The organism is Streptomyces sp. NPDC030143 (assembly GCF_055573695.1).
Genome location: NZ_JBVIAY010000021.1, coordinates 111,648 through 152,583, shown reverse-complemented (window position 1 = coordinate 152,583; position 40,936 = coordinate 111,648). Strand labels below are relative to the sequence as shown.

Below are 40,936 nucleotides of genomic sequence, written 5' to 3'. Positions count from 1 at the left end.
ACACCCGGATGGCCGAGCAGCTCGACACGGCCATCGAGCAGCACGGCAAGGGCGACCTGGCCGCACTGCTCGCCGGCACCGACACCTGGACCGTCGTCGGCTGAGGTCGCAAGCGTCGGCCGGAAGGTCGGACGCGTCGGTTACGAGGCCCGGGACCGGATCGCCCGGGCCTCGTCGTATGCCCGGCGGGCCTCCTCGACGTCCGCCATGCGGTCGGCCGTCCAGCTCGTCAGCGCCCTCACCTGCTCGGCTGCCTCACGGCCGAGGTCGGTGAGGGAGTAGTCGACGCGGGGCGGGATGACCGGCTTTGCGTCGCGGTGGACGATGCCGTCGCGCTCGAGGGTCTGGAGGGTCTGGGTGAGCATCTTCTCGCTGACGGTCCTGCCGTACCGGCCGATGGTGCGGCGCAGCTCGCTGAAGCGGTAGGGGCGCTCCAGCAGCTCCGTCAGGACGAGGACGCCCCAGCGGCTGGTGACGTGTTCCAGGACGAGTCGGTGGGGGCACATGGCCTCGCCGGCCGACTCCATGTCACTTACTGCCATGCCAGTACCTTACTTCAAAGTGGGTACTTTCGTTCAGTTAGCGCCTCCCTTAGGGTTAGTGCCATCGCACCCCACAAGGAGTTTTCCACCATGAGCATCGTCGTCACCGGAGCCACCGGACACCTCGGCCGCCACGTCGTCGCACAGCTGCTGGAGAAGGTCCCCGCCGAGCAGATCACCGCCGTCGTGCGCGACGAGGCGAAGGCCGCCGACCTCGCGGAGCGCGGGGTCGGGCTCGCGGTCGCCGACTACAACGCCCCGGAGACCTTCGACGGCCTGTTCGCCGCCGGCGACAGGGTGCTGCTGATCTCGGGCAACGAGTTCGACAAGGGCCGCCCGCAGCAGCACCGGGTCGTCATCGACGCCGCCAAGGCGGCCGGTGTCGCCCTGCTCGCCTACACCAGCGCCCCGGGCCCCCTGTCGGCCGCGCTCGCCGACGACCACCGCGCCACCGAGGAGATCCTGCTCGGCTCCGGTGTGCCGTACGTGCTGCTGCGCAACGGCTGGTACCACGAGAACTACACCGAGAACCTGGCTCCGGTGCTGGAGCACGACGCCGTCGTGGCCGCCGCCGGCCAGGGCCGGGTCTCCTCCGCCTCCCGCGCCGACTACGCGGCCGCCGCGGTGGCGGTGCTGACCGGCGAGGGTCACGAGAACCAGACGTACGAGCTGGGCGGCGACGAGGCGTGGAGCTTCGCCGAGTACGCGGCCGAGCTGAGCCGGCAGACCGGCCGGGAGATCGTCTACAACGCCGTGTCCCCCGAGGTCCTCACCGGCATCCTGACCGGCGCCGGGCTGCCCGAGCCGCTCGCCGCGACCCTGGCCGGCGTGGACGTCTCCATCGAGAAGGGCGAGCTGGTCGTCACCTCCGGCGACCTCGCGCGGCTGACCGGCCGCCCGGCCTCGCCGATCTCCGAGGCGATCGCCGCCGCACTCAAGGGCTGACACTCCCGCCGGGCCGACACCCCCGCCCGGACCCTCTCCCGGCCGACACCCCCCGCATGTCATGACCGTATGGCGATACGGGCATGACATGCGGGGGTGTTCGGCGTTACCTTCGTGCACGCGTGCCCGCGAGCACGCGGGTCGATCGGCGAGAAGGAGGTGCCCGTGGCCGGGACGTCGAAGGGCGAGAGCCGGATAGGCCTGGTGAACGGCTTCGCGGCGTACGGGATGTGGGGCCTGGTCCCGCTCTTCTGGCCGCTGCTGCAACCCGCCGGGGCACTGGAGATCCTCGGCCACCGCATGGTGTGGTCCCTCGGCTTCGTCGCCGCCGCGCTGGTCGTCGTACGGCGCTGGGCGTGGGCCGGTGAGCTGCTGCGCCAGCCCCGCCGGCTCGGTCTCGTCGCGATCGCCGCGACCGTCATCACCGTCAACTGGGGCCTGTACATCTGGGCGGTGAACAGCGGACACGTCGTGGAGGCCTCGCTCGGGTACTTCATCAACCCGCTGGTCACCATCGCGATGGGCGTGCTGATCCTGAAGGAGCGGCTGCGGCCCGTGCAGTGGGCGGCGGTCGGTGTCGCCTGCGCCGCCGTGCTGGTCCTCACCGTCGCCTACGGCCGTCCGCCGTGGATCTCGCTGATCCTCGCGTTCTCCTTCGCCACCTATGGACTGGTGAAGAAGAAGGTCAACCTCGGCGGCGTCGAGTCGATGACCGCCGAGACCGCCATCCAGTTCCTGCCCGCCCTCGGCTACCTGCTGTGGCTGTCCGCGCACGGCGGCTCCACCCTCACCACGGAGGGCGCGGGCCACGCCGCCCTCCTCGCCTCCACCGGCATCGTCACCGCCCTCCCCCTCGTCTGCTTCGGCGCGGCGGCGATCCGGGTGCCGCTGTCCACGCTGGGGCTGCTCCAGTACCTGGCGCCGGTCTTCCAGTTCCTGCTGGGCGTCCTCTACTTCCACGAGGCCATGCCGCCCGAGCGCTGGGCCGGGTTCGCGCTGGTCTGGGTGGCGCTGGTCCTGCTCACCGGTGACGCGCTGCGCACCGCGCGCCGGGCGGCCCGCACGCTCGCCGCCGACACGAGCGTGCCCAGCACCGCCATGACGACGGGCACCGCCGGCGCCGTGCGGAAGGCGTCGAAGGTGGCCTGCGGGTCCGAGGCCCCCGAGGTGCCGGAGCCCTCACCGCTCGCCAGGCCGTAGACGGCGGTCACGGCGGAGATCCCGATCGCCGAACCGAACGGGGTCGAGGTGTGCAGCAGGCCGCCCGCGAGCCCCTGCTCCCCCTCGGCCACGCCGTCGGTCGCCGCGATCGTCAGCGGCCCGTAGGCCGGCGCGAACGCGGTCCCGGCCACGAACAGTGCCGGCAGCATCGCCGCGTACGGCCATTCCATCCCCACCGGCAGGAACTGGCGTACGCCACGACCGCGAGCAGGAAACCGCCGACGATGACGCGGGCGTTGCCGTAGCGGGCGACGAGCCTCGGGGTGAGGGCGAACTCACCCCCCTGGGCGGCACCTTGCACGCCACGATCCAGTCCCTGGTGACCTGGACGCATCAGCACCAGGGCGAGGTCGCGGCGGCCCGGGCGGTGTGCGACGCGCGGGAGACGGAACGTGAGGTCCCTCAGACCTGACGACCTATAACTGGTCGCATGACGCAGACCCCCGCCACTCCGGTGCACTTCAAGCTCGTCGTCGACGCCTCCCACCCGCACGCGCAGGCCGACTTCTGGGCGGCCGCGCTGCACTACGAGGTCGAGGACAACAGCGCGCTGGTCGAGCGCCTGCTCGGGCTCGGCGCGCTGCCGGGCGAGGCGACCGTGGAGCACCACGGCCGGCCGGCCTTCCGGGACCTGATCGCCGTCCGGCATCCGGAGGACCCCTTCGACGCCGACTCCGGCACCGGGCTGGGCCGGCGGCTGCTGTTCCAGCGGGTGCCGGAGGCGAAGACCGTGAAGAACCGGATCCACCTGGACCTGCATCCGGGTCAGGGCCGGCGGGCCGCGGAGGTGGAGCGGCTGACAGCGCTCGGGGCGCGGGTGCTGCGGGAGGTGGAGGAGCCCTCCGGGGCGTGGGTGGTGATGGCGGACCCGGAGGGGAACGAGTTCTGCGTGCAGTAGCCGGGTGAGGGCTCCGGAATGTGAACTCGCTGTCCGAATGGCGCTCTTGACGGTGCGTTGGCCACGGCTTCACCATCCAGACACCCCATTCACTGTGGACCTCCCGTGGGCCACCCCGCCCGCGGACGTCCCGCTGGAATTCGGAGCCCCCCACCATGAAGCTCTCCGTCTCCGGGCGGGCGGCGGCATCCGTCGCCGTCGCCACCGTCACCCTGCTGGCCACCGGATCCATAGCCGGCGCGGCGCCCGCCCCCGAGCGCGCGGCGGTCGTGGCCGCGCCCGACCTGCCCGTCGCCAACGTCAAGGCGCACCTGGCGCAGTTGCAGTCCATCGCCACGGCCAACGGCGGCAACAGAGCCCACGGCCGCCCCGGTTACACCGCCTCGCTGAACTACGTGAAGGGCAAGCTCGACGCCGTGGGCTTCACGACCACCGTGCAGTCCTTCACCTCCGGGGGCCGCACCGGCTACAACCTGATCGCCGACTGGCCGGGCGGCGACCCCAACCAGGTGATCATGGCCGGGTCGCACCTCGACAGCGTCACCTCGGGCGCCGGCATCAACGACAACGGGTCCGGCTCGTCGGCCGTCCTGGAAGCGGCCCTCACGGTCGCGCGGACCGGCTACCAGCCCACCAAGCACCTGCGGTTCGCCTGGTGGGGCGCGGAGGAGCTGGGTCTGGTCGGCTCCCGGTACTACGTCAACAACCTGTCGTCGGCGAACCGCGCCCGCATCAGCGGCTACCTCAACTTCGACATGATCGGCTCGCCGAACCCCGGCTACTTCGTGTACGACGACAACCCGGCGATCGAGAAGACCTTCAAGGACTACTTCGCGGGCATCGGCGTCCCCACCGAGATCGAGACCGAGGGCGACGGCCGCTCCGACCACGCGCCGTTCAAGAGCGCGGGCGTCCCGGTCGGCGGTCTCTTCACCGGCGCGAGCCGGGTCAAGACGGCGGCCCAGGTCGCCAAGTGGGGCGGTACGGCCACGTCCTTCGACCGCTGCTACCACTCCTCGTGCGACACGACGGCCAACATCAACGACACGGCCCTGGACCGCAACGGGGACGCGCTGGCCTACGCGGTGTGGACGCTGTCGTCCTGACGGCCGGTCAGCCGGACCGAGCGGGCGGCCGAGCGGTCGCCCGGCTGGACGACCGTCGGCCCGGGCGGGCGGCCGAAGGGGCGACTGAGCGGGTGGCTGTGCGGTCAGCCCGGACGGACGGGGGGCGGCCCGGGCGGCCCGCCGGTCAGCCCGGCTGGGCGCCCGCCTTGCGGGCCCGCTCGGCCAGCCGGGTCATCCGGGCGCGCGCCGACTCCAGCTGCTCGAGGTCGTCGGCGGCCGGCCCCTCCTCGGTGGTCAGCTCGGTCCACAGTCCGAGCAGTTCGGTCCCGAGGTTCAGCCCCTGGAGCGGGTCGCGTACGGCACGCCAGGCCGCCGCGGCACTCTGGACGTTGCCGTACGCGGCCTCCGCGTCGCGGGTACGGCGGCGGATGCGGGCGAGGTCGAGGGAAAGGTGGAAGGAGCGCAGCGGGTCGCCCGCCAGGTAGGCGATGTAGGCGGTGAGTTCGCGCAGGCGCAGCACCTCGGGGTGCTCCGGACCCAGCGTGCCCGACGTCTCCATCACGGTCCGCTCGGCGAGGGCCGCCGCTCGGTCTATGCGGCCGGCCCGCACCGCTTCGTTGATCTGGGCCATCGGTTCGCCGAGGAGGGCGGGCGCGCCGTCCTCACCCCTCAGCTCCCGCGGGTCCTCCCCGAGCACCGCCTCGGCGACGGCGTCGAAGCCGCGGGCGGGGGTGGGCTTGGGGTCGGGGTCGGTGTAGAAGGCCGCGTCGGGGACGGGATCGGAGTCGGGGTGAGGGGCGGAGCCCAGGTGCCTCGGCTCCGTGGGGCGGGTCGGCTCCAGAGGGGTCGGCTCCTGCTGCCCGGCCGGTTCCGGATGCTTCGGCTCCGCGTCCCGGGGCTCCGCGTGCCGGGGCTCCGCGTCCCGGGGCTCCGCGTGCCGCGACTCCGTGGGGCTCGCCGCATTCAGACGGCTGACCGGCTCCGGGTGGCCTGCCGATCCCCGGTATCCCGCCGTATCCCGGTGGTTCACCCGCTCCTGGTCGTCGACCGGATCCCGGTGGTTCACCCGCTCCTGGTCGTCGACCGGCTCGTGCCGGTCCGCCGGATCGCGGTGGCTCGGCGGCTCCGGGTCCGGTTGGTCGTCCATGGTGGGCGGCGGGCCGAAGACGCCCGTCGGGGCGGTGACCGTACCGGGGGACGGGGTGTCGTCCCGGGGTTCGGGGACCGCACGGAACGCGGCCGTCGGCACGGGGTCGTCGTCCGGCTCCCAGGCGGCCACCGGCGTGGAGTCCGTCCCGGGCGCCGGCTCGGGGCCCGGCTCCGGCACCGCGCGCAGCGGGAACGTGGGCGCCGTCTCCTTCACCGGTTCCGGTACCCGCCGCAGGAAGTGCGTGGCCTTGTCGCGGCGCGGCTGGGCGGCGGGCTCCTCGTTCGAGGGCGTGGGCGCGGCGGGAGGGGTCGTGGGTGCCGGAGGGGTAGGGGGTGCGGGCGGGGCCTGACGGGCCGCCGGGACCGCCGCGGCCGTCTGCGCGGGCCGGGGTGCCGGCTCCCGCGGCGGAGCCACCCGCAGCGGCTCCCCCGCGAAATGGCTGGAACCGTCCGGTTCGACGCGGAGCGGGACGACGTAGCCGATGCGCTCGTCGCGGACCGTGGCGGCGACCGGACGGCCGGTGGCGAGGGCGATGAGGTGGAGGTGCCGGAGGACGGCGTGCTGCATCTCCTGGCCCTGCGCCGCCACGACGGGGACGCCGCCGATGGTCGCCGGCCCGCCCCCGGGGACGTGCACGTCGAGCGGCGCCACCGCGGTGGCCGCCTCTCCGGCGCGCTTCTGTTCCCGCTTCTTCTCGCGGCTGAGTCGAGACATCGGTTCCCTCACTCGGACACGTCTCCCGTGCACGTACGTCGTGCTCATGACCCGTGCACCCACGCGTACACGTACTGTTGAGTCTCTCCGCTCGCTCCCGGTGCTCGCGTCACCACGACGTCACAGCCTCGTTCCAAGACCCTGGGGCCGCTTCGGGAACGTCCCGGCGCCGCCGGGACCGGGGGCAGCCGGCGGCAGCGGTGGCGACGAGGAGGGTCGACGGGGCATGCGGACGACGGACGGACAGCGGGACGTACCGGGGACGCGCGGACCGGAGATCTGGATCCGCGGGCCCGTGGCCGCGCCCGAGCCGACGCCGGGCCCGTACGCACCCCCGGGCGCCGCCACCCTACGCCGTTTCTCCTGGCTCGCCACGCACGGCGGGGCCGGCGCCTCCACCCTCGCCGCCGTCTACGGCGGACACGACAGCGGGCGGGACTGGCCCGGGCCGGGCGACCCGGCGTCCGTGCTGCTCGTCGCCCGGACGCATGCGAGCGGCCTGGAGTCGGTGCGGCGCACCCTGGAGACCTTCCGGCGCGGGGAGGCGCCGTCCGGGCTGGACCTGGACGCGGTCGTGCTGGTGGCGGACGCGCCGGGGCGGCTGCCGCGCCCGCTCGCGCAGCGCGTCCGGCTGATCGAGTCGGTCATCGACGTGTACCGGGTGCCGTGGGTGCAGGACTGGCGCCTGGGCGACCTGGGCGGGGATCCGCCGCGCGAGACGGACGCGCTGGCCCGGCTGACGGGCGCGGCCACCCGGCGGACGCGCTGAACGCGCCGGGCGGGCGGAAGTTCCTTCCGTCCTCCGCCGTGGGGATCGCCGCCGCCGTACGGGAGGGGCGGCTGCGGGCCGTCGACGTGGTCGCCGACGCGCTGGACCGCATCCGGTGGGCCGACGGGACGCTGTGCGCGTTCGCCGAGGTGTGGGAGACGGAGGCGGCGGCGTGGGCGGCCGAGGTCGACGCGCGGGTCGCGGCGGGCGAACGGCCGCCGCTGGCCGGGGTGCCGATCGGGGTGAAGGGCCGGTACGGACTGCGCACGGCGGGCCCGTTGATCGCCGCCGGATGCGTGCCGGTGGGCGCGACGGCCGTGCCCGGGCCCGGAACCGCCTGGCAGACCTGGGGGCTCGGCGCCCACGGACGCACGGTGAACCCCTGGCGCGCCGACCGCACCCCGGGCGGCTCCTCGGCCGGTTCGGCGGCGGCGGTGGCGGCCGGCCTGGTCCCGATGGCGACCGGCAGCGACGGGGCCGGCTCGGTGCGCATCCCGGCGGCCTGGTGCGGAGTCGTCGGCCTGAAGTCCACGAACGGCCGCCTGCCCGCCCGCGACCGCACGGGCCTGGCGGCACCGGGAGTCCTCGCACGCCATCCCGCGGACGCGCGGGCGTGGTGGCGGGTGATGTCGGGGGCGGTGGGGGCCGTCGAGGTGGCAGAGAGCGGCGAGACGCGGGAGGTCGCGTGGACCGCGCAGGAGGTCGCCGGGGCGGCGTGGGAGATCGCGGGGGCGGTGAAGGAGGTCGCGGGGGCGGCGGCACCGGACGGCAGAGCGCAAGGAGCCACGGGGGCGGCGGTACAGGACGGCAGGGCACGAGGGGTCGCCGGGGCTGCGCGGGAGGACACGGCGGCGGGGCTCGCTCCGTCGGACCCGTCCGTTCCACCGGGGCCGCTCACGGTCGTCTTCTCGCCCGACCTCGGCTTCGCCGACACCGACCCCGAGCCGTCGGCCCTCGCCCGGGACGCCGTCGCGCGTCTCGTGGACGAGGGGGTCGTCCGGCTGCTGCGGCCCGGGGCGCCCGTCGTGCTGGAGGACCCGGCGCCCGCCTGGCTCGCGCTGCGCACGCCGGGCGCCGATCCCGGGCCGGTCCGGCGGGTGCGGGAGGTCAACGAGCGGCGGCTGGCCGAGGTCTTCGCGCGGGCCGATCTGCTGCTGACGCCGACGACCCCGAACGCCCCGCACGGTCACGACGGGCCGGGCGACCGCTACTCGACGGCTCTGACCTGGGCGTTCAACCTGAGCGGGCATCCGGCGGCGAGCATCCCGGCGGGGATCGGCGGCGACGGCTGCCCGGTCGGCCTCCAGGCGGTGGCGGCGCACGGCCGGGAGGAACTGCTGCTCACGTGGGCGGAGCGGGCCGTGCGGCGGGAGGGTGGCACAATTAGTTGCATGTACATATGATGCACAGGCGCGTTATTGTCGTACGCCGACCATCTGGGGGAACCATGAGCACCCGCCGTTTCCTGTTCGTGCTGGGCAGCGCCCGCGACGAGGGCAACACCGAGCTGCTGGCCCGCAGGGCCGCCGAACAGCTGCCGTCCGACGTCGAGCAGGAGTGGATCAGCCTGACCGAGCACCCGCTGCCCGACTTCGAGGACCTGCGCCACGACAGCGACCACGTCCGCCCCACCGAGGGCAATGTCGCGCTGCTGCTCGACGCCACCCTCGCGGCCACGGACATCGTGATCGCCTCGCCGCTGTACTGGTACACGCTCTCCGCGCAGTCCAAGCGCTATCTCGACCACTGGTCGGGCTGGCTGCGCACGCCCGGTCTCGACTTCAAGGCGACGCTCGCCGGACGCACCCTGTGGGGGGTGGCCGCGCTCGCCCACGAGGAGGACGTCGTGGCCGACCCGCTGGCCGGTGCGCTGAACAACTCGGCCGCGTACATGGGGATGCGGTTCGGCGGGGTGCTGCTCGGCAACGGCAGCAAGCCCGGGGACGTCCTGAAGGACACAGCGGCGCTGACCCGCGCGAAGACCTTCTTCGCACAGCAGGCACCGCTCGCGCGCTTCCCGTACGAGACCGAGTGACGGCCGCGCCTACGCGGTGATGTCCTTCGCCGTGAACCGCGCCCACGCCGCCGAGCCGAAGACGGCCACGTACAGCGCCTGGAGGCCTAGGTTGCGGCGCAGCTCCTCCCAGTAGACGGGGTCGCGCATCAGGTCGGCGAAGGACAGCCAGTAGTGGGAGAACAGGTAGGGCTGGATCGCGTGCAGCTGCGGGATCTGGTCGAGGATCTGCACGGTGGTCAGCAGCCCCACGGTCGTCGCCATCGCCGCGATCCCGCTGTTGGTGAGCGTGGAGACGAACAGTCCGAGCGCGGCCACGCCGAGCAGCGACGCGGCGACGACCAGGGCGATCAGCAGGGCTCTGAGGAGGCCGTCGGCGAAGCCGATGCGGGTGCCGGAGATGGTCGTGAGGTCGCCGAGCGGGAACAGCAGCGCGCCGACCGCGAGCGCCGACGCGGCGACGACCAGGGTGGCGAGCAGACAGAAGGCGGCCGTGGTGGCGTACTTGGCGAGCAGGAGGCGGGTGCGGCCGGCGGGGGCGACCAGGAGGTAGCGCAGGGTGCCCGCGTTCGCCTCGCCGGCGACCGCGTCACCCGCGACGACGCCGACGGCCATCGGCAGGAAGAACGGCAGTGTCGCCGCCAGCGCGGTGAACACCAGGAACAGGCCGTTGTTGGTGATCTGCGCCATGAAAGCGGGTCCGGCACCGCCGCCGCGTTGTCCGCCCGTCGTCCCGTCACCGGTCTCGATCCTGACGGCGATACCGATGAGCACCGGGACGGCGGCCAGCACGCCGAGCAGCGCGAGGGTGCGCCAGCGGCGGAGCGTGGTGACGAACTCGCTGCGGAAGAGACCGAGCGTCCACAGGGCGCCGGGCCGGCCGACGGCTTCGGCATGCGCCGGTGTGCCCGCGCCGGACCCGCCCCCGACGGCGGCCGTGCCCGACCCCTCCCCCGGGTGCGTCGTCCGGGCCCCGTCCCCGACGCCTGTCGTCCGGGCCCCGTCCCCGACGCCTGTCGTGCGGGCCCCGTCCCCGACGGCGGCCGTGCCGGACTCGTTCCCGGCGTCGGCCGGTGTGCCGGACCCGGTACGGCGCTCAGCCCGCGACATCGAAGCCCTCCCCCGTGAGTGCCACGAACGCGTCCTCCAGGGAGGCCCGCTGCACGCCGAAGCCGCGCACCCGGACGCCTTCCGTCACCAACGCGGCGTTGAGGTCCGCGAGTTCCAGGTCCGCGGGCTCGCCCGTGACCCGGTCCTCGGAGACGACGACGTCGCCGACCCCCCGTTCCTTCAGCACCCTGGCCGCGTCGGCCGGGTCCGGGGTCGTCACGACGAGCCGGCCGCGTGCCAGGGCCGCCAGGTCGGCCACCGCGCCCTGGGTGAGGAGGCGGCCCCGGGCCATCACCGCCGCGTGGGTGCAGACCTGCTCGATCTCGTCGAGGAGGTGGGAGGAGAGGAAGACGGTGGTGCCGTCCGCCGCGAGCTCCCGCACCAGGACGCGGATCTCCCGCATGCCCTGCGGGTCGAGGCCGTTGGTGGGCTCGTCGAGGACGAGCAGCCGGCGGGGCTGGAGGAGGGCGGCGGCGAGTCCCAGCCGCTGCTTCATGCCGAGCGAGTACGCCCTGGCCTTCTTGCCGGCCGCGGCCGTCAGGCCCACCCGCTCCAGCGCTGCCGCGACCCGGGTGCGCCGGGTGCGTGGATCGGCGGTCGGGTCGGCGGCGTCGTAGCGCAGGAGGTTGTCGCGGCCGGAGAGGTGGCCGTACAGGGCGGGGCCCTCGATCAGGGCGCCGACGTGCGGCAGGACGGCGCGGGCGGCGTGCGGCATGGGCCGTCCGAGGACCCGCGCCGTGCCGGAGGTGGGCTCGATGAGCCCCATCAGCATGCGGATGGTGGTGGTCTTGCCGGAGCCGTTGGGACCGAGGAACCCGAAGACGCTGCCCGCCGGGACGGCCAGGTCGAGGCCGTCCACGGCGAGCTGCCCGCCGCGGTAGCGCTTGGTGAGGGCACGGGTGTGGATGACGCTGTCCAAGGGCTCCCCCGATCGTCGCACCCGCCGGACTCCCGGCAGGGTACTCAGGGCTCCGAACGAAAGGGGAGGCTGATCGGCCTCCCCTTTCGTGTGGAGCTCTTACCGCCCCGCGTCCGCCGCCTTCACCAGGGCGTCCTTGGTGACGGCGCCGACGTAGACCTTGCCGTCGTCGGTGATCAGGGCGTTGACCAGACGGGTGGAGAAGACGGTGCCGGAGCCGAACTTGCCGGTGACCTTGTCGCCCAGGGAGTCGAGGAAGCCGCCGAAGGCACCCGCGTCGGGGGCGCTCTCGGAGCCGGGCGCCCCGCCCCGGTCGCCGCTGTCGAAGGTGGCGATGGAGGTCCAGCCCTCGCCGAGGACGTTCAGCCCGTTCAGGTCCTCGGCCAGGTCCTCCTGGGAGGGGGCGCCGGAGTGCTCGGGCAGCTCCTCGGCGGCGCCGCGGTCGGCCTCCGTCACCTTCGCACCCTTGGGCGGGGTGAAGTCGAAGGTGGAGGCGGCCGGCCTGGCGAAGCTGACCTGGGTGAAACCGGCGTCCACGACGGCGGCGCCGCCGCTCGCCGGGGTCAGCGTGAACTTCAGCGGCAGGCCGGTCTCCGCGTCGACGGCGACACTGATCGCGCCGACGGTGGAGCCGGACTGCTTGGGCTTCACCACCAGCCGGTAGGCGTCGCGGCCGGCGACGTGCACGGTGCCGTCGACGGTCACCGAGGTCGTGCCGTCCACGGCCTTGAGGGCTTCCTCGGTGAGTTCCCTGGGCGTGGCGGGGACGGGTCCGTGGGCCTTGTCCTTCCCCTCCTCGACGGTGGAGTGGTGGACCTCGTTGGAGGCGCTGTCGTACCCCCACACGTCCTTGCCGTTGTGTATGACGCTGTACTCGGCGGCGTTCTCCAGCAGCGACAGCTTCTGCCTGTCGGGGCCGTCGGCGGCGACGCGCAGGGTGTGCGTGCCGGAGGCGAGTTCGGTGAGCTTGGCGGACGGGTCGGCGGAGGACCCCTCGCCCTCACCGGCGGCCCCGGAGAGCAGTGAGCTCTCCAGTCCGCCCAGGTCGGGCAGGCCCAGATCGGTGCTGATCTTCACCGTGCCGGACAGCTGCTGCACGTCCGAGGCGGCGATCTTCTCGATGAGCTGCTGTGCGGTGATCTTCGGCAGGTCGGGGTCGCCCGAGTCGGCGAGCGCCGGGACCAGCCCGATCGTCGCCGCCGCGACACCCGCCACGGTGACCGGGACGACGTACCGGGCGGCCCTGCGCCGCCCGACGCGCGGGTCGTCGGCCTCCCCGGCGTGCGTGCTGTCGTCGGTTGCGTTCGGTGCCATGTGTGCCTTACCTCCGTCGTCGGCGGCGGCTGATCCCCTCACGGGTGAACGTCGTGAACGTCCCCACCCCGAGCCGCCATTCTCACCCGAATCGGTGAGGAGTGGTGATTTCCCTGGTCTCCATCTGACCAAATCGGCCACCGCACTTCGTCAACCCAAGGGCTCAACTCGGCGTACGCCTGCGGTATGACACGGAGTGGGGGTAGGGCGGGAAGACCCGTAGGGGAGAGGCGACCGGGTCAGCCCGCCCGGTGGACCACCGCGTCGCAGAGTTCCAGCAGCGCCAGCTTCGCGTCGCACTCGCGCAGCGGCGCCAGCGCGGCCCGCGCCTCCTTGGCGTAGCGGATCGTGTCCGCGCGGGCCTGCTCCAGGGCCGGGTGGGCGCGGAGGGCGGCGAGGGCCTGCGCGTGCCGGGTGTCGTCGGTGAGGTCGGAGTCGAGCAGCTCGCACAGGGCGAGGTCCTCGGGCAGCGACAGCCGTGCCGCCCGCTCCCGCAGCCGGAGCACCGGCAGGGTGGGGATGCCCTCGCGCAGGTCCGTGCCGGGCGTCTTGCCCGACTCGTGGGAGTCGGAGGCGATGTCCAGGACGTCGTCGGCGAGCTGGAAGGCGACGCCGAGCCGCTCGCCGTACTGGGTGAGGACGTCCACGACGGTCTCGTCGGCGCCCGACATCATCGCGCCGAAGCGGCAGGACACCGCCACCAGCGATCCGGTCTTCCCCCCGAGCACGTCCAGGTAGTGGTCGACCGGGTCCCGACCGTCCTGCGGTCCGGCCGTCTCCAGGATCTGCCCGGTGACCAGCCGCTCGAACGCCCCCGCCTGGACGCGGACCGCCTCGGGCCCGAGGTCGGCGAGGATGTGGGAGGCGCGCGCGAAGAGGAAGTCGCCGGTCAGCACGGCCACCGAGTTGCCCCAGCGGATGTTCGCGCTGGGCACGCCGCGCCGTACGGTCGCCTCGTCCATCACGTCGTCGTGGTACAGCGTCGCGAGGTGGGTCAGCTCCACCACCACCGCCGACGGCACCACGCCGGGCGCGTACGGGTCCCCGAACTGCGCCGCGAGCATCACGAGCAGCGGCCGGAAACGCTTCCCGCCCGCCCGCACCAGGTGCTGGGCGGCTTCCGTGATGAACGGAACCTCACTCTTGGTGGCCTCGAGCAAGCCTTCCTCGACAGCCGCCAATCCGGCCTGGACATCGGCTTCCAGAGCCTGGTCCCGCACGCTCAGCCCGAACGGCCCGACGACGGTCACGAGGGGTCTCCTGTCTGCTGGTGTCTACTGGCGACTACACGGTTTGTCGATAGGTCGCTGCCATCACTCGAGTCAGCGTATCCGGTCACGTTTCGATCACCGATAAGCCCCCACGTCCCCCGGGCCCGACTTCCCTCGACCGCGAGGAGCCGCGATCAGCCCGGGCGGTATCACATCACGACCGTTATGTTTCTGATCACCCGATACGAACGGATGCTTGTCGACCGACCGGACGGCATGCCGCATGTCCCGCACCGAGGCCGAGGCCGCCTCCGCGGGGAGGACCCCCCGCCCGGAGGTTTCCCACCCCCGGCGCGCGAGCCGCTCCCCACCCGACACCTGCCCGCGCGGCAGCGCGCCATGTCACCCGCCCGGAGCACACCACCCCACGACACCGTCCGGGACACCGACACCCCACGACACCGTCCGGGAAAACCGGCACGCCGCGCCCTGTCCGCACGCCGGTGCTCCGCCCCCCTCCCCGCCGGCGGCCATACCGACGCTCCGTGCCCTTCGGGACGCCGGCACCCGTGCCCTTCGGGACGCCGGCACACCCCTGCCCCCGCGGACGCCGACGCTCGTGACACTCGCCCGCAGCGCAGCGCGCCGCCTCCCCGCCCGAGACGCTCGGCCCCCTCCACCCGGGGACAGACGCTCGGCCCCCTCCGCCCGGACGCCCACGCGCGGCGCCGCCCCGCCCGGACTCCGGCATCAGGCGCCCCCGCGTCCGGCGCCGGCACCCGAGCCCCCCATCGCCCGCAGACCGGCATTCCGCAACCCCGCCACGCGCGCCCCCGCCGCCCGGGGCGCCGCACACCGCACCGCATGCCCGGCCGACGCCCTGCGGCGGGTCCGCCTTCCCTCCTCCAGCTACCGCCATCAAAAAGGGACTTGAGGCTAATGCCCGATTCACCCCTCTTGTGGACGTGGGTGAGTTGGCTCACTTCACCACCGCCCGGCGCGTCGCACCGGAAGTCGTAATTCCACTTTCACTGCAAGCCAGTTGCTTGTTGCCTGACGCAAAGGATCAAGCACCCCATAGGCCTCAGACCAAGGTCAAAAGGGGTTTTCTATGAATCCGGTACTTGTTCCGGACATGTGCTCTCGCATACGTTCCCGGCCTGTCGGGCGGACGCCGAATCCTGCCGCCGCCCTTCCTCACCTTCGACGAACACTCGCGCACGGCAGGAGCGGGGGACCCAGGCAGGACGCCGGACCGTACGTCACGCACGCACCGGACCGGCTCGGGGTGAAGTCGCGTCGCCGTACCCCACGGCGACCGACCGGGCACCTCCCGCCCGAACCCGACAGCTCACCTCGCAGGCGCCGGAGAGGAACCTCGTCATGCCCGCTGCCGCTCAACCCCGCCGCCCCCGCCTCACCCGTGCCGTCGCCGTCGTCTGTGCCGGCGCCGCCGTGCTCGCCCTGCCGCTCGTCGGCGCGACCAGCGCCTCCGCCGCCACGACGTCGTCCACCACGATCGCCGGGTACCCCAACAACCTCGACGGCTGGATCCGCGAGTCGCTCGCGATCATGGCCGAGCGGGGCATTCCGGGCAGCTACGACGGCATCTACCGCAACATCATGCGCGAGTCGTCCGGCAACCCGAACGCCATCAACCTCTGGGACTCCAACGCGGCCGCCGGCACCCCCTCCAAGGGGCTGCTCCAGGTCATCGACCCGACCTTCGCCGCGTACCACGTGCCCGGCACCCTGTACGACCCGTACGACCCGGTCGCCAACATCACCGCGGCCTGCAACTACGCGGCGGACCGGTACGGCTCGATCGACAACGTGTTCGGGGCGTACTGACCGGGCCCCCGGCTCCCCCCGACCCCCTCCCGGCTCCCCTCAGGACCGCCCCCGGCCCCTAGGGGAAGAGGCGCTCGAGGACGACGGCCACGCCGTCGTCCTCGTTCGACGCCGTCACCTCGTCGGCCACCGACTTGAGTTCGGGGTGGGCGTTGTCCATCGCCACGCCGCGTGCCGCCCAGTCGAACATCGGGATGTCGTTGGGCATGTCCCCGAAGGCGATCGTGTCCTCGGGCCTCAGCCCCAGGTGGTCGGCGGCCAGCGCCAGGCCCGTCGCCTTGGTGACGCCGCACGGCTGGAGCTCCACCGTGCCCGGCCCCGACATGGTGACGGTCGCGAGCGAGCCGACCACCGAGCGGGCCGTCGCCGCCAACTCGTCGTCCGACAGGGTCGGATGGCGCAGCAGCACCTTGCTGATCGGCGCGCACCACAGGTCGTCGCGGGAGGCGACGCGCAGCGCCGGCAGCGTCGGGTGCGGCATCCGGTAGCCCGGCTCGATGAGGGTCAGCCCGTCGACGCCGTCCTGGTCGACGGCCGCGTACACCTGGCCGACCTCCGCCTCGATCTTGCCGAGGGCCGTCCACGCCAGCTCCCGGTCCAGGGTGACCGACCACAGCAGGCGGTCCCGGCCGGCGTCGTACAGCTGCGCTCCCTGGCCGCACACCGCGAGTCCCCTGCTGTGCAGGGCGTCCAGAAGCGGCCGTACCCGGGGGGCCGGGCGGCCCGTCACCACCAGATGACGTGCGCCGGCGGCCGTCACCCGCGCGAGCGCGGCGAGCGACCGGTCGGAGAAGGTGTCGTCGCCGCGGAGCAGCGTTCCGTCCAGGTCGGTGGCGATGAGGGAGTACGCGGAGCGCGCGGCGTGTGCGAGGGGTGCGGCCATGATCAGAGAATACGGATCCCGGACCCCATCAACTCACCGGTGAATTCGGCGCGGAGAGAAACGGCTTTCTGGCACAACGTCGGGTACCGACCGGTTAAAGGCCTCTGCACCGGTTGGCAACAAGATGCTCCGCTACCTACCGCCCGACCTGCCCGGGCGGTACCGTCCAAGAGTCCAGGGGGGACTTGATCGGGGGGTCAGGTTGAGCAGTGGACGTATTCGTGTGCTGAGGCCCGAGGAACTCGGCGAGGGGGAGAGGGAGCGGTGGCGGGCGCTGCGTGCCGCGTCGGCCGTCGCGCGCAACCCGTTCATGGAACCGGAGTTCACCGCCGCCGTGGGTCGCGTCCGGTCGCGCGCGCGGGTGGCGGTGGTGTACGAGGGGCGCGAGCCGGCCGGCTTCCTGCCCCATGAGCGCGGACCGCTCGGCGGGGGCCAGGCCCTCGCGTACGGAGTCTCCGACGCGCAGGGTGCCGTCCTGAGTCCGGGGCTCGGGCTGAACGCGGACGAACTGATGCGCGCGTGCTCCCTGTCGAGCTTCGCCTTCGACACCATGCGGGCCGACCAAGGACTGTTCACCGCGCACGCGGCGGCGGAGTACGCCTCCTATGTCATCGACGTGGAGAAGGGCTACGAGACGTACGAGTCGGTGCTGCGGGCGCAGTCGCCGAAGTTCCTGAAGACGACGCTCGCCAAGGAGCGCCGGCTCGGCCGTCAGGTGGGGCCGACGCGGTTCGTGTTCGACGAGCGCGACCCGGCCGCGCTGCGCACGCTCAGGACGTGGAAGTCCGCCCAGTACCGCAGGACCGGCCGCCGGGACCGGTTCGCGCAGGAGTGGATCTCCCGGCTCGTGGACGTGCTCGCCGCGACGCGCGCCCCGGAGTGCTCCGGCACGCTGTCCGTCCTCTACGCCGGTGAGCAGCCGATCGCCGCGCACTTCGGGCTGCGCTCGTCGACCGTCCTGGCCTGCTGGTTCCCGGCCTACGACCCGGAGTTCGCGAAGTACTCGCCCGGCCTGGTGCTGCACCTGCGGATGGCCGAGGCGGCCGCCGGCGCGGGCGTCGGGCTGCTCGACCTGGGGCGCGGCGCGGCCGAGTACAAGGACTCGCTGAAGACGGGTGAGGTGCCCGTCTACGAGGGGGCGTGGACGCGCCCGGGGGCGGGCGCCGCGCTCTCCTGGCTCAGCCGTGAGCCGTCCCGCCGCGCACACCACTTCGTGCGCGGCCGGCCGAGGCTCGCGGCGGCGGCCGCACGGATTCTGCGGAGCGCGGGCCGGCTGCGCCGGTCATGAGGCTCGCGTCGGTCATGACGGCATGTCACGAGGGGGGTTCATGACGGGGTTCATGACGGGGTTCACGGCGAGGTTCACGCCGCGCGTGCCGCGGGTGCGGCGGGAGATCGAGGAGTTCCTGGCGATCGAACCGGTCCAGGTCGCCGAACTGGATCTGACGCCGCACGGGGACGGCGGTGTGCTGCGGCCCGGTCCCGGCAGCCCGCCCGTCACGCACGGCCCGGTGTTCTTGCTGGTCAGAAGGGCCGGACGGCCCGTGGGCACGCTGCTCGGACGGGTGCCGGAGGGCGCGGACCCGAGGACGGTCCTCACCGCACTGGCCGAGCGGCGCCATCCCCCCGGGGAGCGGACGCCGGGTCCGGCGGGGGCCTCCGTGCCGTCGGCCACCGTCGTCGTCGCCACCCGTGAGCGCGCCGACCGGCTCGCCCACGCGCTCGACTCGCTCCTCGCCCAGGACCACACGGACTTCGAGATCGTCGTCGTCGACAACGCGCCGCTGACGAACGCGACCCGGGAGCTGGTCGAGCACAAGTACGGCGAGCGCGTGCGGTACGTGACGGAGCCAGTCCCCGGGCTCGCCGTCGCGCACAACAGGGGTGTCGGGGCCGCGCACGGCGAGGTGGTCGCCTTCACCGACGACGACGTGGTCGCCGACCCCCGCTGGCTCACCGAACTCACCGCGCCCTTCGCCGCCGACCCCGGCCTCGGCTGCGCCACCGGCCTGATCCTTCCCGCCCGGCTGCGTACACCCGCCCAGGTGCTGCTGGAGAGCCATGGCGGCTTCGCGAAGGGCTTCACGGCCCGGACGTACGACCCGCGGCACCCGCCCGCCGACGAGCCGCTGTTCCCGTTCACGGCGGGCCGGTTCGGCTCCGGGGCCAACATGGCGTTCCGCGCCGATGTCCTGCGCGCGGTCGGCGGTTTCGACCCGGCGACGGGCGCGGGGACACCCGCCCGCGGCGGGGACGACCTGTACGGCTTCGTCCGCGTCCTCGTGGAGGGCCACCGCCTGCACTACACCCCGCAGGCCCTGGTCTGGCACCACCACCGGGAGACCTGGCGGGACCTGGAGACCCAGGCCCACGGGTACGGCGCCGGCCTCACCGCCTACCTCACGGCGATCCTCGTCGACCGGCCCGCGCTGCTGCCGGCGTTCCTGGCCCGTCTGCCGCGCGGCCTCGCGCACGCCCGCGCCCTGACGGCGACCCGGGAGGCGCGGGAGGCGGACACGCGGGCGGCGGGCGTGGACGGCGGGAGCGCGCCGGGCGGGCACGACGAGCGCGGCCACCCCTGGCCACGGCGGCTGGCGCGTTTGCAGCGCCGGGGAATGCTGTACGGGCCCGTGGGCCATCTGCGGGCCCGACGGGCGCTGCGGGCGGCCGTCGCGGGCGGCGCGGACGGGCACCTGCCGCCGAGGGGGACCGGATGAGAGACACGGGCGGGCACCCGACGCCGAGCGGGGACCGGATGAGAGGCACGGACGGGCACCCGACGCCGAGCGGGGACCGGATGAGAGGCACGGACGGCGGCACGCGGCGGGGCGGGATTCCGGTCTTCCTCTATCACGCCGTGATGGAGGACCCGCCCGACTGGATCGCGGAGTTCACCGTCACCCCGAAGGAGTTCGCCGCGCACCTCGACGCCGTCGTCGACAGCGGCCGTACGCCCGTCACGGTGGGCGCGCTCGCCGACCATCTCGCCGGGCGGGCGCCGCTGCCCGCCCGGCCGGTGCTGCTGACCTTCGACGACGGTTTCGCCGACCTGCCGGGACCGACCGCCGAGGCGCTGGCGCAGCGCGGACTGGTCGCCACCGCCTACCTCACCACCGGGGCCATCGCCCCGGGCGGCCGCAGCCTGCTGCCCCCCGCCCCGATGATGACCCTGGCGCAGGCGCCGGGGCTGGAGCAGTACGGCATGGAGGTCGGCAGCCACACCGTCACGCACGCCCAGCTCGACACGCTGCCGCGGCGCGATCTCGCGCACGAACTGCGTCGGTCGCGGGCGGTGCTGGAGGACACCCTCGGTCACGGCGTGCGACACCTCGCCTACCCGCACGGCTACAACAGCGGCCGGGTGCGCCGGATGGCCGCCGCCGCCGGCTACGAGACGGCGACCGCCGTGCGGCACGCGCTCAGTTCGGACCGGGACGAGCGCTACCGCATCGCCCGGCTCATCGTGCGGCGCGGCCACACCGTGGCCGACGTCGAGGGCTGGCTGGCGGGGGGCGGCGCGCGGATCGCGCCGTACCGGGACGGGCCGAAGACGGTCGGATGGCGGTGGTACCGCAGGGCCCGCGCCGTGGTGCGCGGGCCGGTGTTCGCGGGCTGAGGGGTCCTTGCACCAGGAGCGCCTGATCAGGCCGCGTCGTCCGGTGCCGTGCATCGCACGGCACCGGCAAGCCCTTGTAGTGGAGTCACCAGGGCTTTCCGGCAACGCGGCGAGGTGCGGTACCGGGCCGCGCGGCCCGGGCGGGCACAGTGCAAGGAGCCCTGAGCCCTCGGGCGGAGCCTCGTGCTGCGCCTTCCCGGCCCTTTGTCGCCCCTTCTCTTCGGAGTGCTTGGAGCTCCGAACTCCAAGCACTCCCGAGCTCTCAGCCCAGGGGCTGGTTGAGGTACGGGTCGGAGACCGCCTTGCGCAGGGCGGCCCAGGCGCGGTCGCCCGCCACCGCGAGATCACAGTGCGGCCCCGGGTCCCGGTGGTTCCACTGGAGTGCGGCCCTGACGCCGGTCAGGTCCTTCAGGACCGCCGGGATCTGCGTGTACCACTCGGCCTGGCGGGCCGGCCGCGTCGGGTCGTCCGCGGTGCCGAACTCGGAGAGCATCAGCGGTTTGTCGTCGGAGATGTTCTCGCGGATCCAACGGTGGGTGGCCCGCTGGGTCTGCGCGAACGACTGCCACCCCGCCCGGTGGCACCGGTAGTAGTTGTACTGGTTGTAGGCGACCCAGTCGACGTAGTCGTCGCCGGGGTACATCCGCTGCATCAGGCCGGCGTGCTCCAGGTAGCCCGTGGTGATCCAGGTCCACACCACGTTGGTGACGCCCAGCCGGCGGAACCGGTCGTGGAGGTGCCGGTACGCCCGGACGTACTCCTCCGGGGTGCCGTTGGCCGGCGTGCGGGTGTCCATCTCCAGGTCGAAGGAGAGGAAGACCTTCTTCCCGTACCGCTTGACGCGCTCCGCCTGGACGTCGACGACGGACGCGTCCAGTTCGCCTGCGGCGATCTGCCTCCAGGTGGGCTGCTGCGCCGTCGTACCGCCCCACCACTTGCTCTCCCAGGACAGCAGCAGCAACCGGTCGTCGTCGGCGACGCGGCGCTCCTGCTCGGTGAGCAACTGCCCTTCCAGGCGCTCCCCCTCGACGAGGGACATGTCGTGGTACGTGTAGACGATGTCGAGCTTGCGGCCGATCCGCTTCTCGTAGGCGCGGACCTTCTCCTCCAGGTTGTCCTTGGTGTGCGGCACGAAGGCGCCGAACCAGGCCCCGCAGGGCGGCTCGAGCAGCGGTGTCGGGGCGCACTTCCCGCCCCGGGCGGAGGGGCGGGAGCCGGTGACGTGCCCGTCGTCCGGGCCGTGGGTGACGTCCCGCAGGAGACAGGCGGCGGTCAGGACGCCGCACAGGACGGTGACGAGGAGTAGGGGAGGGACGAAACGGGGGCGGCGGGGACGCCGGTGCCGGTGCGCCCGGCGGGTGTCGAAGAGGTGCGACCTCACGAAGCAGTACCCTTCCCGGTCCTCGGTGGGGAGGCGCGCAGCCGCGGGCAGCACGCGGCGACCGTGGTCAGCAGCGTGAGCGTGAGCAGGACGCGCTGCGCGCTGAAGGCGTGCGTGGCGATGAACACCGTCGCGGCGAGCAGCACGACGGCCATGCTCACCAGGACGATCAGCATCAGCCGTTCCAGCAGGTCGGAGTGGCGTTCGAAGGACACGTCCCGGCCTTCGACGGGTCCGGCGGCCGGGCCCGCGGCCAGCGCGGGCGCGCAGATTCTGAGCAGGGCGGCGCCCGGCCCGGTCACCAGGAAGGCGGCCGTCGCCGCGCCGCGCAGCGCGGAGCCGTCCGGCAGCGCGAGGGCGGACAGGGCGAGCCAGCCGCCGAACGGGGGCAGCATCCGCACCACGAGTTCCTGCGGGGTCACCGGGTCGCCTCCTTCAGCACGTACGCCGACCCGGCGCCGTTCCCCGCCACCCGCTGGAACAGCGGTGACGCGGCGACGGATCTCTCGATCCGGGCCAACTGGCCCTTCCTCAGCAGCCCGTTCATCTCCGAGTTCGCGAACTGGCCGCGGGTGAACAGCAGATAGGCCCGGCCCGGCGGCTCCACGGCGGACATGTCCCGGGCGAGGGTGGCCGCCGGGTCGCGCACGATCAGGTCGACGTGGTCGCGGGCGTCGTCGAGGAACCAGTAGTGGTCCACCCTCCAGTACTCGTCGAACGCGAGGGGGTAGTTGCGGTCGGCCGCCACGACGAGGGAACCGTCGGGCGCCTGCTCGATCACCTGCCGGACGAGGTCCACCTCGGCCTGCGGGAAGTAGCTGATGCGGTCCTTGCCGGAGTAGCTGGGCACGAACGCGAGGGTGAGGGCGAGCAGGGCGAACGGCGGCAGCCAGAGGTGGCGGCGGCGTTCGGCCCCGGGGCCCGTGCCCGTCCGGCCCGCCTTCTCCAGCGCGGTCAGTGTGCGCACCTGGGGCCGCAGGGCCGCCGCGGCGAAAAAGGCGGCGCCGGGCAGCGTGAACATCAGCACCCGGAAGATCATCTCGCTGCCGTAGCTGCTCGCCGCGAGCATCGGCAGCGGGGCGGCGGCGAGCAGCAGCAGCGGCATCGCGCGGTGGCGCAGCACCGGTTGACGCAGTACGCCCACGACCGCGAGCAGCAGCACCGACGCCGACAGCAGCCGTGCCACCCAGGACGTGGCCACCGCGCCCGTGCCGGTGGGGGTGGCGCCGTAGCCGGTGGAGACGTTGCCGCCGATGTCGCCGATCGAGCGGACCATCTCCGGCATGGCCGCCGACAGGAACGGCAGCGCGGCCGTCAGACACCAGGCCAGGAAGATCACTGCGGTGGTGATCAGCGGCACCGTGTCGCGGTGGCTGCGGGTGAGGAGCAGGGCGGCGAGCGAGACGACCAGCATGCCCGGGGTGAGCTGGTGCGAGATGACGACGGCCATGACCAGCAGGACCAGCACGACCGTCCACACGGCCCGGCGCCGCGGTTCGCCGCCGCCCGGGGAGCGGGCGTAGCGGCGCAGCACGACGGCCAGCACACCGAGGTGCAGGACGAAGGCGACGGACTGCGGCGAGAAGTAGTCCTGGCCCACCCAGTCGGCGACGCAGAAGAGCCACACCCCGGTCCAGATCAGCCGCCGGTCCTCGGTGAACGTGCGGTAGATCAGCAGCAGCGGGAGCAGCAGCAGCAGGCTGGAGACCAGCGGCCACCAGGCCATGTACTGCGCGGCGGAGTCCACGCCGAACAGCCGCACCAGCACCGCCTGCGCGGCGAAGAAGCCCGGCCACTGGTCGTAGACCGCCAGGTCGCCGAGCACGTCCTCGCCCTGGAGCCGGCCCGCGGTCAGCAGGTGGTCGACGACCGCGTCGTGCTTCCACGCCCACGCGTACAGGGGCGTCGGGTACAGCACCGCCGGTGTGGCGCGCTCCATCACCAGCAGGGCCACGACGTACGCCGGCGCCCAGACGGGATGGCGGCGCGGGCCGCGCAGCGCGGCCCAGAAACCGGCGGTGAGCAGCGCGAGGCCGGCCCAGAACGTGGGGTGCAGCGCGGTGACCAGGCCGAAGTCACCGAGGTCGGAGACGTCGGTGTGCGTCACCGCCCAGCCCCACAGGGCGAGCGCGACGAGCAGCGCGGGGGCCGGGTGCACGGCGGCGTACCACCAGGGCCGCCCGGGCGGCAGGTCGGAGAGATCGCTCACGGGCTCCCCACCTGCCGGGGCGGGCGCCTCCGGGACGGTCGTGACGGCGGGAGCGGGTTCCGGGCCCGGCACGGGCTCCGGTTGCGGTCTCTCCCGCGGACTGGTTGGCGGACGCACGACGGTTCCCCCCTGGCGTTCGGCTCTGAGCCTGAATCGTTCGTCAGTCGTCGGACGGGTCTGGGTTTCGTGCGCCGGACACGGGGTTCGGCGACGGGTGCGGCACCGGCGGGCGGTCCGCGGGATCCTCGGGCGGCTCGGCGCGGTGGACCGACAGGAGCAGGAGCAGCAGGGACAGCACGGCGAGCGACGGCAGCGCGACCGGCGCGAGCGCCTCCCTCCCCGCCCAGCCCCCGACGGCGACGAGATAGACGACCCCCCAACGGGCCGCCCAGGGCAGGCGGGGGGCACGGGGGCGGTCGTCGGAACGGCGGTCGTCGGAACGGCGGTGGTCGCGGGGGCCCTCGCCGCGCTCGCCGAAGCGGTCGCCGTGGCCGTCCTCGTCGCGGTCGCCGAAGCGGTCGCCGTGGCCGTCCTCGTCGCGGTCGCCGACGTGGGTCAGCAGCAGCCACAGGGGGACGAGGCACAGCAGCAGGCAGACCGGCGGCGCCCAGCGCAGCAGCGGCTCGGGCCCGGGCAGGCCGAGGGTCTGCGCGAAGAAGTCGGCCGTCCGGGTGTGGAACGTCCCGCCCAGCGCCCGGGGTTCCCGGCCGAGGGCGACGGGCACCGAGTACAGGGCGAGCGCGACGACGGCCAGGGCGGTGGCCGGCAGCCGCGCGTCGTGCCGCGCGCACAGCGTCACGGCGGCGACGAACAGCACCAGCAGCAGGCCACCGGCGACCAGCGCCGGGCCGGGCAGCGCACCGAGCATCCCGCGCCCGCTCAGCGGACCGGCGAGGCGTCCCGTGACCTGCCCGCCGAGCCACGGCAGGTCGCGCAGCGCCGCCCAGAAGACGACGGCGCACAGGCCGAGCAGGCTCCACAGGCCGGCCCGCAGCCAGCGCTGTCCGCGTCGCGACCAGATCCCGTTCCCCTCGTGGTCCGGCTCCGGCGTGCCCGGCGCCCCCGGTGCGGCGCCCTCCGCGGCCGGGCTCTTGTTGGCGGGCCGGACGATCACCGCCAGCGTGTCCGCCGCCAGGGCTTCACGCTCGTACGCGGGGCGCCCTATGAACAGCGCGACGGTGTCCGCGTCGGACACCCCGCGCTCGTCCGCCGCCCGGCGCGCCCAGCTCGTGCCGTACCCGGCGGTGGCGTTCAGCCGGGCCGCGCGGGCGCCGGGGGCGTCGGGGGCGGGTGCGGTGCCGGTGGCCGGGGCGTCGGCGACGGACCGGCCGTCGGCGTCGGCGGACCGGTCGTCGGCGTCGGCGGACCGGCCGTCGTCCCCGCCGTGCTTCTCGGGGCCTGTGGAGCCCGGTGCGGCGGTCGGCGGCGGAGCCGGGGCGGAGGCGAGGGTTCCGGCGTCCCGGCGCAGCGCGGCGCGCAGCCCGACGACCGAGACGACCGCGATCAGCGACATGCTCAGCAGGACCGCCCAGCCGGCACCGGCGATGCCGGCCGGGGTGAACAGGAGGGCCGCGCTGCCCAGCACCAGCGTGCACATGGCGCCCTGGAGCGCGGCGAGCACCCCCGTGCGCCCCTGAACGCGCAGCACCCCGATGTACAGCTCCACCACGACCCGGGGCAGCGCGCCCGCGGCCAGCAACCGCAGCACGGTGGTGCCGTGCTCGGCGTAGTCCGGGCTGAACGGCATGAGGATCTGCGGCGCGAACAGCACCAGCACCAGCACCACCGGCACGAGCAGCAGGACCATGCGGCGCAGCGCCCCGCGGACGCCGTCGGCGAGGTGGCGCGGATCGTGCGAGGCGTGCGCGGTGAGCGATGAGGCCATGTTGATGGCCATGAACTCCATCGTGCCGCCGACGGTGTACGCCACGTAGAAGTAGCCGTTCTCGGCGGCGCTGAAGCGGACCGCGACCATCACCGGCAGCAGGTTGATCATCGCCAGGCTGAACAGCGCGCCCAGCGAGTCGCCGGCGAGGAACCGGCCCATCTCGCGCAGCCGGGGCGGCTCCAGGTCGCGGTCGGCGGTGGCCTGACGCGGGATCAGCCGGCGGAAGATCAGCCAGCCGAGCGGCAGCGTCGAGAAGGCGATGGCGACCGCCCAGGACACGAAGATGCCGAGGACCGGCAGCGCCGTGGCGAAGACGACCAGCAGGATCAGCTTGCCCACCGAGAACACCGCGTTGCCCACCGGCACCCAGCCGGACCTGCGCAGTCCGGTCAGCACCCCGTCCTGGAGCGTGAGCAGCGCCCAGGCCACGCACGCGACGACGAACGCCGCTCCCGCCGCCGGCGTGCCCAGCGGCGCGTACGAGGCCCCCCACAGGTCGAGCGTGAGCAGGAAGACGAACGCCGCGATCGCCACGACCACCGAACTCGCCGCGTACGTCCGCCACACCAGCGAGCCCGTCGCCCGTCCCGCGCGCGGGACGAAGCGGACGACGGCGCCGATCATCGTCGTCGCCGTGATGCTGGCGAGCAGCCGCATCGCGGCGATCGCCGCGGAGCCCTGGCCGACGGCCTCCTCCGAGTAGTAGCGGGCGGCGACGAGCCAGAACCCCAGGCCGAGCACGGCGGAGACGCCGGTGCTGAGCATGAGGAAGTAGGCGTTCCTGAAGAGGGAGTCCGCGCCGCGCCCGGCGTCGGCCGCTCGCTCCCCGCCGTGCCCGCCGTCGGCCGCCCTCCCCCCGTCGTGCCCCCCGTCGGCCGGCCCGCCCGCGAGGGGCGGCGTGCCGGGCGGTCCGCCCGGCTCACGCACCTTGACGCCCGTGCGCCCGCGGTCCCGGGTCGCGGCGTCGCTCGCCGTCCGGGCGGCAATCTCCTCGGCGGCGGTCCGGTCCTCGGCCTGTGTCCCGGCCCGTGTGTCAGCCACGTGTCGGCTCCAGCCCTCCCGGTGCTCCCCGTCCCGTCGGCGTCCCGGCCGGCCGCACGCCGGAGTCCCGCAGCACCTCGACGACCCGCCGGGCCCGCAGGGGGTCCACCGGCAGCGCGTGCCGCGCGAACCAGCGGGCCCCGGCCGGATCGGGCGAGGGGTCGGTGAAGGGGGCGCCCGCGTAGTCGTCCAGGGGTGGGTCGTAGAGGTACCCGACGACGATGCCGCGCCGGGCGAGGGCCGCGGCGGCGGCGTCCCGGTCGGCGACGAACAACGGCACACGGAACAGGGGTTGGACGGCCCCTTCCCCCGTCGCGGCCGCCGTCGGCCGCCTCCCGCCGGGTCTCCCCCACGGTGTCGACAGCAACAGTTCGGTGCCCGCCCGGCAGGCGTCCAGCACCTCGTCCAGGTGGTCGAGCCGGCGTCCGATGCGCGCCAGCCGCGGCCGTCCGGACCGCAACCGGTAGTCGTGCAGGTCGACACGGATCCAGGAGTCGTGCGCGGTGAGGTCCGGTGCCGCGTCGACCGCCCGCGCCAGTTCCTGCGCACGCAACGGCATCCGGATCCCCTCGCGTTCCGTCAGCCCGAGCAGCCGCATCGTGGCCCACGCGGCACGCCGCAGCCGCAGGCCGCGCACCGCCGCCTCCGCGTACGGGCGGACGGCGAAGGCGAGTTCGGCCGTGGCCCGGCCCGGCAGCAGCAGGTCCTCGCAGGTCTGTCGCAGGACCTCGCGCAGCCCCGGATCCGCGCAGGACAGGAAGCCTCCGGCCTTGGCCCCGACGTGCTTGGACAGACTGAAGACGGAGGCGTCGCCCCAGGCCCCGACCGGGCGGCCGCCGACCGTGCTGCCGATGGCGTGCGCCCCGTCCTCGAACAGCGGGATGCCCAGCGCGTCACACCTGTCGCGCAGGCGCGGCGCGTCATCCGGATTGCCGTACAGGTTGGTCGTCAGCACCCCGGACAGCGAGCCCCACACCTCGTCGGGCACGGCGTCGACGTCGATCGACGCGTCCAGCGGGTTCAACGGCGCCTGCACCGGTCTGAGTCCGGCCGCGAGCACCACGAAGAAGATCACGTCGTCGTTGACCGGCGACATCAACACCCGTCCGCCGGGCGGGCACCAGTGGCGCAAGGCCACGTACAGCCCGAACCGGCACGACGGCACGTACACGCATTCCCGGCCGAGTCTGCCGCGCATGGTCTCTTCGAGCCGTCCCGGCCTGTCCGGCCGTTTCAGCCGCTCCGACCGTGAGCCATGCCGCGCCGACCCGAGGCCGGCCTCCCCAATGGCCATCCGCCCCCCAGGTGTGCCATGGGAACGCCCCCTCCCCGAGGCCTTCCGGCACCCGCCCAGAGTCTCCCCTTTCGCACCGCTCCGTCAAGATTGCGGGTCCGCCTGTGGACAACCGGCCGTACACGAACGGACGCGGAGCGCTGCGAGCCGGGCCGTCCCGGCCGTCACCTCCCGCGTCACCCCCGTCGCGCTGCGGTGTCCCTCGTCCGGGGTCGGCCGTAACGTGTCACCCACATGGCGAGCAGGAAAGCGAGGCAGCACCCGATGCCCCCCTTCGACCTCCCCGAGGGCGACCCCTTCGGCCCGCACAACCTTCCGTACGGCGTCTTCTCCCGGCACGGCTCCGCGCAGCGGAGCGTCGGCGTCCGTCTCGGCGACCACGTCCTGGACGCGGGCGCGGCGGCCCGGGCCCTCGGCTCCCCGCACGCCTCCCTGCTCACCCGGCCGAGCCTCGACCCGCTGCTGGCGGCGGGCCGTCCGGTGTGGTCGCGGGTCCGTGCGGAGCTGACCTCGTGGGTGACCGACCCCGCTCACCGCGAGACGCTGACCCCGCTCCTGCACCCCCTGTCCTCGGTGACCCTGCACCTCCCGTTCGAGGTCGCCGACTACGTCGACTTCTACGCCTCCGAGCACCACGCCCGCAACGCCGGCGCCATCTTCCGCCCGGACGCCGCGGACACCCTGCTGCCGAACTGGAAGCACCTGCCCATCGGCTACCACGGCCGGGCCGGCACGGTCGTCGTCTCCGGCACGGACGTCGTCCGCCCGTCCGGGCAGCGCAAGGCCCCCGCCGACCCCGCCCCCGTGTTCGGCCCCTCGGCGCGGCTCGACATCGAGGCGGAGGTCGGCTTCGTGGTCGGGGTGCCGTCGCAGCGGGGCAGGCCGGTGGCGCTCACCGACTTCCGTGAGCACGTCTTCGGGCTGTGCCTGCTCAACGACTGGTCGGCCCGCGACATCCAGGCCTGGGAGTACGTCCCTCTCGGCCCGTTCCTCGGCAAGTCGTTCGCCACCTCGGTGTCGGCGTGGATCACCCCGCTGGAGGCGCTGGAGCAGGCACGGGTCTCGCCTCCCGAGCGCACCCACCCCCTGCTGCCCTACCTGGACGACACCGCGGCCGAGCCCGGCGGCTACGACCTGCGGATCTCCGTCGCCGTCAACGGTCACGTCGTCTCCGAACCCCCGTTCTCCACCATGTACTGGACGGCCGCCCAGCAACTCGCCCACCTGACGGTCAACGGCGCCTCCCTGCGCACCGGCGACCTGTACGGCTCGGGCACGGTCAGCGGCCCGGCCGAACACCAGCGCGGCTCCCTGCTGGAACTGACCTGGAACGGCCGCGACCCGCTGGACCTCCCCGACGGCAAGCGGACCTACCTGGAGGACGGGGACGTGGTGACCCTGTCGGCCTGGGCACCGGGCCCGGACGGCGTGCGGCTGGGCCTGGGCGAGGTGACGGGTCGCGTGGTCGCGGGCTGACCGCACGGGGCGAGAACGGAGGGACACGCGATCGCGGGCTGACCGGACCAGGTGTGACGGTGCCTGAGGGGTCCTTGCACTGTGAGCGCCTGATCAGGCCGCGTGGTCCGGTGCCGTGCATCGCACGGCTCCGGAGCGTCCTTGTAGCGGAGCTACCAGGGCTTTCCGGCAACGCGGCGAGGTGCGGTGCCGGAGAGTCCTTGTAGCGGAGCCACCAGCACTTTCCGGCAACGCGGCGAGGTGCGGTGCCAGGCCGCGCGGCCCAGGCGGGCACAGTGCGAGGACCCCTGAGAAGAGGTGCGGTGCCAGGCCGCGCGGCCCAGGCGGGCACAGTGCAAGGACCCCTGAGAAGAGGTGCGGCGCCCGACACGCGTGCCCGCGGTGGGCCGCGCCCGCCACGCGTGCCTGAGACCGGCCGAGCCCGGAAACGCGTACCCGAGACGGGCCGAGGCCGAAACGCGTACCGCGGCAGGCCGCTGTCGGACGAACGCGCGCAGTGGGCTGACTCCCGCCGTGCCCGCCGTCATACTGGCGGCGGGCACGGTCCGAAGGCCGGGCCTCCGGCACGCACTCCCGGAGCACGGCCGCCTCGACCGTCCGCGTCGCCAGGCGCGTTCTCCGACCCGCTCGCCCCCGTTCTCGCCGCCCAGGATCCGGAGCCCCTGGAATGACCTTCTGTCTGCTCCTGCTGAGCGTCGTCGCCCTGACGGCCTCCGTACCGGCCCCGCGTGCGCTGACCCGGGCGGCCTGGCCCGAGCGGGAGCCGGTGGTCGCGCTGTGGGTGTGGCAGTGCCTGGTCGCCACGGTTCTGCTGTGCTGTCTGACGGCCATGGTCCTGGGCGCGGCCGCCGTCTTCCACACCGTCCGCGCGCAGGTCTTCGCCCCCGCCCCGCCCGGGGTGACCGAGGCGTACGACCTGTCCGCCGCGCCCGTGTGGTCGAGCGCCCTGACCCTGCTGCTGGCGTGCGGGGCGGCCTGGACCACCGCCATGCTGGTCCGTGAACTCGTCGAGGTGCGCAGGCGTCGCGGCCTGACCCGTGCGCACCTGCGGGAACGCGCCCCCGACCTGCCCGCGGGCCTGCCCTCCGCACGGGGCCCGCTGCTCGTGCTGGAGGACGACTACCCGGACGCCTGGTGGATGCCCGGCAACCCGCCCCAGCTGATCGTGACGACCGGCGCGCTGCACCGCCTCACCTCCCTCCAGCTCGACGCCGTCCTCACCCATGAACGCGGTCACGCCCGCGCCCACCACGACTGGCTGCTGCACCTGTCGACGGCCCTCGCGACCGGTTTCCCGCGCGTCCCGCTGTTCGCCCACTTCTGCGACCAGACCCACCGCCTGGTCGAACTCGCCGCCGACGACACCGCGTCCCGCCGCTGCGGCCACCTGACGACGGCGCTGGCCCTGATCGAGCTGAACCAGCACCGAGGTGTCCTGTCCTGCGCCTCCAGCCACCGCCTCCTGGGCGAACGCGTGGACCGTCTCCTCCAGCCGCCCCCGCGGCTGCTCCCCCGGCACCGCGCGCTGACGACGACGGTGGCGGCGCTGGTGCCCCTGCTGCCGCTGCTGATCACGTTCGCCCCGGGGCTGACGGCCCTGAACTGAGTCCGGCACGGGGCCGACGGCCCTTTGCCGAGGCCCGCACGGGGCCGACGGCCCTGAGCCGAGGCCGGCGCGGGTGGCGGATCTTTCCGCTCGTTCGTCGAAAAGTGCAGGTCAGGCGAGTCTCTGACGCTTCGAAGACTGGCGCAACACTTCCGCAACACCACTATCCCTACCGGATAGGTATGGTCCGTCCCATGCCGCCCAGCGACCGCATCCGAGACCACGCCGGCCAGGGCGCGACCACCGTCGCCGCCCACCGCGCGCGTCGCCGGCTGCGCGCGGACCAGGCCCGCCAGCTCGCCGACCTGCTCCGCCGCCAGCTCCTCACCGGAGGCTTCCCGGCCGGCACGCTGCCCCACGAGTCGACCCTCGCCACCGACTACCGCGCCTCCCGCAACACCGTCCGCCAGGCCCTGGACCTGCTGCGGTCGGAGGGCCTGGTGGAACGCCTGCCCGGCGTCGGCACGGTGGTCGTGGCGGAGAAGTACCCGCACGGTCTCGACCGGCTGATGGGCCTCGCGGAAACCCTGCGCGAACACGGCCGCGTCACCAACGAGGTCCGCACGATGGGCCCCGTCCCCGCACCGGCGCCGGTGGCCGACCGCCTCCACCTCCAGACCGGCGCCGACGTCCTCTACATCGAACGCCTGCGCCGCCTCAACGGTCTCCCCCTCTCCCTCGACCTCACCTACGTCCCGCTCGACATCGGCACCGCCCTGCTCGGCGCCGACCTGGAGAACACCGACGTCTTCCGCCTCCTGGAGGCCGCCGCGGGCCAGCCGCTCGGCCACGCCGAGATCACCCTGGAGGCCGTGAACGCGGACGCCAACTCCGCCGCCGTACTGGAAGCCCCGCGCGGGGCCGCCGTCCTCATGCTGGAACGTCTCACGCACCTCGCCGACGGCCGCCCGGTCGACCTGGAGTTCATCCGCTTCCGCGGCGACCGCATCTCGATGAGCGGCCTGCTGCACCGGACCCTCTGACCACCCCGCTCACCCCGCCTGCCCACCTCCCGGAGACAGCCATGCCTTTGGTGCCCCAGCGAGCCGACGTGCCCGTGACCATCGACGAGTCGAAGTGCATCGACGGCTGCACCCTCTGCGTGGACATGTGTCCGCTGGACTCCCTCGCCATCGACGAGAGCAACGGCAAGGCGTACATGCACGTCGACGAGTGCTGGTACTGCGGCCCGTGCGCGGCCCGCTGTCCCACCGGAGCCGTCACGGTCAACATGCCCTATCTGCTCCGCTGAGAGGCCCCACCACCCATGAAACGCACGGCAGTCTCCCTCGTCACGGCCGTTTCGCTGCTCCCCCTGTCCGCCTGCGGCGGCAGCGCGGAGGCGGGCAGCGGCGCCACGGTCACCGTCACCGTCGGCTACCAGTCCAAGACCATCAACACCGTCACCGCCGGAACCCTGCTGCGCTCCCTCGGCTACTTCGAGCAGCAGTTGAACGCGCTCGGCGACGGCACCACCTACAAGGTGAACTGGCAGGACTACGCCACCGGCGCGCCCATCACCGCCCAGATGACCGCGGGGAAGATCGACATCGGGTCCATGGGCGACTTCCCGCTCCTCATCAACGCGGCCCGCGGCCGGCAGCTCGGCACACCCACCCACCTGGTCTCCGTCACCGGCTACAACCTGCGCGGCGGGCTCAACACCATCGTCACCGCACCCGACTCCGAGCTCACCTCCCTGAAGGACCTCCGGGGCAAGAAGGTCTCCACGAGCGTGGGATCCGCCGCCGACGGCACCCTCGTACGGGCCCTCCGACGCGCGGGCATCGACCCGGACAAGGGCATCGAGAAGCTCAACCAGCAGCCCGCCGTCGGCGCGTCGGCCCTCACCTCGGGGAACGCGGACGCGCTCTCGCAGTTCGTCGCCTGGCCCGGCCTGCTCGCCTTCCAGGGCAAGGCCAAGGCCCTGTACGACGGCGCCGAGCTGAACCTCCCCACCTTCCACGGCGTCACCGCCCGCGAGGCCTTCGCGAAGAAGCGCCCCGCCGTGCTGGAGGCCTTCCTGAAGGCGCAGGCGCAGGCCACCGACTACCTCAACGCCCACCCCGTGGCCGCCGCCGAGAAGGTGGCGCAGGCCACCGGGCTGCCGGCCGAGGTCGTCTACCTCTACAACGGCGCCCACGGCATCTCCACCTTCGACCCGTCCGTCAAGCCGCAGCTCGTCTCGGCGCTCAAGCAGGACGTGTCGATCCTGAAGGCCGCGAAGCTGACCGGGGACATCGACGTGGACTCCTTCGTCGACGACCAGTACGTCAAGAAGGCCCTCGGATCCGCGTACGGCGAGCGGCTGACCGCCACGCCCGCCCCCGCCTCGGGCGAGGTGTGGACGAAGGGCGCCACCGCGACCCGCCCCTTCACCTCACCCACCGAGCTGCTGCGGTACGTGGCCGCACACCGCGACGACGTCCGCGCCGCCTACGTGCCCGACGCCACCACCGGCACGCTCTGGTTCGCCGACCGGGCGATCTGGGTGGCCGACGGCACCGCACTGCTGCCCTTCGTCGCCCCGGCGACCGCGCGGGCCTACGTCGGCGCCCACGGCGGTGCGCGCGTCGTCCCGTACGCCGAGGCCCTGGAGCGTGCCGCATGACGCGGACCGCTCCGCGCGCCGGCCGCTACGCGCTGCGCCTGCTGTCCCTGGCCGCCGCCCTCGGCCTGTGGCAGCTGCTGACCGGCCTGGACGTCGACCTGTGGCTGCGCTTCTCGCAGTTCCCCACGGTCACCGACGTGGCCCACGCCTTCGCCGACCGGGTCACCGGCGGCGACTACTGGACCGACCTCACCGACAGCCTCACCCGTATCCTCACCGGGTTCCTGCTGGCCGCCGTCCTGGGCGTGGCCACGGGCGTGCTCGTGGCGCGCTCGCGGCTCGCCGAGGACCTGCTCGGCCCGGTGCTGGAAGTGCTCCGCCCCATCCCGGCGATCGCCCTGGTCCCCGTCGCGATCCTGCTGTTCCCCTCCAACGAGCAGGGCATCGTCTTCATCACCTGCGCCGCCGCCTTCTTCCCCGTCCTGGTCTCCACCCGGCACGCGGTCCGCGCGCTCACCCCCGTCTGGGAGGAGGCCGTACGGACCATGGGCGGCGGCCGGTGGCGGATCCTCTTCTCGGTCGTCCTGCCGGGCGCGCTGCCCGGCATCTTCGGCGGCCTGTCCGTCGGCATCGGCGTGTCGTGGATCTGCGTGATCTCCGCCGAGATGATCTCCGGCCAGTACGGCGTCGGCTACCGCACCTGGCAGGACTACACGGTCGTCGACTACCCCGGCGTGTTCGTCGGCATGGTCACCATCGGCGTCCTCGGCTGGCTCACCTCCACCGCCGTGGAGGTCCTCGGCCGCCGCCTCACCCGCTGGCTGCCCCGCACCTCGTACGTCCCCGGGGCGCGGCCACGCCCCGCCCGGGTCACCGCACCCGCGTCGCCCGCCCCCGACGCCGTCCGTACCGGCGCCGAGCCCGAGGAGGCCCGCGATGAGCACCTCGTCTGAGACGAAGACCGCCCTCCCCGCACCGGTGGGGGGCACCCGGCTCGCCCTGCGCGCCGCCACGCTCGGCCGCCCCGACGCCCCCGCCCTCGCCGACGTCGACCTGGACGTCGCACCCGGCGAGATCCTCACCGTCGTCGGCCCCTCCGGCTGCGGCAAGTCGACCCTCCTGCGCACGCTGGCGGGCCTCCTCGCCCCGCTCGCCGGGGAGATCACCCAGGACGGCCGTCCGCTGACGGGGCCCTCCGCCGAACGCGCGCTGGTCTTCCAGGAGGACGCCCTCCTGCCCTGGCGCACCCTGCGCGCCAACGTCGAACTCCCCCTCGCCGTCCAGGGCCTGCCCCGCGCCGAACGCAGGACGCAGGCACAGAGCTGGCTCGACCGCGTCGGACTCGCCAACCTGGCACGGCAGTTGCCCCACCGGGTGTCCGGCGGGCAGCGCCAGCGCGCCCAACTGGCGCGCGCCCTCGCCGGCCGCCCCCGCGCCGTCCTCATGGACGAACCGTTCGGCGCGCTCGACGCGCAGACCCGCGCGGGCATGCAGGACCTCCTGGTGAAGGTGCTGCACGGCACCGGCGCGACCGTCGTCTTCGTCACCCACGACGTGGACGAGGCCCTCTTCCTCGGCGACCGCGTCGCCGTGCTCGGCGCGGGCGGCCTCACCTCCGTCCGGGACGTCCCCCGCCCGCGCGAGCGCACGGCCCGCGACGACCCCGCGCGCGTGGCCCTGCGGCGCGACGTCCTCACCTCCCTCGGTTCGTGAAAGGCACTCCGGTGGCCACCCCCGTGAACACCCTTCGGCAGATCCCCCCGCTCGCCGAGGCGCAGGAGCTGACCTGCGACGTCCTCGTCATCGGCGGCGGCACCGCCGGCACCATGGCGGCCCTGACCGCCGCCGAGAACGGCGCGAACGTCCTGCTGCTGGAAAAGGCGCACGTCCGTCACTCCGGCGCCCTCGCCATGGGCATGGACGGCGTCAACAACGCGGTCGTCCCCGGCCGTGCCGAGCCCGACGACTACGTCGCCGAGATCACCCGCGCCAACGACGGCATCGTCGACCAGTCCACCGTCCGCCAGACCGCGACCCGCGGCTTCGCCATGGTGCAGCGCCTGGAGTCGTACGGCGTGAAGTTCGAGAAGGACGAGCACGGCGAGTACGCGGTCCGCCAGGTCCACCGCTCCGGCTCCTACGTCCTGCCGATGCCGGAGGGCAAGGACGTCAAGAAGGTCCTGTACCGGCAGCTGAGGCGGCGGGAGATGCGGGAGAGGATCCGCATCGAGAACCGGGTGATGCCGGTGCGCGTGCTGACGTCCGCCGAGGACGGGAGCGCCGTGGGGGCGGCGGGCTTCAACACCCGCACGGGACAGTTCGTCACCGTCCGCGCGGGCGCCGTGATCCTCGCGACCGGGGCCTGCGGCCGGCTCGGACTGCCCGCTTCCGGCTACCTCTACGGCACCTACGAGAACCCCACCAACGCCGGCGACGGCTACGCCATGGCCTACCACGCGGGCGCCGAGCTCACCGGTATCGAGTGCTTCCAGATCAACCCGCTGATCAAGGACTACAACGGGCCCGCCTGCGCGTACGTCGCCAACCCCTTCGGCGGCTACCAGGTCAACCGGCACGGCGAGCGCTTCGTCGACTCCGACTACTGGTCCGGCCAGATGATGGCCGAGTTCGCCGCGGAGGTCGCGAGCGACCGGGGCCCGGTGTACCTGAAGCTGAGTCATCTCCCGGAAGAGTCGGTCTCCGCCCTCGAGTCGATCCTGCACTCCACCGAGCGGCCCACCCGCGGCACCTTCCACTCCGGACGCGGCCACGACTACCGCACCCACGACGTCGAGATGCACATCTCCGAGATCGGCCTGTGCGGCGGCCACTCCGCGTCGGGCGTCCGCGTCGACGACCACGCCCGCACGACCGTCCCGCGCCTGTACGCCGCCGGAGACCTGGCCTGCGTCCCGCACAACTACATGATCGGCGCGTTCGTCTACGGCGACCTGGCGGGCGCGGACGCCTCCCGGTACCGCCCCTACGACGGCCCGTTGCCGGCCGACCAGCTCCGCGAGGCGCACGAGCTGATCTACCGCCCGCTGCGCAACCCGGACGGCCCGCCGCAGACCCAGGTCGAGTACAAGCTGCGCCGCTTCGTGAACGACTACGTGGCACCGCCGAAGTCCGGCGCCCGCCTGTCCCTGGCACTGGAGGCGTTCGAGCGGATGCACGCGGACATCGCCGCGATGGGCGCCCGCACCCCGCACGAGCTGATGCGCTGCGCCGAGGTGAGCTTCATCCGCGACTGCGCGGAGATGGCCGCGCGCGCCTCCCTGGCCCGCACGGAATCCCGCTGGGGCCTCTACCACGACCGCCTCGACCACCCCCGTCGCGACGACGCCTCCTGGTTCCACCACCTCGATCTGCACAAGTCCCCCTCCGGTGCGATGGAGTTCACGGCCCGTCCCGTGGCTCCCTATCTGGTTCCGGTCGACGAGTTCACCCCGGTCGGCGGCCCCTCCCGGTATCTGGGCGAGGTCCGTGCCGAGGACGTGGCCACGGCCGGCCCGCGCGAGGTGGCGCCGGTGGCGTCCCGCCCCGAGGGCAGCGCAGACGAGCACGGCGCCCTCGGCACGGACACCGCTCCCCCGGTTCCCCCCGCGCCCGGATCACCGGCCCTGCCATGGGCAGAACCGCACCCGGAGCAGGCCTCCCCGCGTCTCCTCGCCCTCGTCGCCCTCGCCGAGGAACAGCCCGACCTCGACGCCCTGCGCCCCTATCTGACCGACCCCGCGCCCGCCGTCCGCCGCGAGGCCGTCACCGTCCTCACGGAGACCGTGCCGCCGGGCACCGGGCCCGCGCTGGCCGCGGCACTGGGCGACACGGCCGTCGAGGTGCGGGCCGCCGCCGCGGCCTCCCTGCGCGAACTGGTCGAGACCCTGCCGCCCGAACCCGCCCTGCGCGACGGCCTGGCCGCCGCCCTGGCCGTGCCCGACCCCGTCGTCCGCGCCGCCGCTCTGGACGTCCTGCGCGCCCTGCGTCTCGGGGACGCCGAGCTGTTCGCCGGTTCTCTCGCCGACACCGACATCGGCGTCCGGATCGAGGCCGTGCGCGCCCTCGTCTCGGTCGACGCCGCCGACGCACTGGCCCACGCGGCCGCCGCCGAGCCGTCCCGCGAGGTCCGTGTCACGATCGCCAAGGCCCTGGCCACGGTGGCCGCCGGACGCCTGGACGGCGACTCCTCCACCGCCCTGGACACCACCCCGGTCACCGGCCGCTCACCCGCCTTCCTCCGTACGGTCCTCGCCTCCCTGTCCTCCCTCACCACCGACCCCGACGCCCTGGTCCGCGGCGCCGCTTACGGTGCGCTGGGCACCACCGGCTGCCCGGCCACCCTCACCGACCGCGCCGTGGCCGCCCTGGACGACCCGGCCTGGCAGGTCCGCGCCGGCGCCGCCACCGCCCTGTCCGCCGCCGAACCCGACCCGGCCGTCCCGGCCCTCGCCAGGGCCCTGGCCGACCCCAACGCGGACGTCCGCAAGGCCGCCGTCCTGGCCCTGACCCGGCACCGCGCCACCGACGGGGCTCGGGCCGCCCTCGCCACGGCCACGACGGACACGGACGCCGACGTCAGGGCGTACGCGGCACGAGCCCTCTGAGAGCTCCGGACAAAAGGGGATGCCGATCAGCTCGCGGCGTCCGGTGCGTGCGATCGCAAGGCGCCGAAAGCACCTCGTAGCGGCACTACCAGGGGCGTTCGGCAACGCGGCGAGCGTGCGTGCCGGGCGTCGCGAGCCGGGCTCCCCTCTTGTTCGGAGCTCTGACAGCCCGCCCCGGCCCAGGCGGACGCCGACCGACGTCGTAGCCGTCCTAGGCCCCGCGCGGTTTGCGCTATATCCAGTCGGGCTCCGGCTCGGTCTCCCAGCCGTCCCAGTCGTCCGGGCCGTCCGGGCCGTCCGGGCCCACTGGAGCGGGCCGAGCCGAGGCGGATGCGGACGCGGGAGCCGAGACGGAGGCGGGAGCGGAGGCGGAGGCGGGAGCGGGAGCGGAGGCGGAGGCGGGAGCGGAGGCGGAGGCGGGAGCGGAGGCGGAGGCGGTCGCCGGCTCCGGCTCCGGCTCCGGCTCCGGTGTCCCGCCCAGCGACGCCAGTACCCCGATCACGCCCTCCCCGTACGTCGCCAGCTTCTTCTCGCCGACGCCGCCGATGCCGCCGAGCTGCTGCACCGACGTCGGCCAGACCGTGACGATCTCCCGCAGGGTGGCGTCGTGGAAGATGACGTACGCCGGGACGCCCTGCTCACGCGCCTGTTCGGCACGCCAGGCCCGCAGGGCCTCGAAGGCAGGCAGCAGTTCCTCGGACAGCTCGGCCGCGGCGGCCTTGGACCTGCCCCTGCCGGAGGACGAGCCCGACGCCTTCGCCGTCACCGGCTTCTTCGGCTCCTTGCGCAGCGGCACCTCCCGCTCGCGCCGCAGCACCGCCCCGCTGGCCTCCGTCAGCACCAGCGTGCCGTAGTCGCCCTCGACCGCGAGCAGCCCCTGCGCGAGCAACTGCCGTACGACGCCTCGCCACTCACCCTCGGTGAGCTCCTCGCCGATGCCGAACACCGACAGCTGGTCGTGGTCGAACTGGATCACCTTGGCCGTGCGCTTGCCCATCAGGATGTCGACGATCTGCACCGCGCCGAACTTCTGCCCGCGTTCCCGCTGGAGTCTGACGATAGTGGACAGCACCTTCTGCGCCGCGATCGTGCCGTCCCAGGTCTCGGGCGGGGCGAGGCAGGTGTCGCAGTTGCCGCAGCCCGCCGGGTCCGGATCCTGCCCGAAGTAGGCGAGGAGCTGCCCCCGTCGGCAGCGGGCCGTCTCGCACAGTGCCAGCATCGAGTCCAGATGCGCCGCCGCCCGTCGGCGGAACACCTCGTCACCCTCACCGGACTGGATCAGCTTGCGCTGCTGGATGACGTCGTTGAGGCCGTATGCCATCCAGGCCGTCGACGGCAGGCCGTCCCGCCCGGCGCGGCCGGTCTCCTGGTAGTAGCCCTCGATCGACTTGGGCAGGTCGAGGTGGGCGACGAAGCGCACGTCCGGCTTGTCGATGCCCATGCCGAAGGCGATGGTCGCCACCACGACCAGCCCCTCCTCGCGCAGGAACCGCGATTGGTGCGCCGCGCGCGTGCCCGCGTCCAGACCGGCGTGGTACGGCACCGCCTCGACGCCGTTGCGCGAGAGGAACTCGGCCGTCTTCTCGACGGAGTTCCTGGAGAGGCAGTAGACGATTCCCGCGTCGCCCGCGTGTTCCTCGCGCAGGAAACCCAGCAGCTGCTTCTTGGGGTCGGCTTTCGGCACGATGCGGTACTGGATGTTGGGCCGGTCGAAGCTGGCCACGAAGTGCCGCGCCGTCGGCATGTTCAGCCGCTGGGTGATCTCCTGGTGCGTGGCGTGCGTGGCCGTCGCCGTCAGGGCGATCCGCGGGACGTCCGGCCAGCGCTCGCCGAGCAGGGACAGGGTCAGGTAGTCGGGGCGGAAGTCGTGGCCCCACTGGGACACACAGTGGGCCTCGTCGATCGCGAAGACCGCGATCTTGCCGCGCGAGAGCAGGTCCAGGGCGGAGTCCATGCGCAGCCGCTCCGGCGCGAGGTAGAGCAGGTCCAGCTCGCCGGCCAGGAACTCCGCCTCGACCACGCGCCGCTCGTCGAAGTCCTGCGTCGAGTTCATGAACCCGGCGCGCACACCGAGCGCACGCAGCGCGTCCACCTGGTCCTGCATCAGCGCGATCAGCGGGGAGACGACCACGCCCGTACCCGGCCTGACCAGGGCCGGGATCTGGTAGCACAGCGACTTGCCGCCACCGGTCGGCATGAGGACGACCGCGTCCCCACCGGCCACCACGTGCTCGATGACGGCTTCCTGCTCGCCCCGGAAGGCCTCGTATCCGAACACCCGGTGCAGCGTGGCCAGCGCCTCGCTCTCCGTACCCGGCATCCCGGTGGTTCCTGGCATCTCGATGATCCCGCCCGTCCCGCCCATCGTCTGGTCCCCCGTACGTCGTCCCTCGACCACTGCCTCCACGATAGGGGTCAGGACTGACATCGCCGGAGTTGTCCACAGACCCGATCCGGTCACGCTCCGTGTCCACCGCTCGTGACCCGTCACCCTCGGCTCACCATCGGCCGCCCGCCGCCCGCCCTCGGACCCCGCCCCCGTCACGCGTCCCGCCGCCCACCCCGTGGCCCGTCCGCCCCCGCCGCTCGTCCTCATGCCGCCCCCGCCGCTCGTCCTCATGCCGCCCCGCACCGCTCACGCCATCCCTCCCCCGCGCGCACC

General features: G+C 73.7%; 32 protein-coding genes. 19 read left to right on the top strand and 13 right to left on the bottom strand.

From position 1 onward, the window contains the following. Positions 1–140 precede the first annotated feature (140 nt). Positions 141–542, bottom strand: a complete 402-nt coding sequence (locus ACZ4YY_RS29870; protein WP_468297179.1) for a winged helix-turn-helix transcriptional regulator — start codon at positions 540–542, stop codon at positions 141–143. Between the two features lie 90 nt (positions 543–632). Between ACZ4YY_RS29870 and ACZ4YY_RS29865 the strand changes: the two genes are divergently transcribed. The 4 genes from ACZ4YY_RS29865 to ACZ4YY_RS29850 all read left to right on the top strand — a co-directional run bounded on the left by ACZ4YY_RS29865 (position 633) and on the right by ACZ4YY_RS29850 (position 4,712). Further along, a complete protein-coding gene (locus tag ACZ4YY_RS29865; RefSeq protein WP_468297175.1) occupies positions 633–1,487 on the top strand; it encodes an SDR family oxidoreductase in 855 nt (284 codons plus the stop codon). A gap of 165 nt (positions 1,488–1,652) precedes the next feature. Further along, the gene (gene rarD / locus ACZ4YY_RS29860; RefSeq protein ID WP_468297172.1) at positions 1,653–2,687 is read left to right on the top strand and encodes an EamA family transporter RarD; all 1,035 of its coding nucleotides are present in this window, start codon (positions 1,653–1,655) and stop codon (positions 2,685–2,687) included. 451 nt (positions 2,688–3,138) lie between these two features. Continuing rightward, complete coding sequence (locus ACZ4YY_RS29855; RefSeq protein WP_468297169.1) at positions 3,139–3,606, top strand: VOC family protein; 468 nt, start codon at positions 3,139–3,141, stop codon at positions 3,604–3,606. A gap of 155 nt (positions 3,607–3,761) precedes the next feature. Next, positions 3,762–4,712 carry a M28 family metallopeptidase gene (locus ACZ4YY_RS29850; protein ID WP_468297165.1) on the top strand — a complete coding sequence of 317 codons (951 nt, stop codon included), beginning with the start codon at positions 3,762–3,764 and terminating at the stop codon, positions 4,710–4,712. A 145-nt stretch (positions 4,713–4,857) separates the two neighbouring features. Here the strand turns inward: ACZ4YY_RS29850 and ACZ4YY_RS29845 are convergent, their stop codons facing one another. Continuing rightward, a complete protein-coding gene (locus ACZ4YY_RS29845; RefSeq protein WP_468297162.1) occupies positions 4,858–6,537 on the bottom strand; it encodes a tetratricopeptide repeat protein in 1,680 nt (559 codons plus the stop codon). Between the two features lie 226 nt (positions 6,538–6,763). Here ACZ4YY_RS29845 and ACZ4YY_RS29840 point away from each other — a divergent pair, with 226 nt between their 5' ends. The 3 genes from ACZ4YY_RS29840 to ACZ4YY_RS29830 are packed head-to-tail and all read left to right on the top strand — an operon-like array spanning position 6,764 to position 9,341. Then, positions 6,764–7,306: a DUF6668 family protein gene (locus ACZ4YY_RS29840; protein ID WP_468297157.1), complete on the top strand. Its 543-nt coding sequence runs from the start codon at positions 6,764–6,766 to the stop codon at positions 7,304–7,306. Between the two features lie 38 nt (positions 7,307–7,344). Continuing rightward, a complete protein-coding gene (locus tag ACZ4YY_RS29835) occupies positions 7,345–8,709 on the top strand; it encodes an amidase family protein (protein WP_468297152.1) in 1,365 nt (454 codons plus the stop codon). A gap of 44 nt (positions 8,710–8,753) precedes the next feature. Beyond that, entirely contained in the window at positions 8,754–9,341 is a 588-nt protein-coding gene (locus ACZ4YY_RS29830; protein WP_468297149.1) for a flavodoxin family protein, read from the top strand. A 9-nt stretch (positions 9,342–9,350) separates the two neighbouring features. Here ACZ4YY_RS29830 and ACZ4YY_RS29825 read toward each other — a convergent pair whose 3' ends face one another. From ACZ4YY_RS29825 to ACZ4YY_RS29810, 4 genes are all read right to left on the bottom strand, one after another. Then, positions 9,351–10,430: an ABC transporter permease gene (locus tag ACZ4YY_RS29825; RefSeq protein WP_468297146.1), complete on the bottom strand. Its 1,080-nt coding sequence runs from the start codon at positions 10,428–10,430 to the stop codon at positions 9,351–9,353. Further along, positions 10,417–11,388, bottom strand: coding sequence for an ABC transporter ATP-binding protein (locus tag ACZ4YY_RS29820; RefSeq protein WP_468297208.1), 972 nt, complete (start codon positions 11,386–11,388; stop codon positions 10,417–10,419). The genes ACZ4YY_RS29825 and ACZ4YY_RS29820 overlap by 14 nt, the downstream gene beginning before the upstream one ends. Positions 11,389–11,448: 60 nt before the next feature. Then, a complete protein-coding gene (locus ACZ4YY_RS29815) occupies positions 11,449–12,663 on the bottom strand; it encodes a LolA family protein (protein WP_468297143.1) in 1,215 nt (404 codons plus the stop codon). Positions 12,664–12,902: 239 nt separating this feature from the next. Then, on the bottom strand, positions 12,903–13,913 hold the full coding sequence (locus ACZ4YY_RS29810; protein WP_468297139.1) for a polyprenyl synthetase family protein: 1,011 nt from the start codon (positions 13,911–13,913) through the stop codon (positions 12,903–12,905). Positions 13,914–15,257: 1,344 nt separating this feature from the next. On the opposite strand from ACZ4YY_RS29810, the gene ACZ4YY_RS29805 reads away from it, so the two are divergent. Then, positions 15,258–15,725, top strand: coding sequence for a transglycosylase SLT domain-containing protein (locus tag ACZ4YY_RS29805; protein WP_468297136.1), 468 nt, complete (start codon positions 15,258–15,260; stop codon positions 15,723–15,725). 58 nt (positions 15,726–15,783) lie between these two features. On the opposite strand, the gene ACZ4YY_RS29800 is transcribed toward ACZ4YY_RS29805, so the two are convergent. Further along, positions 15,784–16,608 (bottom strand): HAD family hydrolase, encoded by an 825-nt coding sequence (locus ACZ4YY_RS29800; protein ID WP_468297131.1) that lies wholly within the window; start codon positions 16,606–16,608, stop codon positions 15,784–15,786. 223 nt (positions 16,609–16,831) lie between these two features. On the opposite strand from ACZ4YY_RS29800, the gene ACZ4YY_RS29795 reads away from it, so the two are divergent. The 3 genes from ACZ4YY_RS29795 to ACZ4YY_RS29785 all read left to right on the top strand — a co-directional run bounded on the left by ACZ4YY_RS29795 (position 16,832) and on the right by ACZ4YY_RS29785 (position 20,224). Beyond that, positions 16,832–17,896: a GNAT family N-acetyltransferase gene (locus ACZ4YY_RS29795; protein ID WP_468297128.1), complete on the top strand. Its 1,065-nt coding sequence runs from the start codon at positions 16,832–16,834 to the stop codon at positions 17,894–17,896. A gap of 40 nt (positions 17,897–17,936) precedes the next feature. After that, entirely contained in the window at positions 17,937–19,325 is a 1,389-nt protein-coding gene (locus ACZ4YY_RS29790; RefSeq protein ID WP_468297125.1) for a glycosyltransferase family 2 protein, read from the top strand. A gap of 80 nt (positions 19,326–19,405) precedes the next feature. Then, a complete protein-coding gene (locus ACZ4YY_RS29785) occupies positions 19,406–20,224 on the top strand; it encodes a polysaccharide deacetylase family protein (RefSeq protein WP_468297120.1) in 819 nt (272 codons plus the stop codon). 262 nt (positions 20,225–20,486) lie between these two features. Here ACZ4YY_RS29785 and ACZ4YY_RS29780 read toward each other — a convergent pair whose 3' ends face one another. From ACZ4YY_RS29780 to ACZ4YY_RS29760, 5 genes are all read right to left on the bottom strand, one after another. Continuing rightward, the gene (locus tag ACZ4YY_RS29780) at positions 20,487–21,605 is read right to left on the bottom strand and encodes a glycosyl hydrolase (RefSeq protein ID WP_468297117.1); all 1,119 of its coding nucleotides are present in this window, start codon (positions 21,603–21,605) and stop codon (positions 20,487–20,489) included. Continuing rightward, entirely contained in the window at positions 21,602–22,027 is a 426-nt protein-coding gene (locus ACZ4YY_RS29775) for a hypothetical protein (RefSeq protein ID WP_468297114.1), read from the bottom strand. Before ACZ4YY_RS29775 ends, ACZ4YY_RS29780 begins: the two co-directional genes overlap by 4 nt. After that, positions 22,024–23,814: a glycosyltransferase gene (locus ACZ4YY_RS29770; RefSeq protein ID WP_468297109.1), complete on the bottom strand. Its 1,791-nt coding sequence runs from the start codon at positions 23,812–23,814 to the stop codon at positions 22,024–22,026. Before ACZ4YY_RS29770 ends, ACZ4YY_RS29775 begins: the two co-directional genes overlap by 4 nt. 160 nt (positions 23,815–23,974) lie before the next feature. Then, positions 23,975–26,242: a lipopolysaccharide biosynthesis protein gene (locus tag ACZ4YY_RS29765; RefSeq protein ID WP_468297204.1), complete on the bottom strand. Its 2,268-nt coding sequence runs from the start codon at positions 26,240–26,242 to the stop codon at positions 23,975–23,977. A gap of 493 nt (positions 26,243–26,735) precedes the next feature. Continuing rightward, the gene (locus tag ACZ4YY_RS29760; protein WP_468297106.1) at positions 26,736–27,941 is read right to left on the bottom strand and encodes a DegT/DnrJ/EryC1/StrS family aminotransferase; all 1,206 of its coding nucleotides are present in this window, start codon (positions 27,939–27,941) and stop codon (positions 26,736–26,738) included. A gap of 360 nt (positions 27,942–28,301) precedes the next feature. On the opposite strand from ACZ4YY_RS29760, the gene fahA reads away from it, so the two are divergent. The 8 genes from fahA to ACZ4YY_RS29720 all read left to right on the top strand — a co-directional run bounded on the left by fahA (position 28,302) and on the right by ACZ4YY_RS29720 (position 38,274). Next, a complete protein-coding gene (fahA, locus tag ACZ4YY_RS29755; protein ID WP_468297201.1) occupies positions 28,302–29,513 on the top strand; it encodes a fumarylacetoacetase in 1,212 nt (403 codons plus the stop codon). A 667-nt stretch (positions 29,514–30,180) separates the two neighbouring features. Then, positions 30,181–31,119: a M56 family metallopeptidase gene (locus ACZ4YY_RS29750; RefSeq protein ID WP_468297103.1), complete on the top strand. Its 939-nt coding sequence runs from the start codon at positions 30,181–30,183 to the stop codon at positions 31,117–31,119. A 194-nt stretch (positions 31,120–31,313) separates the two neighbouring features. Further along, positions 31,314–32,102: a GntR family transcriptional regulator gene (locus ACZ4YY_RS29745; RefSeq protein WP_468297100.1), complete on the top strand. Its 789-nt coding sequence runs from the start codon at positions 31,314–31,316 to the stop codon at positions 32,100–32,102. Between the two features lie 41 nt (positions 32,103–32,143). After that, complete coding sequence (locus ACZ4YY_RS29740; RefSeq protein ID WP_030790138.1) at positions 32,144–32,371, top strand: 4Fe-4S dicluster domain-containing protein; 228 nt, start codon at positions 32,144–32,146, stop codon at positions 32,369–32,371. 15 nt (positions 32,372–32,386) lie between these two features. Continuing rightward, on the top strand, positions 32,387–33,730 hold the full coding sequence (locus ACZ4YY_RS29735; protein WP_468297097.1) for an ABC transporter substrate-binding protein: 1,344 nt from the start codon (positions 32,387–32,389) through the stop codon (positions 33,728–33,730). Next, entirely contained in the window at positions 33,727–34,623 is an 897-nt protein-coding gene (locus ACZ4YY_RS29730; RefSeq protein ID WP_468297093.1) for an ABC transporter permease, read from the top strand. The genes ACZ4YY_RS29735 and ACZ4YY_RS29730 overlap by 4 nt, the downstream gene beginning before the upstream one ends. After that, complete coding sequence (locus tag ACZ4YY_RS29725; RefSeq protein ID WP_468297090.1) at positions 34,607–35,383, top strand: ABC transporter ATP-binding protein; 777 nt, start codon at positions 34,607–34,609, stop codon at positions 35,381–35,383. Before ACZ4YY_RS29730 ends, ACZ4YY_RS29725 begins: the two co-directional genes overlap by 17 nt. A gap of 11 nt (positions 35,384–35,394) precedes the next feature. Next, complete coding sequence (locus tag ACZ4YY_RS29720; RefSeq protein ID WP_468297087.1) at positions 35,395–38,274, top strand: fumarate reductase/succinate dehydrogenase flavoprotein subunit; 2,880 nt, start codon at positions 35,395–35,397, stop codon at positions 38,272–38,274. A gap of 232 nt (positions 38,275–38,506) precedes the next feature. Here the strand turns inward: ACZ4YY_RS29720 and recQ are convergent, their stop codons facing one another. Then, positions 38,507–40,639, bottom strand: a complete 2,133-nt coding sequence (recQ, locus tag ACZ4YY_RS29715) for a DNA helicase RecQ (protein WP_468297196.1) — start codon at positions 40,637–40,639, stop codon at positions 38,507–38,509. Positions 40,640–40,936: the final 297 nt, after the last annotated feature.

Excerpts from the sequence above, each read along its gene's own strand:
- ACZ4YY_RS29870 (WP_468297179.1), bottom strand. The coding sequence starts at position 542 with ATGGCAGTAAGTGACATGGAGTCGGCCGGCGAGGCCATGTGCCCCCAC.
- ACZ4YY_RS29865 (WP_468297175.1), top strand. The coding sequence starts at position 633 with ATGAGCATCGTCGTCACCGGAGCCACCGGACACCTCGGCCGCCACGTC.
- ACZ4YY_RS29855 (WP_468297169.1), top strand. The coding sequence starts at position 3,139 with ATGACGCAGACCCCCGCCACTCCGGTGCACTTCAAGCTCGTCGTCGAC.
- ACZ4YY_RS29850 (WP_468297165.1), top strand. The coding sequence starts at position 3,762 with ATGAAGCTCTCCGTCTCCGGGCGGGCGGCGGCATCCGTCGCCGTCGCC.
- ACZ4YY_RS29845 (WP_468297162.1), bottom strand. The coding sequence starts at position 6,537 with ATGTCTCGACTCAGCCGCGAGAAGAAGCGGGAACAGAAGCGCGCCGGA.
- ACZ4YY_RS29840 (WP_468297157.1), top strand. The coding sequence starts at position 6,764 with ATGCGGACGACGGACGGACAGCGGGACGTACCGGGGACGCGCGGACCG.
- ACZ4YY_RS29830 (WP_468297149.1), top strand. The coding sequence starts at position 8,754 with ATGAGCACCCGCCGTTTCCTGTTCGTGCTGGGCAGCGCCCGCGACGAG.
- ACZ4YY_RS29825 (WP_468297146.1), bottom strand. The coding sequence starts at position 10,430 with ATGTCGCGGGCTGAGCGCCGTACCGGGTCCGGCACACCGGCCGACGCC.
- ACZ4YY_RS29815 (WP_468297143.1), bottom strand. The coding sequence starts at position 12,663 with ATGGCACCGAACGCAACCGACGACAGCACGCACGCCGGGGAGGCCGAC.
- ACZ4YY_RS29805 (WP_468297136.1), top strand. The coding sequence starts at position 15,258 with ATGCCCGCTGCCGCTCAACCCCGCCGCCCCCGCCTCACCCGTGCCGTC.
- ACZ4YY_RS29800 (WP_468297131.1), bottom strand. The coding sequence starts at position 16,608 with ATGGCCGCACCCCTCGCACACGCCGCGCGCTCCGCGTACTCCCTCATC.
- ACZ4YY_RS29790 (WP_468297125.1), top strand. The coding sequence starts at position 17,937 with ATGACGGGGTTCATGACGGGGTTCACGGCGAGGTTCACGCCGCGCGTG.
- ACZ4YY_RS29785 (WP_468297120.1), top strand. The coding sequence starts at position 19,406 with ATGAGAGGCACGGACGGCGGCACGCGGCGGGGCGGGATTCCGGTCTTC.
- ACZ4YY_RS29760 (WP_468297106.1), bottom strand. The coding sequence starts at position 27,941 with ATGCGCGGCAGACTCGGCCGGGAATGCGTGTACGTGCCGTCGTGCCGG.
- fahA (WP_468297201.1), top strand. The coding sequence starts at position 28,302 with ATGCCCCCCTTCGACCTCCCCGAGGGCGACCCCTTCGGCCCGCACAAC.
- ACZ4YY_RS29750 (WP_468297103.1), top strand. The coding sequence starts at position 30,181 with ATGACCTTCTGTCTGCTCCTGCTGAGCGTCGTCGCCCTGACGGCCTCC.
- ACZ4YY_RS29745 (WP_468297100.1), top strand. The coding sequence starts at position 31,314 with ATGCCGCCCAGCGACCGCATCCGAGACCACGCCGGCCAGGGCGCGACC.
- ACZ4YY_RS29740 (WP_030790138.1), top strand. The coding sequence starts at position 32,144 with ATGCCTTTGGTGCCCCAGCGAGCCGACGTGCCCGTGACCATCGACGAG.
- ACZ4YY_RS29735 (WP_468297097.1), top strand. The coding sequence starts at position 32,387 with ATGAAACGCACGGCAGTCTCCCTCGTCACGGCCGTTTCGCTGCTCCCC.
- ACZ4YY_RS29730 (WP_468297093.1), top strand. The coding sequence starts at position 33,727 with ATGACGCGGACCGCTCCGCGCGCCGGCCGCTACGCGCTGCGCCTGCTG.
- ACZ4YY_RS29725 (WP_468297090.1), top strand. The coding sequence starts at position 34,607 with ATGAGCACCTCGTCTGAGACGAAGACCGCCCTCCCCGCACCGGTGGGG.
- recQ (WP_468297196.1), bottom strand. The coding sequence starts at position 40,639 with ATGGGCGGGACGGGCGGGATCATCGAGATGCCAGGAACCACCGGGATG.